At 47.6% G+C, this 57,671-nt stretch carries 38 protein-coding genes, 1 other RNA gene and 2 pseudogenes; 34 read left to right on the top strand and 7 right to left on the bottom strand.

Translation table 11 applies throughout. From position 1 onward, the window contains the following. Nucleotides 1-5: 5 nt before the first annotated feature. The 3 genes from secG (at nt 6) to FHS16_RS28635 (ending at nt 3,827) form a co-directional block, all read left to right on the top strand. On the top strand, nt 6-242 hold the full coding sequence (gene secG, locus FHS16_RS28645) for a preprotein translocase subunit SecG (protein WP_183570711.1): 237 nt from the start codon (nt 6-8) through the stop codon (nt 240-242). Between the two features lie 168 nt (nt 243-410). Further along, on the top strand, nt 411-3,368 hold the full coding sequence (gene rnr / locus FHS16_RS28640; protein ID WP_183570709.1) for a ribonuclease R: 2,958 nt from the start codon (nt 411-413) through the stop codon (nt 3,366-3,368). A 258-nt stretch (nt 3,369-3,626) separates the two neighbouring features. Further along, a complete protein-coding gene (locus FHS16_RS28635; protein WP_028609190.1) occupies nt 3,627-3,827 on the top strand; it encodes a cold-shock protein in 201 nt (66 codons plus the stop codon). A gap of 89 nt (nt 3,828-3,916) precedes the next feature. Here the strand turns inward: FHS16_RS28635 and FHS16_RS28630 are convergent, their stop codons facing one another. Beyond that, nucleotides 3,917-4,645: a copper homeostasis protein CutC gene (locus FHS16_RS28630; protein WP_183570707.1), complete on the bottom strand. Its 729-nt coding sequence runs from the start codon at nt 4,643-4,645 to the stop codon at nt 3,917-3,919. Between the two features lie 138 nt (nt 4,646-4,783). Here FHS16_RS28630 and smpB point away from each other — a divergent pair, with 138 nt between their 5' ends. The 10 genes and pseudogenes from smpB to FHS16_RS32770 all read left to right on the top strand — a co-directional run bounded on the left by smpB (nt 4,784) and on the right by FHS16_RS32770 (nt 13,742). Further along, nucleotides 4,784-5,263 (top strand): SsrA-binding protein SmpB, encoded by a 480-nt coding sequence (smpB, locus tag FHS16_RS28625; protein ID WP_183570705.1) that lies wholly within the window; start codon nt 4,784-4,786, stop codon nt 5,261-5,263. A 271-nt stretch (nt 5,264-5,534) separates the two neighbouring features. Further along, nucleotides 5,535-5,899, top strand: a transfer-messenger RNA (tmRNA) gene (gene ssrA / locus FHS16_RS28620). A 266-nt stretch (nt 5,900-6,165) separates the two neighbouring features. Further along, nucleotides 6,166-7,149 carry an ABC transporter permease gene (locus tag FHS16_RS28615; protein WP_183570703.1) on the top strand — a complete coding sequence of 328 codons (984 nt, stop codon included), beginning with the start codon at nt 6,166-6,168 and terminating at the stop codon, nt 7,147-7,149. Nucleotides 7,150-7,166: 17 nt separating this feature from the next. Then, nucleotides 7,167-8,048, top strand: coding sequence for a carbohydrate ABC transporter permease (locus tag FHS16_RS28610; protein ID WP_183570701.1), 882 nt, complete (start codon nt 7,167-7,169; stop codon nt 8,046-8,048). A gap of 65 nt (nt 8,049-8,113) precedes the next feature. Next, nucleotides 8,114-9,682 carry an extracellular solute-binding protein gene (locus FHS16_RS28605; protein ID WP_183570699.1) on the top strand — a complete coding sequence of 523 codons (1,569 nt, stop codon included), beginning with the start codon at nt 8,114-8,116 and terminating at the stop codon, nt 9,680-9,682. A 104-nt stretch (nt 9,683-9,786) separates the two neighbouring features. Further along, nucleotides 9,787-11,529, top strand: a complete 1,743-nt coding sequence (locus FHS16_RS28600) for a sensor histidine kinase (protein WP_183570697.1) — start codon at nt 9,787-9,789, stop codon at nt 11,527-11,529. Continuing rightward, nucleotides 11,526-12,239, top strand: coding sequence for a response regulator transcription factor (locus tag FHS16_RS28595; protein WP_183570695.1), 714 nt, complete (start codon nt 11,526-11,528; stop codon nt 12,237-12,239). The genes FHS16_RS28600 and FHS16_RS28595 overlap by 4 nt, the downstream gene beginning before the upstream one ends. Before the next feature lie 17 nt (nt 12,240-12,256). Next, on the top strand, nt 12,257-13,018 hold the full coding sequence (locus tag FHS16_RS32085) for a beta-galactosidase (protein WP_312891111.1): 762 nt from the start codon (nt 12,257-12,259) through the stop codon (nt 13,016-13,018). Next, a pseudogene (locus tag FHS16_RS32775) lies at nt 12,943-13,287 on the top strand (beta-galactosidase trimerization domain-containing protein); the annotation flags it as partial. The gene FHS16_RS32085 and the pseudogene FHS16_RS32775, both read left to right, overlap by 76 nt. Before the next feature lie 44 nt (nt 13,288-13,331). Further along, nucleotides 13,332-13,742 (top strand): beta-galactosidase trimerization domain-containing protein, encoded by a 411-nt coding sequence (locus FHS16_RS32770; protein WP_376769715.1) that lies wholly within the window; start codon nt 13,332-13,334, stop codon nt 13,740-13,742. A 59-nt stretch (nt 13,743-13,801) separates the two neighbouring features. On the opposite strand, the gene FHS16_RS32765 is transcribed toward FHS16_RS32770, so the two are convergent. From FHS16_RS32765 to FHS16_RS32755, 3 genes are all read right to left on the bottom strand, one after another. Further along, nucleotides 13,802-14,314: a sensor histidine kinase gene (locus FHS16_RS32765; RefSeq protein WP_376769712.1), complete on the bottom strand. Its 513-nt coding sequence runs from the start codon at nt 14,312-14,314 to the stop codon at nt 13,802-13,804. A 115-nt stretch (nt 14,315-14,429) separates the two neighbouring features. After that, the gene (locus FHS16_RS32760; RefSeq protein ID WP_376769711.1) at nt 14,430-14,564 is read right to left on the bottom strand and encodes a hypothetical protein; all 135 of its coding nucleotides are present in this window, start codon (nt 14,562-14,564) and stop codon (nt 14,430-14,432) included. Nucleotides 14,565-14,856: 292 nt separating this feature from the next. Further along, entirely contained in the window at nt 14,857-15,006 is a 150-nt protein-coding gene (locus FHS16_RS32755) for a GH32 C-terminal domain-containing protein (protein WP_376769714.1), read from the bottom strand. Nucleotides 15,007-15,316: 310 nt separating this feature from the next. Between FHS16_RS32755 and FHS16_RS28570 the strand changes: the two genes are divergently transcribed. The 17 genes from FHS16_RS28570 (at nt 15,317) to FHS16_RS28490 (ending at nt 43,924) form a co-directional block, all read left to right on the top strand. After that, nucleotides 15,317-21,994 carry a 3-keto-alpha-glucoside-1,2-lyase-like domain-containing protein gene (locus FHS16_RS28570; RefSeq protein ID WP_183570691.1) on the top strand — a complete coding sequence of 2,226 codons (6,678 nt, stop codon included), beginning with the start codon at nt 15,317-15,319 and terminating at the stop codon, nt 21,992-21,994. A 291-nt stretch (nt 21,995-22,285) separates the two neighbouring features. Continuing rightward, nucleotides 22,286-23,650, top strand: coding sequence for an ABC transporter substrate-binding protein (locus FHS16_RS28565; RefSeq protein WP_246432020.1), 1,365 nt, complete (start codon nt 22,286-22,288; stop codon nt 23,648-23,650). A gap of 106 nt (nt 23,651-23,756) precedes the next feature. Then, complete coding sequence (locus FHS16_RS28560) at nt 23,757-25,559, top strand: sensor histidine kinase (RefSeq protein WP_183570687.1); 1,803 nt, start codon at nt 23,757-23,759, stop codon at nt 25,557-25,559. Nucleotides 25,560-25,564: 5 nt separating this feature from the next. Then, nucleotides 25,565-27,196 (top strand): response regulator transcription factor, encoded by a 1,632-nt coding sequence (locus FHS16_RS28555; protein ID WP_183570685.1) that lies wholly within the window; start codon nt 25,565-25,567, stop codon nt 27,194-27,196. A gap of 169 nt (nt 27,197-27,365) precedes the next feature. Continuing rightward, nucleotides 27,366-28,916, top strand: coding sequence for a glycoside hydrolase family 32 protein (locus FHS16_RS28550; RefSeq protein ID WP_183570683.1), 1,551 nt, complete (start codon nt 27,366-27,368; stop codon nt 28,914-28,916). After that, a complete protein-coding gene (locus tag FHS16_RS28545) occupies nt 28,916-30,826 on the top strand; it encodes a GH32 C-terminal domain-containing protein (RefSeq protein ID WP_183570681.1) in 1,911 nt (636 codons plus the stop codon). Before FHS16_RS28550 ends, FHS16_RS28545 begins: the two co-directional genes overlap by 1 nt. A 65-nt stretch (nt 30,827-30,891) precedes the next feature. Continuing rightward, on the top strand, nt 30,892-31,824 hold the full coding sequence (locus tag FHS16_RS28540) for a carbohydrate ABC transporter permease (RefSeq protein WP_183570679.1): 933 nt from the start codon (nt 30,892-30,894) through the stop codon (nt 31,822-31,824). A gap of 10 nt (nt 31,825-31,834) precedes the next feature. Then, entirely contained in the window at nt 31,835-32,674 is an 840-nt protein-coding gene (locus FHS16_RS28535; RefSeq protein ID WP_183570677.1) for a carbohydrate ABC transporter permease, read from the top strand. Continuing rightward, on the top strand, nt 32,674-33,663 hold the full coding sequence (locus FHS16_RS28530; RefSeq protein WP_221226500.1) for a carbohydrate kinase family protein: 990 nt from the start codon (nt 32,674-32,676) through the stop codon (nt 33,661-33,663). Before FHS16_RS28535 ends, FHS16_RS28530 begins: the two co-directional genes overlap by 1 nt. 185 nt (nt 33,664-33,848) lie before the next feature. Beyond that, nucleotides 33,849-35,324: a glycoside hydrolase family 32 protein gene (locus FHS16_RS28525; RefSeq protein ID WP_183570675.1), complete on the top strand. Its 1,476-nt coding sequence runs from the start codon at nt 33,849-33,851 to the stop codon at nt 35,322-35,324. After that, nucleotides 35,325-36,671, top strand: coding sequence for an ABC transporter substrate-binding protein (locus tag FHS16_RS28520; RefSeq protein WP_183570673.1), 1,347 nt, complete (start codon nt 35,325-35,327; stop codon nt 36,669-36,671). A gap of 85 nt (nt 36,672-36,756) precedes the next feature. Then, entirely contained in the window at nt 36,757-37,638 is an 882-nt protein-coding gene (locus FHS16_RS28515; protein WP_221226499.1) for a carbohydrate ABC transporter permease, read from the top strand. Between the two features lie 2 nt (nt 37,639-37,640). Next, nucleotides 37,641-38,474, top strand: coding sequence for a carbohydrate ABC transporter permease (locus FHS16_RS28510; protein WP_246432019.1), 834 nt, complete (start codon nt 37,641-37,643; stop codon nt 38,472-38,474). A 73-nt stretch (nt 38,475-38,547) separates the two neighbouring features. Beyond that, nucleotides 38,548-40,287 carry a cache domain-containing sensor histidine kinase gene (locus FHS16_RS28505; protein ID WP_183570670.1) on the top strand — a complete coding sequence of 580 codons (1,740 nt, stop codon included), beginning with the start codon at nt 38,548-38,550 and terminating at the stop codon, nt 40,285-40,287. A 28-nt stretch (nt 40,288-40,315) separates the two neighbouring features. Further along, complete coding sequence (locus FHS16_RS28500) at nt 40,316-41,893, top strand: response regulator transcription factor (protein ID WP_183570668.1); 1,578 nt, start codon at nt 40,316-40,318, stop codon at nt 41,891-41,893. 301 nt (nt 41,894-42,194) lie between these two features. Further along, nucleotides 42,195-42,413 (top strand): hypothetical protein, encoded by a 219-nt coding sequence (locus FHS16_RS28495; RefSeq protein WP_183570666.1) that lies wholly within the window; start codon nt 42,195-42,197, stop codon nt 42,411-42,413. Between the two features lie 632 nt (nt 42,414-43,045). Then, on the top strand, nt 43,046-43,924 hold the full coding sequence (locus FHS16_RS28490) for a protein kinase family protein (RefSeq protein WP_183570664.1): 879 nt from the start codon (nt 43,046-43,048) through the stop codon (nt 43,922-43,924). A gap of 565 nt (nt 43,925-44,489) precedes the next feature. Here FHS16_RS28490 and spoVB read toward each other — a convergent pair. Beyond that, nucleotides 44,490-46,040, bottom strand: coding sequence for a stage V sporulation protein B (gene spoVB, locus FHS16_RS28485; protein WP_183570662.1), 1,551 nt, complete (start codon nt 46,038-46,040; stop codon nt 44,490-44,492). 392 nt (nt 46,041-46,432) lie between these two features. Further along, nucleotides 46,433-47,299 carry a hypothetical protein gene (locus tag FHS16_RS28480; protein WP_183570660.1) on the bottom strand — a complete coding sequence of 289 codons (867 nt, stop codon included), beginning with the start codon at nt 47,297-47,299 and terminating at the stop codon, nt 46,433-46,435. 430 nt (nt 47,300-47,729) lie between these two features. Here FHS16_RS28480 and FHS16_RS28475 point away from each other — a divergent pair, with 430 nt between their 5' ends. The 4 genes from FHS16_RS28475 (at nt 47,730) to FHS16_RS32750 (ending at nt 57,554) form a co-directional block, all read left to right on the top strand. Then, the gene (locus tag FHS16_RS28475; RefSeq protein WP_312891110.1) at nt 47,730-48,287 is read left to right on the top strand and encodes a hypothetical protein; all 558 of its coding nucleotides are present in this window, start codon (nt 47,730-47,732) and stop codon (nt 48,285-48,287) included. A 391-nt stretch (nt 48,288-48,678) separates the two neighbouring features. Beyond that, nucleotides 48,679-53,049, top strand: a complete 4,371-nt coding sequence (locus FHS16_RS28470) for an AAA family ATPase (protein WP_183570658.1) — start codon at nt 48,679-48,681, stop codon at nt 53,047-53,049. Nucleotides 53,050-53,233: 184 nt separating this feature from the next. Next, a complete protein-coding gene (locus FHS16_RS28465; protein ID WP_183570656.1) occupies nt 53,234-56,626 on the top strand; it encodes an S-layer homology domain-containing protein in 3,393 nt (1,130 codons plus the stop codon). 364 nt (nt 56,627-56,990) lie between these two features. Further along, entirely contained in the window at nt 56,991-57,554 is a 564-nt protein-coding gene (locus FHS16_RS32750) for a VanZ family protein (RefSeq protein ID WP_183570654.1), read from the top strand. Here FHS16_RS32750 and FHS16_RS32745 read toward each other — a convergent pair. Then, nucleotides 57,546-57,671: pseudogene (locus FHS16_RS32745) on the bottom strand (IS30 family transposase); the annotation flags it as partial. The gene FHS16_RS32750 and the pseudogene FHS16_RS32745 overlap by 9 nt on opposite strands.

Below are 57,671 nucleotides of genomic sequence, written 5' to 3'. Positions count from 1 at the left end.
AATGAATGGATATCTTATTGAAGATCGTGCTCGTTATATTCTCTGTCGGCCTGATTGCTGTAGTATTGCTGCAAAAAGGAAAGAGCGCAGGCTTGTCCGGTGCAATTACGGGCGGAGCTGAGCACTTGTTCGGCAAACAGAAGGCGCGCGGTTTGGATTTGTTCTTGCAGCGTTTGACAGTAGTTCTGGCGGCTGGCTTCTTTATATTAGCGCTTGTTGTATCGTACTTCGTAAAACAATAATGGACACACACGCAGAAAGCGAGGATAATCCTCGCTTTTTTTGTATTTTCAGCATATTCACGGATGCGAGGCCCCCATTTCGTGTATACTACATGATATATGATATTCTATCAACCTGCCGCAACGAAGCTAGAGTTGGCCGCAGGTTTATGAGGAGAAAAACAACTAATGACCATTCACGAGCAGGAACTGCTTGATTTTATGAAAGAAACGGCTTATAAGCCGATGACGTACCAAGAGCTCGAGAAGCATTTTGGTATCGAGGGCGCAGCGGAGTTTAAGGAGTTCCTTAAACTGCTGAACCTGCTTGAGGACGCGGGCAAAATCATTCGTACACCGAATGATCACTATGGGGTGCCGGAGCGGATGAACTTATTGAGGGGCAAGCTGCAATCGCATGCAAAGGGCTTTGGCTTCTTGATACCGGATCAGAAGGATCACGGGGATGTATACTTGCATGCGAATGATCTGAAGAGCGCAATGAACGGCGATATTATTCTCGTGCGAGTCACGACAAGAAGCGAGCATGGCGGCAGGATGGAGGGCGAGGTCGTTCGCATCGTGGAACGGGCGGTCACTCAGATTGTAGGGACATTCGAAGATCATGACGTCTATGCGTTCGTGGTACCGGATGACAAACGGATCAACCGTGATATTTTTATTCCTAAGGGCGGCTACCAAGGAGCAGTTTCCGGGCAAAAGGTTGTCGTGAACATCGTCTCCTATCCGGAAGGACGTTCTGCTGCCGAAGGCGAAATTGTCGAAATTTTAGGACATAAGAACGATCCGGGTGTCGACATTTTGTCGATTATTCGTAAACATCAGCTGCCGGAGGGTTTCCAGGATGAAGTGATGGCGGAAGCGGAAGCTGCGCCGGATTCGATTACCGACGAAGAAATTGTTCAGCAGGGTAGACGGGATCTTCGCGATGAGGTCATCGTCACGATCGATGGCGAGGACGCGAAGGATCTTGATGATGCGGTACATGTGAAGCGCCTGGAGAATGGGAACTATTTGCTCGGCGTTCATATCGCTGATGTAGGGTATTACGTAAGAGAAAATTCGGAGCTGGACCAGGAAGCTTACCGTAGAGGTTGCAGCGTGTATTTGGTTGACCGCGTAATACCAATGCTGCCACATCGTTTGTCGAACGGCATTTGCTCGCTTAATCCGAAAGTGGATCGGCTTACGTTATCTTGTGAGATGGAATTCGACGCTGCGACACTGAAACGCGTGCGCCATGACATATTTACGAGCGTGATCCGTACGAAAGAGCGCATGACCTATACGAATGTGAAAAAAATTCTGACGGCTACGGAAGAAGAGCCGCAGACGGAGCTTATGGAACGATATGCCGATCTGCTCGACATGTTCGGACTTATGGAGGATCTCGCGATGCGTCTGCGCTCGCAGCGGATGAAACGAGGCGCTATCGATTTCGATTTCCAAGAATCGAAGGTAATCGTGGATGAGAACGGCAAAGCGGTCGATATTATCAAGCGTGAGCGTTCCGTGGCTGAGCAAATCATCGAGGAGTTCATGTTGATCGCGAATGAGACGGTTGCAGAGCATTTCCACTGGCTGCGCGTTCCTTTCCTCTACCGGATCCATGAGGACCCGACGCAGGAGAAGCTGCTTAATTTCGTCCAGTTCGCGTCAAACTTCGGTTATACCGTAAAGGGTAAAGGAAATTCGATTCATCCGAAAGCACTGCAGACGCTGCTCGAGGATATTCGCGGAACCAAGGAAGCAACCGTTATTTCGACTGTGATGCTTCGTTCGATGAAGCAGGCCAAATATGATGCGCAAAGCCTAGGACATTTTGGGCTTGCAGCTGAATTTTATTCGCACTTTACATCTCCGATTCGTCGTTATCCCGACTTGGTGATTCACCGGATCATTCGTGAAGTGCTGAATGGCGGGGGTCATTTGACGGAGGCGCGCCATGAGACGCTTACGGCACGGATGCCGGAGGTTGCCCAGCATTCATCCGAACGTGAGAGGGTAGCGGTTGATGCAGAACGCGATACGGAGCAGCTGAAGAAATGCGAATACATGCTCGATAAAGTGGGCGAGGAGTTCGAAGGAATCATTAGCAGCGTAACGAGCTTCGGCATGTTTATTGAGCTGGAAAATTCAGTGGAAGGCTTGATTCGTCTGAGTGATATGTCAGACGACTACTATAACTTCCATGAGCAGCATATGATATTGGTTGGCGAGCGTACATCCAAAATATATCGGATTGGCGACGAAGTGAAAATTCGGGTTACTCGCGTCAGTATGACAGAGCACACGATTGACTTTGAGCTGATGGACATGAAACCGCGCAGCGGAAAAGGCATCCCAAGCAGCTTCGGCGGCGGTAAAAAACGCGGCGGCTTCGGTGATCGTGCGGGTAGTGTTGATCGAGGCGGACGCGGCGGGAAAGGCCGTGGCGGCAGCGCTTCTGGATCAAGTGCAGAAGGGCGAAGCCGAGGCGGATCGGGCGATCACAACCGAGGGGGCAATGGATCGGCGGCGACAGGCGAAGGCAAGCGCGGCGGTTCGGATAACCGTGGCGGAGCAAGCGCAGGTGGTCGCGGCGGGAAAGGCCGTGGCGGTAAAGGCGGCCGCGGCGGATTCAACAGCGGCGTGGACCGCAGCGTGGTTGGCATTGTCGAGCAAGCCAATCCGTGGCGAATCGATGCGCCTGATAGCGGGCGCGGCGGCAAGCGGCGCGGCCGAGGAGGCAGCGGCGAAGCCGGTGTCGGCGGGAACGACAGCGGGTTGGCGGCGTCGGACCGCGGGCCGGGGCAAGAGGCAGGCGGAGCGCCGGGCCAAGGCCAAGAGCAGTTGCGCGGAAGCGGAGGCGGCTCGCGCACGGATATGTGGGGCCTGCCCATCCGCGGCGGCGGCGGGCAAGGCGGCAGTGGCCGTGGCGGAGCCGGGAAGCGGCGGAGTGAAGGCGGCGGTGATGCGGCGAGGCGGAAGAATGCAGCGCCGAGCGGTGCGTTTAGCGGCGAGCGCGGAGTGGATGCGCTAAGCCCGGATGGCAGCGGCGCAGCGCCAGGCAAGAGCAAGCGGAAGAAGAAAAGCGGCGGCGGGGGCAACGCTACAGTAGCGTTTGTCCGCAAGAATCGTAAGTAAATAACTGGCAAGCGGCTTCCGTTCTATGTCATAAATGGAAGCCGCCGCGTTCTGGACAATATGGGAAAATATATTTAAGCTCGTCACTTGCTTTTTAATTCTGGGTATAGTAAACTCAAATCAATCGATAATATGAACCTGAATTCACATATTGAAAAGGGTGTCATTATAGTCATGAAACCCTTTCCAATGTGTGAATTTTTTGTTTAAAGACAAACCAGGCGCATATTAATATTATTTTTTTGGAGGTTTTTACACATGCAACAAGGTACAGTTAAATGGTTTAACGCAGAAAAAGGTTTCGGCTTTATCGAAGTTGAAGGCGGCAACGATGTATTCGTACATTTCTCCGCAATCACTGGCGAAGGCTTCAAAACTCTTGAAGAAGGACAACGCGTAGAATTTAACGTTGTTCAAGGCAACCGTGGACCACAAGCAGAAAACGTTGTAAAGCTGTAGTAGCTTACGAACGTTAATAAAACCGCCTTTGACCTTAGGGTTGAGGCGGTTTTTTTTGTGCGAAACCAAGCGTGGGTGTAGGTTATATTTTAACGGAATTGGTCAAGAATTTGGCGGGCGCTTCGTACGAGTGAACCATCGATCGGAGCTGCAGTTCCGCCGAGTCTAACACCAGTACCGAGATGAACGGCTTGCGCTTTGGTGGCTGAGAGAAAGCTTGGCAATGCTGCAACGGTTAGTCCGCTGCCTGGCAGGATAGTTATATGATGCCCATTAGTTTGTTCAATCAACCTAAAGATTTGATCGGTTGCATCGATTACACTGGGTTTACCACCGGATGTGAGTATCCATTTAATTTGGGGATAATGCAATAGAGTGGATAAAGCCTCCTGCTGATCGGCGACCTCATCGAATGCACGGTGGAAGGTGACGGGCACGTCCCCTGCTGCTGCTAAAAGGCGCTCTAATGACGGGATATCTATTGTGCCGTCTGTACGCAGCGTTCCTAAAACGTAAGCATGGATACCTGTGCCTTGCAGACTTCGCATATATGTAATCATTTCTTGCAGATCAGCTTCTTCATACACGAAGGATTGGCTATGTGGCCTAACCATAACATGAATGGGAATGATCTTTGGAAAAGCGGAGCTGTTGGATTGCTCTAGTCGTTTGAGTGCATCAACCGCCTCGACGACCACGTCTATCTTGGGACTCAGCCCGCCTTGCTCGAAGTCTGAGATCAGTTCTATTCGGTCAGCACCGTGGAGTGCGGCTGTAACCGCTTCATCGGCTGTTGTAGCTATGATTTCAAGCAGCATGGGTATACCTCCTTCTTGAATAGGACAGTGAGAGAGCAGCTCACTGCATCGCCTTGATTTCCGTTCCTAAAGTTGTTACAATGAACACCAGTATACATACAACAACTATTGTAGCTGAATGAAGTCGAGGTGACTAGCATGGGTAAGAAAAGTGACGGCAAGCAGCTCGCCCAGAACAAGAAGGCTTCCCATGACTATTTCATTGAGGAAACGTTCGAAGCTGGGATGGTGCTCTTGGGAACGGAAATTAAATCTCTGCGCAATGGCAGGGCGAACATCAGTGACGCTTTTGCAACCATTCGCAACGGTGAAATCTACATTCACAATATGCACATTAGCCCGTTTGAGCAAGGCAATATGCATAATCCTACCGATCCAACGCGTGCACGCAAGCTATTGATGCACAAAGCTCAAATTCATAAGCTCTTGGGTTTATCGAAGCAAGAGGGCTATGCCATTGTACCTTTAAAGATCTATATTCGCAATGGATACGCGAAGCTGTTGATTGGGCTGGGAAAAGGCAAGAAGCAATACGATAAGCGGGATACGGCTGCGAAACGTGATGCTCAGCGTGATATCCAGCGTGCTCTTCGCGAAAAACAAAAGGTTGCCCGTTAAGCTTTTATTTCCATGGATGTAATCCTCTAGTTCTACCAATAACAATTGTACGCAATTAAGGAGCATTCGTGGTATACTAAAGCAGTAGCAAAGGTAGCATAAGCAAAGATACATCAGAAAGTGCATTCGTGCTATACAATCGAAACAGTGAGTCAGAGGTTTAATCTGATGAATCTGATTCTTAATCCTAAAGCTTCAATTTGTGCTAAACGTTAGTGCAGGCAAGACATGAAATTTATGCTTGAATGCAGCTGATTGTTTATGCAAAATTGGGGGCGTTTATGGATTCGACGGGGATTGGACGAGCGCGGGTTGCGGGTAGCAGGGAGTCGTCTGCTTCATCAACGCTAAAGCCTATTAAACGGCAAACAACAAACAAACTACGCTTTCGCAGCCTAAGAAACTGTGTGCGTGCTTCTACCCAGCATCGTCCATGTGACTGGATTAGGGGCTAACAAGTAGTGGAATACGCTGTCTCATCTCCGCCTGCGGTGAGCTGAAGAAGACAATCAGGCTGACCCAACGTATAGCCGGTTACGGGGCGATACTCGGGTGACATCAAAACTGTGACTACACCCGTAGAAGCCTGTGTGGCGTGATCTTCGGACAGGGGTTCAAATCCCCTCGCCTCCACCATACCATGAAAAACCCGACCTCGTGAGGTCGGGTTTTTGCTTTTGTAATATTTGATAAGGCGAATCTTTTTGTTGAGCTAACTGGCAGGATAGATCGAAACCATCTGGGTAAAATATCCGAAAAGGCGGATATCACCATGTTATTGAGACAGGCTGTTTTTATGAGCGTGAGACTTGAGATCAAAAAATGACAACGCTTTCTTTAAAATGTTGGCTTACGAAGCTCTCTCTCTCCGGTGTAGACTTGATATCAAGGGAGGGACATATATGGATCTTGGCACACAAATGACAAACGGTTCAGCCAATAATCAAAGTCGAGCGGATTATTGGAAGCGATTCAAAAAACAAAAGGTACTTCATCTTTTCGTGGGGCTAGGAATGATTTTCCTGCTGATCTTTGCCTATTCTCCAATGTTCGGCATCGTGATGGCGTTCAAAAATTATTCCATCTCCGCCGGAATAAGAGGAATATTCACAAGCGAGTGGGTCGGCCTTAAACACTTCGACGAGTTCGTCAACGATTATCAATTCGGAACCATTGTCCGCAATACGTTGGTCTTAAGTTTTCTCAAAGTGATCTTTGCCTTTCCGGCTCCAATACTGCTTGCGATTTTGCTGAACGAAGCGAAAAATCTACGGTTCAAGAGGTTCGTCCAAACCGTCAGCTACTTGCCCCATTTTATTTCATGGGTAGTAGTAGTAGGACTAGCTTTCGCTTTCCTGTCTGCCGATAGCGGCCTTGTCAACAAGGCGCTGATGAGTCTCGGTTGGATCGACAAGCCGCTCGACATTCTTACGAACCCCGATCATTTCTGGGGGCTTGCGGTAGGAAGTGCGGTGTGGAAGGAGATGGGTTGGTGGACAATCATTTTCTTGGCCGCAATCGCGGGAATTAATCCTTTCCTGTATGAGGCCGCGCAAATCGACGGCGCAGGGAGATTGGCGCGTATTCGCCACATTACGTTGCCCGGCATGCAGGGAACGATCATCGTCGTGCTGATCTTGACGATAGGCAGCATACTGGGCGGAGGTCTGGTAGGCTCGAATTTCGAACAAGCTTTCCTGCTAGGCAACAGCATCAACAATCCAACCTCGGAAATCGTGCAAACCTACGCGTTCAAGGTGGGATTAAGGGACGGGCGCTTCTCGTATGCGGCAGCCATCGATTTGATCCAATCTGTGATCTCCGTGACGCTAATCTTCTCCAGCAACTATATCGCCAAGCGATTGTCGGGATCTAGCTTATTTTAGGAAGGGGGAGACAGGCGATGACGCTTAGCCAACGACAAAAGGATCGCATAATGGATGCAGGAGTCGCGATCGCACTATTCATAATCATGCTGTGTATGCTTTATCCGTTTTATTACGTTCTTATTTTATCATTTAACAAGGGGACTGATTCGCTTCTCGGTGGCGTTTATTTGTGGCCACGGACCTTCACATTCGAGAACTATGCCCGCTTTTTGAATGATCCTCATTGGTATCAATCCTTTTTGGTAACCATTTCGAGAACCGTTTCAGGAACCGTGCTGGGGGTTTTGTTTACCTGTCTTGTGGCATACGGGCTCTCGCATCGCGATCTATTGTTTCGTAAATCGTATTTCACGATCGTTATTTTTGCGATGTATTTCTCGGGAGGACTTATTCCCTACTACGTGGTGCTTCGCTCACTTGGGCTTCTAAATTCATTTGGCGTATACATCATCCCATCCATGCTGAGCACATTTTTCTTGTTGATTGCCATCTCGTTTTTCCAGGAAATTCCTCAGGAACTGAAGGAATCCGCGCATATAGACGGAGCCAATGAAATCGTCATTTTTTACAGAATCATAATGCCGGTATCCATGCCCCTAATCGCGACTATGGCTCTCTTCACAGGTGTTGGTCAATGGAATTCCTGGCTGGATTCCGCTTATTTCGTACAATCGGAAGAATTGAGAACGCTTGCATTCAGAATGATGGAAGTGATCAACAAGAGCAGTGCACCCGTAGACGCTCTTGCCGCAGCGAATAAAGCGGCAGCCGGCGTTACAAGCTATTCGCTTCAGGTAGCGGCAATGGTTGTCTCCATTGCACCAATTGTATGCGTATATCCATTCCTTCAAAAGTTTTTTATCCAAGGTATTATGTTGGGTTCAGTAAAAGGTTAACCGATTCGCATATTATTAAAGCGCATGCTTTGATATATAATAAAACATTCATTGGAGGGGTTACATTGAACAAATTCAGAAGCAAGAAATTTTTGTTCTTATCGCTGGCAGTTATGCTGGTGCTTAGTTTGCTGGCCGCATGCTCCCAAAATACGGCTGATCCCGGAGAAAGCAATGAACCCGGGAACGAAATGAGTTCGAACAGCGGAGAAAAAGTAAAGGAGCTTTCGTTGTTTATCGATGCTTCTTGGTATCCTGTAAAGGAATGGAAGGGTTCGATTGCCGAGAAAATTACAGAGAAAACAGGCATCAAGCTCAAAGTTACGGTTGCAACCGACGATAAGCAACTTCCCCTCATGATCGCTTCGGGAGATCTTCCGGATCTTGTTTTCACCAACGCCAACATTGACCGGATGTCCGATTCCAAGCTCTCCTATCCGTGGAACGAGCTGATCGAGAAATATGCGCCTGAATTCAAGATCGACAATACAAGAATCGCGATCCATACGATGGATGATGGCAATTTCTATACGGTCCGTAACTCTTTTGCGACTCAGGAGGAAATGGCGCAAAATAAATATGCGATCGGCAACGATGGCAATCCCGGGATCGCCGTGCGTGAGGATATACTGAAAGAACTCGGCAATCCGTCCATCCAGTCGCTGGACGACTTTACGAAAGTACTGGGAATGGTTAAAGAAAAGTATCCCGATATGGTACCGCTCATTATAGATAAAGATTGGATCGAGCAATACTTCATTCAGCAGATCGGCGTGGAAGCACTGATGGATGGCTGGTACGAGCAAGACGGAGAAATTGAATATGCCATTAAGCATCCGAAAATGCTCGATTACTTCAAATTTATGAATAGCTTGTATCGAAACGGTTATATTCTGGCGGAGAATTTCGCTCATGCGAATGACCAAATCGACGATCAATACGCAACAAGCGGAAAGGCATTTGCTCATAGTCATACAGTAAACGTGGCGGATATGGATAATATCGCTGTTAAAAAAAATGGAGGAGCTTATACGTTCAAGATGCTGCCGAGCGCCTTGTCAAGCGATGCTAAGTCGGTTAGTACGGGTCTTGGCTTTGCCGGTACCTTCATCACAAAGAAAAACAAAGATCCTGAAGCTTCAATCAAGTTCATTGAGTATTTGGCTAGCGACGAGGGCAAGAAATTGACTATGTTCGGGGTTGAGGGCGAGCATTGGACTTGGAACGAAGAAGGATATCCGAATCTGAACTATGATCCGTCGGACAGCGAATTCGTGAACAGCAACGGCATTAAATGGTGGTATTTGTATAATGACGGGATCACGGAAGGCATGCTTGGATATGTTCCGGGTACGCAAAAGACGCAAGCCTTGATGGAAAGGAAAGCGATAACGATATATAAACCGGAAATTGGCTTAATCCAGACGCAGCCGGATTCGGAGGAAAAAACGATTAAAACAAAAATTGACGAAATGATCAAAAATGAAAAGGTGAAAATTTATTTATCCAAAACAGAGGAAGAAGCAATTGCCAATTACGAAAATATGATTAAAACCGCAGAGAGCATGGGCCTGCAAAAGCTGGTGGGTTGGGCTAATCAAACGTATCAGAAGAAAAAGGTTCTGTTTAAGTAAGAGGGGTGTCCGGTAGAGGCTGTAATTGCTTCTCCCGGACCTTGTTTGCTCATGGTAATATAAAGACAAGACATAGCGATTAAGATCGGAGTGAGTTTGTCCCCATGAGCATTACGCGTAAAATGATTTTGGGATATATCATTCTTATTTTCATTCCGGTTCTCGGCTTCGGGTACCATTACTACACACAAACTTATGGCAATCTGACCAGGCAGTTCGTGGAAAGCCGGCAAAAGATTCTCGAGCAGGCATATGCCAACATGAAAAGCGATTTTATACGCATTCAATCGGTTCAGCGTTTGCTGCAATATAATCCTTATGTCACGGATTATCTGGATGGCGTGTACCAGACCGATGCGGATAGCGTTTATGCGCTTATTCGCTACATTCGGCCACTGTATACGCAGTCGTTGTTCGCTAATCCTGAGATTGAATCGATTGTCATCTACAAGATGAAAAATCGCGTTTTACCGGTAACGGATCTCTTCCGTGATCAATCTTTGCTAAATGCGCAAATCGAAGAGAAAGTCGAACATTTGAAACCAGGCAAAGGGTTGTGGATACGCGAAGAGCCCGAAGCGGCAAAGCCTGACTTGATCTATTATCAGCATATTTACAATACACAATTTACGGAAAAAATCGGGCTTCTGGAGATTCGAATTCGTAATAGTCTGATTGGGAATTTTTACGCTGCGGCCGGAGTGGAAGGGAATTGGCATGCCTTCTTGTTGTCACCTGATGGTCGACCGCTTAACGAAGGCGAGGCGGCATCGGCGCTTGACGAAAAGACTCTACATCGGTTGGGGCAAGACGATAGTGCATTTTTCATCAATCGAAAGTCGATCGTCAACGGAATAAATATCGATGAACTGAACGTTAGAGTTGTTGTTGCGGGACGAGCCGGCGAAGTTTTTTATTCGATCAAGCAGCGAGAACTTATTTTAGTAACATTAATTGTCCTTTTGTTGGTCGGCTTGTCCGTTGCTTATTACGCGATGGCATCGACCATAACCAAACGGATTCTGAGATTAGCCAGATTTATGCGAACGTTGAATAACGATAATTTGAGACAGCACATCATTAAGCACGACAAGTTGGATGAAAAGGATGAAATAGGTTTTCTTACAGCCACCTACAACTCCATGGTTCAACGCGTGGACGAATTAATCAATAATGCACACCGCGCCGAGCTTCGGAATAAAGAAGCCGCTTACATGGTACTGCAGGCGCAGATCAAACCGCATTTTTTGTACAATACCCTTGAAACGATCCGAATGGTCGCCGAATCGAACAACGACAGAGAGGCTGCGGATATATCATTCTGGTTTGGAAAGCTAATGCGATACAGCCTGTCATCGAAGCAGGACGTGACGACTCTTGAGAGAGAACTTGAAATGATCACCTTCTATTTGAAAATCCACAAGATGCGCTTGCAGGCCAGGTTAACTTACGAAATTGACGTTTCAGTCGAGGCGAAGCATATTGCGTGTCCTCGCTTTATATTGCAACCGATAGTGGAGAATAGCATCGTGCATGGCGCGTCCGCCGTTCTCCGGCCCGTTCATGTTCGGCTTCAGGTAGAAGAGACGTCTGAAGAAATCCGGATCAGGATAGAAGACAACGGCCCTGGAATTGCGTTAGATAAACTGTTCGCCATTCAAAATCAAATAACGAATGGATCAGAGCTCAGATCGGAAGGGGAAGAAAGCCGGGGTATAGGTATTTATAATGTAAGCGAGCGTATCAAATCATTTTTTCGCGGCACTTCAAGGCTAACCCTTGAAAGCAGGCAAGGGGAGGGGACCTGCGTCACTATCATCATCGATAAAGGGGGAGGCGTAGAATGAAAGTATTGATCGTGGATGACGAGCCATTGATTTTGAACGGCATTGTCAAGATCGTCAACGAGTCGATGCCTCTCGGTATGGAGGTTCGAGCTGCTTCCAGCGTGCCCGAAGCGCTTGATGTGATGAAAGCCTATCTGCCGGATGTCACCGTGACGGATCTGCATATGCCCGAGAAGAACGGATTCGATTTGATTGAAGAAGCCAGAGAATCGGGATTATGCGACCGCTTCATCATTTTGACCGGATACGAATACTTTGAATATGCGCGGAGAGCGCTGCGTGCGGGGGTCGTCGACTATTTGATGAAGCCGGTCGATAGGGATGAAATTGCGGACCTGCTGAAACGTATTGCCGAGGAGCTTCCCATCGAGAGTGATTCCAGCGGCTACGCTATTCATGCCCAGCGCATCTTGGCCTACTTGGACAAGCATTATATGCAGGATCTTTCGCTGGAGCACCTTGCAGGGCTGATGGATCTACATCCGCACTATATCAGCAGATTGTTCAAGAAGGAAACGGGAGAAAACTTCGTAAACTACTTGAACGGCCTGCGAATTCGCGAAGCGAAGAAGCTTCTCAACCATCAGCAGCATCTTACGGTCAATGCAATCGGTCAGCGGGTAGGGTTCGAAAGCAGTCATTACTTTTCTAAAGTATTCAAGAAATTTACGGGGGTTACCCCCGGCGCCTATCGTGAAGACCGCACTTAAACTTATACGGAATAGAGGTGTCCGGCCATGTTCTAAGACAATCCCTCCGGATTAACAGTTGGGAAGATTTCCCTTCTGTTGTCGGCGCGATTAACGGAAGCCTGGGGGCGGAATTCGCTCGTTTCCAGCGGCGGCTCTTCACTGAATTTCTGGCATTGCAAGCTTCGATTGTAAACGAGTACAAACGCCCAGACCAATTCGTTACGCATAATTTTGACTTCGGCTGGAGGGACGGTTCGTACGGTGTGCAGCCGGATGTTGACCATTTTTCCGCGGCGGAAACGCTGGATATCGTCGGTGTAGACATTTATCACCCATCGCAAGACAATCTCACCGGTAAAGAGATTTCGTTCTGCGGTGACACCGCCCGTTCACTCAAGCAAGCAAATTACTTCGTGCTGGAGACGCAGGCACAAGCTTTCCCGAATTGGACGCCATACCCCGGTCAGTTGCGGCTTCAGGCATTCAGCCTTCTGGCATCAGGGGCCAATATGGTCGAGTACTGGCATTGGCATTCCATTCACAATGCTATCGAGACGTATTGGAAAGGACTTCTCAGTCATGACATGGGTCCGAACCCGACATACGAAGAGGCGATGACAATCGGACGCGATTTCGCGAGGTTGTCTCCGAAGCTCATTAACTTGAAGAAGAAGAACCGTGCAGCCTTGCTTGTCAGCAACGAAGCGTTGACGGCGCTTCAATGTTCCCTCTGCCCGGAAGGAAAGCCGATTACAATGACATCGTCCGCCTCATGTATGACCGGCTGTATGAAATGAACATCGGCTGCGATATTCTGTCGCCAGATTCGGATGCACTCGATCAATACGACCTAATTGTCATCCCTGCGCTGTATGCGGCATCGGACGATACGCTGGATCGATTGAACCGGTATGTGGAAAACGGCGGACATGTTGTTTATACGTTCAAGAGCGGTTTTGCAAACGAACATATCAAGGTCCGGACGAATGTGCAGCCCGGACGTATCGACGAGGTTTGCGGCATTCGGTACAGCCAGTTCATCCAACCTGATAAGGTGATACTCAAGGGAGACCCGTTCGGGGTAGGTGCGGAGCACAACACGGTAGAAGTCTGGATGGAGCTGCTTACCCGACGACTGCGGAAGCGCTTGCTTGGTACGAGCACCCGCACTGGGGGGCTTATGCAGCCGTTACCGAGAATCGTTACGGCCAAGGCATCGCGACGTATATCGGCTGCATGCCGAGCGCTCAAGTCATGGCGAAAGTACTGGAACGTGCCAGCAAGGCAGCAGGACTATGGGGCCTCGAGCAAGATTGTCGCTACCCATTAATCGTGAAGTCCGGAACGAATGAAGCAGGCCGGGAGATTCGCTACTTTTTCAACTATTCTGACGCGTCTATTTCGTTCACTTATTCGTACGAGGTCGGTACCGAGCTGCTCTCGAACCGTAAAGTTTGCATAAATGAACAGATCGAACTCGACCGTTGGGGTGTCGCGATTGTCGAAAGTGTTACATCGTAGTCTTATCAAGCAAATCGAAAGCCGCGCTTCTCTTCAGAGAGCGCGGCTTTCGATTGTAACTATATATCTATTTCCTGTTGGTTTTCCTCGGTAATAAGCACGGCGGGGATGCGAAGTACTATCATGGTACCGACACCTATCTCGCTTGTGATCACAATATTGTAGTTTCCCCCGTAATGCAAGCGGATTCTCTCTTGAACGTTTCGCAAGCCAAAGCCGCTGCCTCCGGTCTCGCTAGAATTATGTGTAACCGGCAGGTTGCGTCGGAAGTTTTCCAACACTTTTTCAGGCATTCCGATCCCGTCATCCTTCACTTGAATAAGCAGGTCGTCTGCCATTCGGCGAACGCTTATCGTTATGGTACCTCTCTTTTCTTCCTTACAGAGCAGCCATTTAGGATCTGCAATTAACCAGTCTGCTTCGGTGATGTTATAACTGTCATCAGGTTTAATGCCTGAAGTTTTCAGAGCAAGGTTGAATCCGATCCATCGCTCATGGAAGCTCTTGCAGTGCATGTAATCGCCTATGAATCCAAGTGTCATGCTGCCTTGATCGATGATTTTCTTGGTCATGAAGAAAGTACTGGATTCGTTCTCCATTAACAAAAGGTTAGTAATGCAATATTGCCATGATTCTTTATTTAATATCCATCGGGGTCAACATAAGCAAACTGCTTATAATTGTATTCTATAGCGCGCTTAATTCCTTTATTGTGAGTCTCCTGAGGAATTGACTCATTCCATTCAGTGCTTTAGATACCGTATTTCTGGATAATCCTAAGGAATCGGCAATTTGTTGAATCGTTACTTTTTCTTTGCTCATGATACAGCCCCTTGTTTGAAGTCAATCCAATCAAACGGAAGATCCGGCCTCAGTAGCTTTGAAGAACCTAATGTATAATGGATAGGTTAATAACTCAACTCGTTCTTACAATTGAACACTAAATGTAAATGAGTCCATATTTCGCGTAGGCAATAACAACGATCGATAAAGCAAATGCTGATTCAGAATCACAAAAGAAATAAAATGCGACATCCAACCGAGAAAGCGGAATGGGTGTCGCATTTTATTATTATGGGGGAGGGAATGGCTATGGGACCTGAAATATATTGTGCTATCTCCACGTATTAGCCATCGGATAATACTTCAACGAAACCAAGTTTACATTACCGCCGAGGGTGTAGATCGACATTCTCTTGCGGGTCGGTTCAGGGAATATGGTATCGCTGAACGTGACTTTTCCGTCGTTGCAGAACATTTCGATAGAAGATTCATTGCATGTTCATGACGAACCGAGTTTGTTTAATTCCTCCCTTCTTATAGCAGAAATTTGTAAGCGCTTATATTTTTCTGTATATGCAAAAATCGTTTTTCTCTACCTATCGTGTACTGTAGTTAAATTTTTATGGGTTTCCTTTCAGAATGCTCTGTTTTATTCTTTTAATTTTCTAGCTATCTCTTGAATGATTTTATATGCTCCAAAAATCTAAAGAACAGATCAGATCAAATTGAAATCATTCCAAAACAGGCTAGATTAAATTGATCATAAGCTTACACAAGGAGGTTGTTCTTAGTTGGGGAAAAGGTATTTGGGAGCATTTAAGTTGTTTATGTCGCTTACGCTGGTATTAGCCCTCTTTCTGCAGGTAGTGGCTTCAGTTAAAGCAGAAGAAACCACCGATCGAAGCATGGCCGGGTTGCAAACGATTGACAAGGATGTAATCTCCAACGGGGAGACCATTTGGAGTTCCAATCTGACTGGTTGGACAAAAAAGGAAGGAGATGATTGGTCAGACGTTCCAGGGGGGAAGCTGATTTCTTCTGCCGCCAAAAATACGATGATGCTGGCGGAAGGCAATTGGACAAATTTCCGTTATGATGCGGAAATGACATTCAAGAGCAATAATGGTCATGCATCGTTGGTATTCCGTGCCGACGCGAGTGGTTGGGATTCCTACAAGCTTCAGCTCGAGCCTTCGCAAAATTCGATCCGGTTGACGGGGCCTGGCGGGTTATCCAATACCTATACGCCTACTTCTCCACTTGTGTCGGATACCCCTTACAAGCTAAGTATCGTTGCCGGGGATACCTCCATTAAAGTTTATTTCGGCTCCATTGAGACGCCAATATTTGATGTGACAAATAGTTCCCTGGCAACAGGGCAGCTCGGTATTCTTGTATGGGATGGCGACGTTCTGTTTCAGAACGTGAACGCCGAGCAGATTACCTCATCTGTTCCGGGCTTTCAAACCAATCTGACAGGTTGGGGCTATGGTGGGGATGCAGGCTCCTACGAAGATACGGAAGAAGGGCTCAAGCTCGATTCTTCAGGCAATTATTTTGCAATCGACCAAGCAATTTTCGATAATTTTCAAATGGATGCAGATGTAATGCTCGCCAAGGATAGCGGTGTCGTATCGCTCGTTTTCCGGGCCAACGACAATGGCTGGAAGTCTTATATGGTTCAATTGAATCCAGCCGAAAATAAACTGCGTCTGTTAAATTCGGATGATCAGGCGCCTAATCGGCTCTTTCAAGAGCAGAACGTACAAATTGATATAAATACGGTGTACAAACTCCAGGTCAGGGCTGAGGGTGAGAAGCTGAATGTATACTGGAACGGTGAGGAAACACCTGTTTTCAGTATAAATGATAACGCTTACTCGAGTGGGCGAATCGGTCTTCATGTTTATAACACCCAAGCCTTGTTCCAGCATGTGATGATCAAGGATCTTAAGGCCCCCAATACAGGTCTATCTTCCAATGTCGGAGGATGGTCTCAGAAGGAAACCGGGACGTTTGAAGAAACGGCGGAAGGGCTCAAGCTAACCTCGGTCAGTAATTTCTTTGCAATGTCGGACAAGACGATATCTGATACGGCTTTTGAAGCCGATATCACCTTTAAGAGCGAACAAGGCGTTGCCTCGCTGGTGCTTCGGTCGAATGATAGTGGTTGGGAGTCGTACATGGTACAGATCGTGCGCGGAGATTCTCCTGGCAAGGCGACGATTAGGCTGCTCAATTCAAATGAAAGTATACCTGGCCGGCTTTATAAGGAAGTGGAAGTCGAATGGGTTACAGGTCAGGCCCATCATTTGAAGGCAGTGGCAGAAGGTTCGCAGTTGCGGGTGTACTGGAACAGAGAGGCGGTCCCGGTCTTGAGTGCCGAGGACGCCTCCTACACTAGCGGCCTGTTCGGCTTACATGTCTATGATGCTACCGTCGTCTTTCAAAATATTTACGTAGACGATTCATCCGTACATTGGAGTGGATTGAAAAGTAATTTAGAAGGCTGGCAGCTCCGCGGAATTGGAGATGCGAGCTCCGATGCAAACGGGCTCAAGCTTAGCTCCCAAGGTCATTTCTCCGCACTCGCGACGACGACAGGTAGCGACTTGGACTTCGAAGCGGATCTGAAGATCGTCACGCCTAGAGCTTCGGCAGGGCTGTTGTTGCGTGCAGATGACACCGGGAGAAACGGGTATCTGGCAGAACTGGATCAAGAGACTCAAAAACTTCGTTTATTCTCTTTGAATGAGGCGGGGGGAAGTGAACTGTTGGCTGAGGCTCCTGTTGTCATCACGACGGAAGTAACGTACCGACTACGCGTAAAAGCGGAAGGGCATACCATGAAAGTGTATTGGAACGGGAAATACGACCCCTTGCTGCAGGCACAAACATCTACGTACGCCAATGGGCGTTTGGGGATGTATAGCCATGGAGGGTCAGTGTACTTTCAGAGCGTGATGGTGAACGAACCTGTAACAAATCTGCAAAACTGGAACACAGTTAGCGGCATTTGGCAACCTCATTTAAATGGCATCCGGGGGGACAGTGAGAATGGCGAATGGTCGATTCGGACGGCGTTCGTACCGCAGAGCGCTTCGGACTATGATGGCGACCTGATACTGGAAGGCGATCTCATCAGGGGGAAAGAAACGCCAGGCGTGACGGCGGCACTACAGTTACGGACTAGCGTGGATGGCACGCGAGGGTATCTGCTTGCAGCGGGACCGGATCATGCGGTATCACTGTTGAAAAAAGACCGGAACAATGTGACTATCGAGGCCGAAAGCGAAGCGCCGCAGCTTGCCGCTGGCAAATCGCATCACATAGAGGTGATCATGAAAGGCGCTTCGATAACTGTGTTTGTGGATGGATATGCGGACCCTGTATTGGAGTGGGAGGGGCTGGAGAACGATTTGAGCGAAGATGTCGTTGGGATAGCAGTGAAAGATGGCATATCCTATTTTCAAAATATGTACGCAACACCATTAGACCAGTATTATGAAGAACTATACCGTCCTCAATATCATTACTCGCCTGTCCGAGGTTCTGCGAGCGATCCTAACGGACTTGTCTATTTCAAAGGGGAATACCATTTGTTCCATCAGGACGGAGGTCAGTGGGCGCATTCGATCAGCACGGATTTGCTACACTGGAAGAAGATGCCTTTCGCTTTGAAGTGGAACGATCTGGGCCACATCTGGTCTGGCTCAGTGGTAGCCGATCTTAATAATGATTCAGGCTTATTTGGGGATGTAGGCGGTCAAGGCCTTATAGCCTACTATACGTCGTACAATCCCGATAAACCCGGCGGCAATCAGAAGGTGGGCATGGCCTACAGCAAGGACAACGGCCGAACATGGGAGTACTATGGCAACGAAGCTATCGTTCCTAATCCCGGCGGCAAAGATGGCGGCTGGGACTTCCGCGATCCGAAGGTCGTGCGTGATGATGGGAACAACCGCTGGGTCATGGTCATTTCTGGTGGTGACAATATCCATTTTCTAACTTCCGTCGATTTGATCCATTGGCAGCGCACCGATCAATTCGGATTTAACGAAATTTCTGTTGGGGGCGAATGGCAGGAAGGCGTTTGGGAGTGCCCCGACCTCTTCCCTCTTACGGTAGAGGGCGGCACGGTGCGTAAATGGGTGCTAATGATCAGTACGGGAGCAAATCCGAAGACGCAAGGTTCAGAAAGCCGCTACTTTATTGGAGAATTGACAAAGGACGGAAAGTTCGTCAATGACAATCCGGTCAGAACAATGCTTAAAATAGAGTACGGTAAAGAAATGTACGCTTCCATGACGTTTCAGAATGCCCCTAACAACCGACGTATAATGATGGCGTGGATGACGAACTGGGACTATCCGTTCAGCTTTCCTACTTCACCCTGGAAAGGCGTGTTGTCGATACCTCGTGAGCTTTATCTCGTAGATACGGATGAAGGTCTTCGTCTTGCCCAGCGGCCCGTGAGCGAGTTGGAATCGTTGCAAGGCGAACCACTGACCTGGAGTAACGAGAGCGTGACGCCACAGACGACAAACCTTCTGACTGGTCTTTCCGGAAGCGCCTACGAAGTCGAGGCGGAGCTGGAGCTGCCTGAATCAGGAGCGGCGTCGGAGTTTGGGTTTCAGGTGCGCGAGGGCGGAGATCAAAAGACGGTCGTAGGTTATCGATCGGCTACAAATACGCTGTTTGTGGATCGCTCGAAATCTGGATTTATTCATTTTTCGGATAAATTTACTACCCTTCATGAGGCAATTGTCAAGCCAGTCAACCGAACCATCAGCTTGCGGCTCTTGATTGACGAATCTTCGCTTGAAGTATTTGCAGATGGAGGCAAAAAGACCTTTACCGAATTAATATTCCCGGACGGTGCTAGGGACGGTCTAACTTTGTACGCTAAAGGCGGAGAGATCAAAGTCGTCTCGTTAAAAGTATATCCACTGCGTAACGTTTGGAAGCCAGCTACGATAGACGGAACAACAGTTGCAAGTGAAATCCGGCTGGATAGGGATTCCGTTGAGATTGGCGTTGGAGAAGAGAGGCGTATATATGCCACGGTCGTGCCCTATACGGCTACGGATAAAACGCTGATTTGGACATCGGTAAATCCCTCCATTGCCACTGTAACAACAGACGGGGCTGGCGTTGCGGTCGTGAAGGCAATTGCACAAGGTGAGACAAGCGTAACGGTAGCTATGGCGAACGGAGCAGTGAAACGAACCTTTAAGGTGTCGGTCGGAGCTTTTACGACTAACTTGAAGGACTGGAAGGCTTATCCGCTTTCAGAATGGGTTCCGACAGCGCAAGGTATTCGCGGCTTCTATGGCTCTGATGCGGCTTACATGTCAAACAAACAGTCAGCGGACTTCGTATATGAGACCGATGTCAAGCTTACCGATAGTGGTGCTGCCTCAATTCTATTTAGGGCAAATGCGGACGGAACAGCAGGATATTATTTTAATCTGGATCCGAATCTGCGAATGTTGCGCCTTTTCTACAAGGCTCCCGGTAAATCGGATGTCGAAGATCGGATGGTATTGGCCAAAGTTCCTCGAGTGCTGGATAAAAACCGAATTTACCATGTCAAGATCGTGGCAACGGGCATGTTCATTCACATCGAACTGGATGGAGAACAGGTCGTTCATCTTACTGACGATACTTTTAGCCAAGGATACTTCGGATTGAATGTTTTTGGAGGTTACGTCTATTATCAAAATACAATTGTAACCGGAGATACACTGCACGATACGAGGAAATATAGCCTTACGAGTGTAGCGGACGGCCGTGTATTGGGCGTCGATTCTCAAGATAACTTTGCGCGACTGAAATCGGTAGTCTACTCAGGCGGAAACAATGAGCAATGGGTCATCGTGCCGCTTGCAAACGGTGACTATTCGATTCGATCCGCATCGAGCGGTAAGGCGCTGGATTGGGATACGGGCCAGAATATGATTCAACTCTATCCTTATCTCGGATACGATAATCAACGCTGGCAGTTGATCGAAGACGAAAATGGGACGTATTCAATCACTTCCAAGAAAAACACCGAACTGTCGTTGAAGGCAAACGTAACAGGAGATATCTCCCTTGTCGCAAAAGACGTCACCGATTCGAGTCAACAATGGCGGATGCAAGAAATTAAGACTCCCGTCGTGCCGAGTGATGGCGGAAATGGCGGTGACCCGATTAATGAAGGTAAAGAATCAGACTCAGTACCGCAAGTGCCAGCCAAAGACATTGCCGAGTTGCTTGCTGACGGCAAGACATCTGATTTTGCTCACATCAAGGAGGTCTCCCGGGACGGGAAACCGATGATTGAAATCACCATTGACGACGGCAAGCTTAACGCTTTGCTAGGAGCGATCGATGTTCCCGAAATGGATATAAAAGTAAAAAAATCTCGAGATGTATTGATTAATGGTTTAACAGTGAAGGACCTTAAGCAGTTGGCAGCGTCGCAGGCGGTGTTAACGATCCATACACCTCAAGCGATAATAGCGCTTCAAGCCGCAGGTTTGGATCTAGGGTCAACACAAAGCACATCAAATACGGATTTTGCTCCGATTGAGCTCTCGATCCGGAATGCAGACAAAGAACTGATTGCCGTTTCGAAGGAAAAGGCGGTAACTGGCGGATACAAGTTGCTGAACGCCCCCCTCGCTGTCGATTTGGTCCGCTTGGTGGACGACAAAAGACAGGTATTACAATTTAATCGTTACAATCCTGTAATGCTGGCGCTTCCCGATGGTATGGGGGATTCGGCGGCGTTAACCGCTGTATCGATTCAGTCCGATGGAACTGCAAGTCATCTGCCTACCACCATAGTAAAAGTTGATGGTGTGAAGTATGCAAAGGCGCAGGAGAGGAGTGGCCTCCGCACATACGCACTCGCTTCTGGTCAAGGCGATTTCTCTGATACAGCGGATCATTGGGCGAACAACGTCATTCATATGGCTGGGGAGAGACTTTTGATTAACGGCGTTGGACAGGGACACTTCCTTCCCAATGGGGAGATTACGCGCGAACAATTCGCAACCATAATAGCACGTGGGCTAGGGCTGATGGACAAGGGGAGCGCGGATTTTGTAGTCGCTTCGACAGTCAAGAAATATGATATCTTTCAAGGCTATGAGGACGCTACGTTCCACGGACGTGATCTGATGTCACGGGAGCAGGCAATAGTCGCTATATACCGTTCAATGAAGCTGATTCAAGGCGAATTTACTCAACCACTTCCTTCGCAGCAACAGGCCAAGGCGCTGTCTGGCTTCAAGGATGTCGGCAAATTAGCCCCCTGGGCTCACGAAGCTGCGGCTATATTAATTCAAAACGGACTCTTGACTGGCAACGACAGAGGAGAGCTTAATCCGGAGGGGACGCTGACACGGGCGGAAGCGACCGTACTGATCTGTCGTCTGCTTCAATCAACTGGTTATATTGATAAACAGCTGAATTGAATACATGACGGGATGAAGTTCGTATAAGATAGTCACCTTGGCAGTTAAATGATAAACGGCTTATTCCACACGAAAAAGACCTCTTCCGTAGCGGAATTGGCCGCTCACGCTTTTGGAAGGCTAAGGCAATAAAATTCCACAGCTTCAACTTCGCATTCGCGAAGTGCTCCTGCCTTATGAATCTTCTGAATATTTTGCAACTCAGGAACCGAGAATATTGAATTATTAAGCGCTCTCTTGGATGATACAATGTTATTGCAAACAACCACAATAAAGAGAGGGGCATCATCCTTGAAAAAGTCAAAACTTGCTGCCATCGGCACAAGCGCGCTGCTCGTCACTGCCTTCCTTGCAGGCTGCTCATCCAACAACAATGTGAACACTGCCAGCCCGTCGGGAACTGCTTCAGAAAACGCATCTACATCGGCTTCTGACAAGCCCACATCCGGCGAACAGGTCAAGCTGACCTTCTGGCGCAATTCCGGCAATGACGCCGAAAACTCCGCTTACGATCAATTGGTGAAGGCATTCAATGCGAACAATCCGGACATCAAGGTCGAGATGAGCCCGATTCCTTATTCGGACTACGACGCGAAGCTGCGGACCTCGATCGCAGCGAACAATCCGCCGGATATTATGGCGATCGATGCACCGAACATGGCATCCTACGCGCAATCAGGAGCATTGCAATCGTTGACGAATTATTTCAATGTGGACGGCAATCTCGACGATATTCCGGCGGGTACAATTGGGGCTTATACTTACAAGGACAACATTTACATGGCACCGCTTACCGAATCGTCCATTGCACTTTTTTACAATAAGAAGATGTTCGAGGCAGCAGGTATTCCGCTACCGTCCAAAAACCCGGATGAGCCGATGACTTGGGATCAAGTGCGCGAAGCGGCTATCAAGCTGACTGACGCGAAAAAGGGCATTTATGGCATCGATCCGGCCCAAGGCTTTGGGAACGCGGGAGCGACCGCTTACTTCAAGTACCCGATCATCTGGCAGTTCGGTGGGGAGATCATGGACAAGGATGGTATGACATCTAAGGGCTACCTGGATATGCCGGAGACGAAGAAGGCGGTACAGTTCTTCGCAGATCTGTATAATAAGGACAAAGTATCGTCGCTGGAATACCCGCCGGATCCGTTCCCTACAGGCAAGCTTGCGATGACGGTCGACGGCTCCTGGTCGTTGTCCTTCTTGGCCGAGAAGTTCCCGAACTTCAAGCTCGGTGAGGATTGGGATGTCGCGCCGCTGCCTAAAGAAACGAAGCAAGCGGTGGCCAACGGCTCTTGGTCCCTCGCCATCTCGTCCCAGAGTAAGAACGCGGACGCAGCCTGGAAGTTCGTGAACTACGTGACTGGAGCGGAAGGCTCCAAGCTATACAGCAGCGTGACGAAAGATATTCCGGTTCGCTACTCCGTTGCGGAGCAGTTCCCGGAGCTGAACGAATATCCGAAGAACGTCTTTGTCATCCAGAACCAAAAATACGGCCGCTCGCGTCCGATTACGCCGATCTTCCCGCAGATGTCGGATGCCGTCAACAAGATGCTTGAAGACGTAACTATTGGTAAACGCAACGTCGATACGGCGATTGCTGATGCCATCAAGAAGATCGACAAGGCTTACGCCGATATGCCGAAGTAAGAAATAAAGGATAACCTGAAAAAGACGTCCGCTATTTGCGGATCGTCTTTTTCAGGCTTTTGCGTTTAAATAGCTCTCATCTTACATTCACCGGAGGCCTGACGACATGCTCTACTCGCTTCGAAGCCGACTTATGGTTGCTTTCTCCATCCTGCTTATTTTCCCGTTCGTTTCGTTGGTCTATATTCTGACTTCCGCGTCGGCGAACCTTATTAAGAATTCCCTTGAAATATCCGCTTCGCAGACGATCGAGCAGTATGCTTCCCACGTAACGACCTTGATGAAGCAGTTGGAGGATATCGGCAACCAGGTTCTCGGAAGCTCGATTACCCAGACTTGGCTGGCCGATCTGCGCAATAGCGAAGCCCTTGAGAGAGAAGAACTGCTGGCGAAGCGCAGGGTGCGGGATTTTCTGTCCTCCTATGCGGTGAATAATTCCAACGGAATCTCGATCAGTCTTTTTAATACAGCGAAGGGCGGATTGTGGAAGCAGGATCGCACATATGAACAGCAACCTTGGTTTTTGGATTACAAGGAGCAGAATGTGAAATGGACGGGGTCTCACTTGGACGAGGATCAGCCGGATGAGAGTATGAGGAACCGCAGTGTGAACGGCTACCTGCTGCCTCTTGTTGAGCTTCAGACGTTGACCAGCGTTGGCATCGTTAAGGTCAACTATCCGACGAGCGTTCTGCGCGATCCACTTGAACGGATTCATTTCGGCGAGACGGGCCGCGTCTTCCTGCTGGACATCGATGGGCAGAGCGTGCTAGGCCAGCAGTTTACAGGAGTAGAGGCCATCTTGCAGGAAGGGATAAGCGAGCTTGGCAAATTCCGGAAGACCAATCAGGCTGGGAAGCTAGAGAGGGAGAACGGCGTGTTCGCCGTACGAAATCAGGGCAAGCCTTACCTGGTCTTCTACGAGGAGCTGCCGGATCAGAACTGGACGATCATGGGCGTCGTGCCGGAACGGGAATTGTATGCGAAGCTGAACCGCATTAAGGAGACGATGTTGCTCGTAAGTGGAATTCTGCTGGTGATCGTGCTTGTCGTGGCATTCGGCCTGTCCAAAAGCGTCACGAATCCCCTTACGCGAATGGCCCGATCCATGAAGCTTGTGAAGCGAGGCGAGTTCGACGAAGCGATTAAACAGATGCCCAACACCCAGCGGGGGCACAGTGAGATCGGTTATGTGACCGGCGCTTTCGGACAGATGACGCACCGGCTGAAGTACCTGATCGAAACGGAATACGAGACGAACCTGAGGCGTAAAAACGCCGAATACAAAGCGTTGCTGCTGCAGATCAACCCGCATTTTTTCAACAATACGCTCGAAATTATTAGCGGTCTGGCCGCTATGAAGCGCAATGACCTCGTTATGGATGCAACCGAGTCGCTGGGACAGATGATGCGGTATTCGCTGGATTTGAGCTCTGATCAGGTGTGGGTGCCGGAAGAACTCGATTATATCCGGGATTATTTGTTCATCCTAAAGCTAAGGTATGACGATCGACTACAGGTACGGATCGAAGAGGCACCGGGAGCCCGTGAACTTAAGATGCCTAAGTTTATTCTGCAGCCCTTGGTTGAGAATGCGGTTAAATACAGCTTGGAAAACGGGGAAAAGGCGATTGTCGAACTAGGTGCTGAGGCCCGCGACGGTTGGCTGTACTTGACCATTTCCGACAACGGAATCGGCATGAATGGGGAACTGGCAGCCGAGTTGCAGAGGGGGCTGTCTGGGGCGGATACGACGGCGATCCTCCACACGGAGGGGAACAGTATCGGACTCCGAAACGTGCTGGCGCGCTGCAGGGTGCAATACGGCGATGCCTTTGAAGTCCACATTGCTTCATCACCGGATTCCGGCACTACGATAACAATGCGGTTGCCCGCAAGCAGGAGTTGATCATCATGTACCGTGTAATGCTCGTAGACGATGAAGCCGGTGTTCGCAATAGCATCCGGGCGAAGATTGATTGGGAGAGTGCCGGCTTCGTCATCGCTTACGAAGCGTCCGATGGAGAGGAAGCACTCCGTATGCTTGCCGAGGCGGTGGTTCGTCCGGATATCGTCATCTCGGACATTCGGATGCCGAAAATGGACGGGATCACCTTCATCCGGGCTTGCAAGGAGGCCTATCCGGAACTGCGTGTTATCGTCTTGTCCGGCTATTCGGACTTCGATTATATGAAGTCGGCCATTCAGCTTGGCGTCAAGGATTATCTGCTGAAGCCTGTAGTGCGGGCGGAGCTCTCATCGCTGCTCGAGAAGCTGGCGGGCGAGTTGAAGGAGGAACGGCTGCTGGAAGGTGAGCGCCAGCGGGAGAAGGTTCAGCGTAACCAGCAGCTGCGGCAAATGCAGGAGCATTTCCTCCTTCAATTGGTGAAAGAGGAAGGCGTAGGCGAGTCTGCGGTGAGAGATCGACTGCACCATTTGCAGCTCGCCAAGCTCGACGGCGAAGCGCTAAGCCTACGCTTTGCGACACTAGAGATGCGCTTGCCGCCGGGACGGCTGCGAAGCTGGGAGGGACGCCGCGATCTGCTGCAGCTGGCATTCCGCATGCTCTGCAGGGAGACGGCCGATAAGCGTGAGGACGTGTACCCATTCTATGACGTGGGGCACCCGTCGATGATGTTTTTCCTGCTGGTGGACACGGGAAGTAAGGAGTCTGGGGACGCAGCCGCGGAGCAGTTCGTTCGCGAGCTGAGGCGCAATGCGGCGATGTACCTGCGGCTTGAGAGCGTCGGCGGCATAGGCGAGCCCGTGTCGGGGTGGCGCGAAGCGAAGAACGGCTATGCCAGCTGTATGCTGGCCTGGAGCCGCGAGACGATCGATGGATCGGCCACCGCTTCGACCCAGCAAGGAGTACTGGATTGGGCGCAGTCATTCACGGCTGAGACGGAGCGAAGGCTGATTCAGGCGATCGAGACATTGAATCGGCAAGCTTTTTCCGCTCAATTACTCGAGCTGTTCCCGTCGAATCGAGATATGCCGATGTTCGCCTTCACCTTCCTGGCGCTGCGGGTCATTCTAACCTTCGGTTCACTTGCGAAAAAGTTTGAACTGGGCGATACCTCGCTTCAACAGGTGCTATGGAATTGCCAAGCTTCGATTGCGACCTATCGGAGTCGGGAAGAGGTACTTGCGCAAATTGAACGGATCGCCGATTTGGTCATGGATGCGGTGCGAAACAGCCGGACCTCCAGCGGCCAGCTGCAGGCGGAGGCGGTCCGCAACTATGTGGACGAGAATTATCCTTACGAGTTGACGCTGTCTCAGTTGGCAAGCATGTTTCACATGAACGAAACTTACCTGTCGGGCTTGTTCAAGCAGAACGCTGGCGTTACATTCAGTGACTATTTGACGCGGCTCCGGATGACGCGCGCCGCCGAGCTGCTGAGCGAGACAGATCTGAAGTTGACGGATATCGCGATGCTGGTTGGCTACTCCAGCTCCAGTTATTTCAGCACCTCTTTTAAAAAGTATTATGGCTGCAGCCCAAAGGAATACCGGGAGAAGCGGCAGACAACGAATGAGAGCTAACGGCTTTTATAGAAGAAGTCATCCCTCCCCACTATTCGCTACTTCCTCCCCCCACCCAGCATTTTAAAAGTTGCTCCCCGAGCATAGTGAAAGTCTTGGCCCTTCCCGCAGCCTTACAATAGAGGCAATCGAAACAAACATGGAAAGCTGCGGGAAGGAAGAATTCGACATGACAAACACGAACACGAGGCAAGACAGCCGCCAATCCGAGCATGAGGATGCGCTTAAGATAGCGGAGGAAGCGGTACAGGCCGGAGCCGCTCGGGCGGCGCAAGATCCGTTCCGCCTGCGCTATCACCTGATGGCGCCGTCGGGCTGGATGAACGATCCGAACGGACTTATTCATTTTAAAGGCGAGTACCATGCCTTCTATCAACATTTCCCATTCGGTGATTATCAAGGCCCGATGTACTGGGGACATGCGGTCAGCCGGGACTTGGTGCGGTGGGAGCATCGTCCGGTTGCCCTTGCACCGACGGAGCCCTACGAGTTCGGTTCGCCTGAAGGCGGCTGCGGCTGTTGGTCGGGCAGCGCGGTGGAGCACGAGGGGCAATTGGTGCTTTTCTATACCGCACACGTCGATGGGCGTACCCCGGAGGAAGTACAGACTATGGCGACGAGCGAGGATGGAATCCACTTCGTGAAGCATCCGGTGCCGGTCATTCAAGGCAGTCCGGACGGTGAATGTTTCGGCTTTCGCGACCCGAAGGTGTGGAAGCATGAAGAGCGCTGGTATATGGTCATTGGCTCAGGTAAAAACGGTCGCGGCCGCGCCCTCCTATACGAGTCTCCCAACCTTTTGGATTGGTCGTACCGGGGAGTCGCGGCGGAGAGCGACGGCACGCAGGGAGATATGTGGGAATGCCCGGATTTGTTCCCGCTAGGTGGTAAGTACGTCCTAATCGTTTCACCAATGAACATGGACGGCGTCAAAAATCTCTACATGATCGGCGAGATGGACTTCGCTACAGGTCGTTTTATCCCCGAGAGCAACGGCATCATCGATGACGGACCGGACTTCTATGCCGCGCAAACGATGTTGGACAGCAACGGACGCCGCATCCTGATCGCCTGGATGGACATGTGGGGATCGCGACTCATTAAGACGGGACGCGCCTGGTATGGGGCTATGACGCTTGCCCGAGAGCTTCAACTGACCGAAGATGGGCGTCTGGCCTCGAGGCCAGTAGAGGAACTAGCTTCTCTTCGAGGACAAGAGATTTCGAAATTAGACAACGGACTCCATTTGCAGCCTGGCGAAGAACGATTCTGGTTGCTGCCGCCGGCCTTTGAATGGCAAGCCGATATTGATCTGTCTGCAACAGAGGCGCAGGAGCTTCGGATCGTAATTAGTGGAGCATGCGAGGATTTATCCGACGCCGAGTCCGTAAAGACTTCGCGGTCCGTCACAGATCAAATCACTAAGATCCGCTGGCTGGCTGCGCAGCGCCGTATTGAATTGAACCGCGATGAGGCGGGAATTGGCGATCCCGGCGTGTACGTATCCGACCTTCCGGCTTCTGCCGCCACTCGCCTGAGTCTCCGTCTGTTCTCAGACAACTCGTCTATAGAGTTGTTTGTCAACGATGGCGATCGAGTGTTGACCAGCCGCATTTATCCTCTGGCATCAGGACGCAGACTGGAGATTCAGGCGGTGGGAGGAACCATTGTATTCGAAGCCATGCGGCTCTGGACTATGGATGGACTGGAGGTTAAGTAATGAGCGGGAATCCGAAAAAGTCTATGTCGGCCCTAGCCACGATCGCTATCGGCACCGTGGTTGTACTCGCGATAGGAGGAGCGATCTGGATGTCTTTCCACTCCGATTCAATTAAAGATTCCGCTGGAAAAACCAACAAGGCGGAGGAAATCTACGCGCCGCCCGCACCTTTCCGATTCAACCCGATCGCGAATTATTATACGGAACGCTATCGCCCGCAGTACCACTTAAGTGTCGAGACCGGCAACATGAGTGATCCAAACGGTATGGTGTATTACGAGGGAGAGTACCATCAGTTTTACCAGAACAGCGGTCAGTGGGGGCATGCGGTCAGTCAGGATCTCGTGCATTGGGAGCATCTTCCGGTCGCCTTGATTCGCGATGAGCTCGGCGAAATATGGTCGGGCAGCGCGGTTGTGGACTGGAACGATACGAGCGGTTTTTTTCAAGGTAAATCTGGGCTGGTTGCGATCTTTACGCATTTCCAAAGCGGCGTGCAGTCGCAGAGCATCGCGTACAGCAGCGACCGCGGGCGCACCTGGACAAAGTATGAGGGTAATCCGGTCATTCCGAATCCCGGAATCAAGGATTTCCGCGATCCGAAGGTTATCTGGCACGAAGCGAGCAAGCGTTGGATCATGGTGGTATCAGTCGACAATCATGTTAGATTCTACTCATCGCCTGATCTCCGAAACTGGACCAAGACAGGCGAATTCGGCATAAATCAAGGTTCGCATGCCGCCGTATGGGAATGTCCAGATCTGTTCGAGCTTCCGGTAGACGGCAGTGGTAATCGCAAGTGGGTGTTGACGCTGAGCGTCGGCAACAACGAGGCGACCAAAGGATCGACTGCGCAATATTTCATCGGAGAGTTCGACGGAAAAACCTTCCATAATGATAATCCCGCCGATAAAGTGTTGTGGACGGATTACGGTAAGGACTTCTATGCGGCGGTCTCGTATTCGGACATCCCAGAGAAGGACGGACGGCGTATCTGGCTCGGCTGGATGTCCAACTGGCGCTACCCGTTTACGATGCCGACCGATCCTTGGAAAGGCAACATGACCGTTCCCCGCGAGCTTACACTTCGCGATATTCCTGGTGAAGGGATACGTCTCATTCAACAACCTGTCAAGGAACTCGATTCGCTGCGCGGCACCGTACTTAAGCTCGAAGCGCAGCAGCTCGCGACCAACTCGAACGCGTTCGGGAAGTGGCGCGGAACCTCTTATGAGCTGGATACGACTTTCACCGTTTCGGCTGATGCTGTGTTTGCACTCAAAGTAAGGACAGATGGTACGGGGGCGGAGGAAACCAGTATCCGCTACAATGCCGCAGCAGGAACACTTACAATCGACCGTTCGAAATCTGGCGCTGTCTCGTTCGAGCCGGGCTTCGCGGAGAGCTTTGCGGCTCCGGTGAAGCCGTCTGCAGACGGAAGGTTACCTCTTCGGATTTATGTAGACGAAGACACGCTCGAAGTGTTTGCTGAAGACGGAGCGAAGGTGCTATCCGCCATCGTGTTCCCCGAGCCGTTAAGCAATGGCTTGTCGCTAGAACTTGAGCGGGGTAGCGTCAAGCTAGATGAAGCCTCATTCTACCCGATGCGCTCGGTGTGGCGTGACGAGGATCCTGATTCCAACGTACCGATCCGCATCCTCATCGGCAAGGAAAGTGTGGACTTGGCGGTTGGCGCCCATGTAACCGTGAAGTCGTCCGTGCTGCCGCTGTCCGCCTCCCAACAGCTCGAATGGGCGTCCAGCGACGCGTCAGTCGCTAAAGTGACACATGCAGCGGACGGCAACGGTGTTGACATCTCCGGCATAAGTGCAGGACAAGCCGACTTGATCGCGAAGACGCCTGACGGCAAAGTGACGGCGACGATGAGCGTGTTTGTCTTCGAGCCGTAAAGGGCGTTCGCTCTCTGAATCAAGTTTATTCACCCAATCCACCAAACTGAAAGGAAGGGAAAACCATGGCACACACCGAGCTAACTCCATCGATATCCAAGCGCCGCAAAGGAAATCCCTTCGGCCGGGCACTGCGCCAGGAAGAGAGAACAGCTTGGCTGTTCATCTTGCCTGCGTTGGCAGCGCTTCTGCTCTTTGTCTTCTACCCGATGGTCCAAGCATTCTTCATCAGCTTCCAGAACTACAACATGGTAGGCGGAACCCGGTCCTTTAACGGCTTAGATAATTACCGGACGCTGATGAATGACTCTGAGTTTCTGGCAAGTCTTCGGCATTCACTATTCTTCGCGGTCATTGTCATTCCGGTACAGACAGCGATCTCGCTAGGCCTCGCGATGCTGATTCAGCGAGCCGGGCGTTTTACAAGCCTGTTTCGCACGGCTTATTTTATCCCTGTCGTGATCTCGACCTCGGTCGCAGCCACGGTGTTCAAGCTCATCTACAACAAGGACTTCGGCATCCTGAATCAGCTTCTCAAGTCGATGGGACTGCCGCTGACGAACTTTTTATCCAATCCGGATACCGCGATGTACGGCATAATCATTCTCGGCATTTGGAAAGCATCTGGGTTTTTCATGATTATTTTTCTTGCGGGACTGAACAACATCTCTCAAGACTTATATGAGGCGGCTCGGGTTGACGGAGCAAGCCGAGCGCAGCAGTTCTTCCGCATTACGCTGCCGATGCTGAACCGGACGATGGCATTCGTTGTCATCATGACGACGATCGATGCAATCAAGCTAGGAGGTATCGTCTTCGTCCTCACCAATGGAGGACCGAACGGCTCCACCCAGACAGTCGTGTATTACATCTGGAAAACGGCTTTTCAGCAAATGCAAATGGGCTACGGCACAGCGGCGGCTTTTGTTCTGTTCGCGATCGTGCTGATCATCTCGCTTGCGCAAATGACCTACTTCAATAAGAAAGCTGACTACTAGGGGGATTATTATGCGGCAAATGGGGTTTGCACTTAAATACATCATGATGACGCTCATCGCCATCGTCTGCATCATTCCGATCGTATGGATGGTCGCTGGATCTCTGCGTCCTTATGAGGAATTGTTCCAATATTCATCGAGCTTGAATTGGCATATGTTCGTGCCAGTCAAGTTCACCTGGGAGAACTACAAAAACGTTATTTTCAGCGATACGAATCCATTCCTACGCTACATTTGGAACACAGTGATCGTCGCTGGATCCGTAACCGTCATCGTGCTCGTCGTAAGCGCCTTGGCCGCCTTCGCTTTCGCGAAGCTGCGATTCCGTGGCAAGTCGATCGTCTTCGCCTTGTTTATGTCGGCGATGGTTATTCCGGGTGAAGTAACGCTCGTGCCAAACTACTTGCTGATGAACAATTTCGGGTGGGTCAACTCGTACGCTAGTCTCATTGTGCCTTCCTCGCTGTCGGTGTTCGGCATCTTCCTGCTGCGGCAGTTTTTCGCGGACATTCCGAATGAGATCATGGAAGCGGCGAAGATTGACGGTGCATCGGTTATGCGCGTGTTCTTGAGAATCGTCATTCCGGCGGCCGTTCCGGCGCTAATAACACTCGGCCTTATGACGTTTCTCGGCAACTGGGACTCGTATCTCTGGCCTCTTATCGTCATCAACGACGAAAAGAAGCAGATGCTTCAAGTCGCGATTGCATCGTTCTCTTCGCTAGCCGGTACCGATTGGTCCAAAATTTTGGCGGCTAGCACGATAGCAACGGCTCCGATTCTGATTCTGTTCTTGTTTCTACAGCGCTACTACATTCAGGGCATCACGATGTCGGGGGTCAAAGGGTAATGGGGCACAAAATTTACGATGCGGTGGCACTTGGCGAGTATTTGATCGATTTCGTGCCGGACGGCGTTTCGGTATCCGGGGAGCCTTTGTTGGAACGCAACCCCGGCGGCGCTCCGGTTAATGTGCTGGCGGCGCTTGCAAAACTGGGCAACAAGACTGCCTTTATCGGCAAGGTCGGACAGGATCCGTTCGGCGAGTATTTGCGGGATGTGCTGATACGGCAAGGAATCGCAGATGAGGGGCTTGTGTTAAGCCGGGACGCACATACGACGATGGCCTTCGTACATTTGGACGAGCGGGGAGAGCGTTCGTTCCATTTCGCCCGTCAGCCGGGAGCGGACGCGCTGCTTACGGAGGACGAAGTGAGGCCGGAGCTTACGAGCGGAACGCGTCTGTTCCACTTCGGCTCTATCTCGCTAACTTCGGAGCCTTCGCGCCAAGCGACGCTTCATGCAGTTGAGGCGGCGCGGCAAGCAGGGGCGATCATCTCCTACGATCCGAACTGGCGTCCATCTCTGTGGGAAACCGAGGAGCTTGGGCTTGTCTGGATGAAGAGTGGGCTTGAACAGGCTAACATCGTTAAGGTGTCGGATGAGGAGCTGGCGCTGCTGACGGGCCTGCCTGACGCCGGCACACTGGATATTGCTGCCGGAGCCGAAGAGCTTGTCCTACGCTACGGGCTGGACGTTCTGCTTGTGACGCGAGGAGCAGCAGGAACGTATTATCGGACGACGCGCTATGCCGGCGAAGTGGCAGCCAACCGTGTCGTTCCAGTCGATACGACCGGGGCGGGCGACGCTTTCATGGGCGCGTTTCTGCACTGCGTGCTCGGCAGCGAGACGAAGGCGGCGGACTGGAGCGAGGAGGAACTGCACAGAACAGTCGCCTTCGCCAACGCCGGCGGGGCGCTCGCTACCACTCGTAAGGGCGCCATTCATTCGCTCGGGACGCTGGAAGAAATCGAAGAGTTGCTTCGCGGGAGACGTTAACCCCGGAAAGCCAGAGTCAGTTGTCTGACTCTGGCTTTTTTTTGTGTACCGTTATCTTGGACCAGTCTTTTCTATGTTCGAGTGGAAAGCTAAAAATATTGAACATAAGACAAAGAAGTTGGAATTTAAAGCGTTTTCTTTTCCTTTTATAATCAAGTTATGATCAACGAAAGGGGTCGCATACATTGTCGAATTTATTTTACAAGCCGGACGGGGCTTGGGTGGGAGACCTCATCCCCTTCTACAAAGATGGTACATTCCGTTTGTTCTATCTTCATGATTGGAGGGAGAACAAAAAAGTTCACGGAGAAGGAACCTCCTGGTTCGAGCTTCGCACAAGCGATTTCGTGCACTACGAAGAAAAAGGCGAAAAGCTGAATCATGGAAGCGTGAGCGAGCAAGACATGAACTGTTATACCGGATCCATCATTGAAGCCGAAGGCGAATACCATATGTTCTACACCGGCCACAATCCGCTTCCGGAATTCGCAGAGGACGGTGAGCCGCTCCAATGCGTCATGCATGCCGTAAGCACGGATATGGAATCATGGCGAAAAATTCCCGAAGATACCTTCTATTCGGACGGGATTCAATATGAAAAACATGACTGGCGCGATCCCTTCGTGTTCTGGAACGAAGAGACGGGCGAGTACTGGATGCTTCTCGCCGCAAGGAACAAAGAAGGTCCGTCCCGCCGGCGGGGCAGTATCGGATTATGCGCATCCAAGGATCTTAAAAAATGGGAAATCCGAAAACCTTTCTGGGATCCGAAAATGTACGTAACGCACGAATGCCCGGACTTGTTCCGGATCGGGGAATGGTGGTATCTGGTTTACTCCACGTTCTCGGACCGGTTCGTCACTCATTACCGCATGAGCAAATCTTTGAGCGGACCTTGGACGGCGCCGAGGAACGACGCTTTTGACGCCAGAGCGTTCTATGCCGCAAAAACATGGAGTGACGGAAACAAACGGTACGCTTTCGGCTGGGATCCAAGCAAGGAAAACGAGGACGATTACGGTAATTGGCAATGGGCCGGAAATTTGGTCGTACACGAAGTCGTTCAAGAACCGGATGGAACGTTAACGGTTCGCATCCCGGAAACCATTTCCCATCATTTTGCAAAAAAGCAGCCTGTTGAGTGGGGTTCGCGGTTTGGAGATTGGGAGGAGTCAGAGGGACGCATAACTGCGGCGGCTGACGAAACATTCTCATGCATAGCAGCCGGCTCCATGCCCGAAACTTGCAAGATTTCGGCCCGGCTGTCCTTCACCGAAGGGACCAGAAGCTGCGGCATCATGATTCGTGCAAGCGATGACCTCGATGAAGCCTATTATATTCGTCTTGAACCGATTCATAACCGTCTCGTATTCGATATGTGGCCCCGTCGTGTGAAGGGTGAGGCGCAGTGGCACATCGACGGAGATCGTCCCCATGCGGTAGAGTTGGAAGTGCCGATAGAACTACGAGCCAATACGGTTTATGATATCAAGATCATCGTGGAAAATTCCGTTTGCGTCGTATATTTGGCCGGACAGGTCGCCATGACTACACGCTTGTATAATTTGAAAACCGGCGGCTGGGGTTGCTTTGTCCAGGAAGGCCGGGCTCAATTCGAACAAGTATCCATTTCGGTTCCCAACTCACAGGAGGTCGTATAAATGAAACGTTACGTCAAATGGTTGACTCTTGCATTATCGCTTCTTGTCCTGATGGCAGCGGCGAGCGCATGCGGTGGCGGTAACAACAATAATAACGACGCTGCAGAATCCGGATCGGCAGCTCTGGCGGACAGGAAAACGTACAAATGGTTCGTGGCCCGGGGAGTAGACAGCCCTCCGGCCGTTACAGTAAAGGAAATTGCGGACGAGTTTTCCAAAACGCATCCAGAATTCGAACTGGTTCTGGAAGGTACGGGCGATCGCCCGTCCTATTTGCAGAAGCTGCGGACATTGATCGCGAGCAATGAAATGCCCGCTATGTTTGATACCGATCCCGATGCCTATGCTTCCAAGTTGGTGCAGGAAGGCAAGCTGGTGGACATGAAAAAAGTGCTGCAAGACCTTGGGAAATACGAAGATTTTCGTCCGATTTCCTTGCAATATCAGCAGTTTGCTGACGGCAGCATGTACACTTTCCCGCTCGAATACGGGATCGAGGTATTCTGGTACAACATCAAGATGTTTAAGGATATCGGCATTGAACCGCCAAAGACATTCGATGAGTTTATGAATGTCTCCGAGACGTTGAAGCAGAACGGGATTACGCCGATTGCCGTCGATGGCAAGGACAAATGGCCGGTTCTCCGGTACCTGGCTTATAAGCCTTTCCGCATGACCGGGAATGATTTTATCGAGAACGTTAAGCAAGGCAAGGCATCCTTTAAGGAGCCGGCCGGCATGGCAGGCATTCAATTCGTTCATGAGCTGGGCACCAAAGGGTACTTTCAAAAAGGGTTCGCGTCAACGGATTACACCGCGGCGCGTGACTTGTTTCTGGCGGGAAAAACCGGAATCTATTACATGGGTTCGTGGGAAACTATGAATTTTGTGAATGATAAAGTGAACGCGGAAATGAAGGACAACATCGGGTTTTTCCGGCTTCCCATGACGGAAGACGCCAAGACGGCTGATAACGATTATTTCATCAACTCGGGTATTGGCGTTGCATTCAACAAAGAGACTTTCGATGATACGATGAAGGGATTTCTCAAATTCCTCCTGGAAAAATATCCAGAAGCCTATACGAAAAAAGGCCAATTCTCGCCTTTCAATTATTCGCTTGATCAAACGCAAGGGATGCCAGAGCTTTTCTATAAAATTCAAGACGAAATCGCGAAATCCGGAAGCGTCTTCGCGGTGCCGTGGGATACGCGCCTCGACCCGGCTACGAATGAGCTGCTCGGCACCGAGTTGAATGCCTTAGCTCTCGGAGCCTATACTCCGGATGATTTTGCAGAATTAATGGATCAAGCTATTAAAGAAAATGCGCCGAAATATTTCAAATAATTACGCAGCACAGCCGGCCAACCGAAATTCGGTTGGCCAGCTATGTAAGTAAAACAATATTAAAAAATGGGGAATGAGTAAGGGTATGGATAAAATCCTGCGCAATCACAAAGCCGTTCTCGTCTTCCTGTTGCCGGCATTGCTCGTTTATTTGTTCACCGTTCTAGCTCCCATCCTTTGGTCGATGTATTTCAGCTTCTTCTCCTGGGACGGGGTTTCCGAGATGGTCTACATCGGTTTTGACAATTATGCAAAGATGTTCGGCGGCGACAAGACGTTCTGGAAGGCATTTAGCAACAACCTGATCTATGTTTTAATTATTGTGGCCATGCAAGTTTTTCTCGGTTTGTTGGTTGCTATCTTGCTGACCAACATCACCAAAGGCAGAGAGATTTTTAAAACGTTGTATTTCGCTCCCGCTATTATTACGTCGGTAGCCATAGCGCAGTTGTTCCAAAACGTGTACTCGTTCGAACCAGTAGGAATATTAAACTATGTCCTGCAGCAGATCGGTCTAGGAGACTGGAGCAAGCCTTGGCTTTCCGACTTAGAGTGGGCTCTGACCGCCGTATCGGTACCAGAAGGTTGGCGTTTTATCGGTCTTTATATGATCATCTTGTATACTGCGCTCATTTCCATTCCTTCCGATATCGAGGAAGCCGCCAGAATGGACGGAGCTTCTTCCTGGAACCTGTTTCGTTCGATCAAAATGCCGATGATCAAACCAGTACTGATGGTTTCTATCATAATGGCTACTACGGGGGCTTTAAAAGGGTTCGACATCCCGTATCTCATGACGAACGGGGGACCGGGCCGCGTGACGGAATTATTGCCGACTTATATGTACAAAACCGCATTCTCCAGTCTGAACTTCGGCTATGGCAGCGCGATGGCTGTATTTATCGTCATTGAAAGTCTCATAGCAGTCGCTTTTATCAGACGGCTGATGGACAGTAAGGAGACTTGAAGATGAAATTTTCCAGCTATTCCAAGGCGATTCTTGTGATTATTTCCTTTGCTCTGCTAGTCATCCAGGTTTATCCGCTTGTATGGGTGTTCATCTCCAGTTTTAAGGCACCTACCGATTTTTCCGGCAATAACCCGCTTAGCCTACCCAGCCGATTCACATTCGAAAATTATCTCAGCGTTTGGCACAAAGGGAATTTGGGCACTTATTTTTCTAATAGTCTCATCGTCGCCATGACGACTATCGTGCTGGTAATCTTGTTCAGCGCCATGGCCGCATTCGTTATTGAGAAGATGCGTTTTAAATGGAGCCAAAGCGTGTTGTTCTTATTCCTGTGCGGCATTATGATTCCGATCCAAGTCGTGCTCATACCGCTTTTCATTCTTTATAACGAAACAGGAATTATCAATACGCTCGCTTCCCTCATTTTGCCCCAAGTAGGTTTTGCTCTGCCGATTTCGATCTATCTTTTCGTGAGCTTCTACAAATACATCTCGAACGAGATTATGGAGGCCGCCGTGATGGATGGATGCGGTGTTTACCAAGTATTCTGGCGGATGATTTTACCACTATCCCGTAATACGATCGTCACGGTTGTCGTCATGAATCTGATGTTCGTCTGGAATGAGTTTATCTTCGCAAATACGTTTATTCACGACATGAAATCGCGGACCATTCCGGTTGGTTTAATGGATTATATCGGACAGTATGGATTGACGGATTGGGGAGCGACCTTTGCCGCAATCAGTATCACGACAATCCCGACCATGATTGTTTACTTCATTTTCAACAAGAGCGTTATTTCCGGCATGACCGCAGGAGCGACTAAAGGTTGATCTCTTTTTTGCCCCTGGCTGAAGGTATACTGAAAGTACCAGGCTTAATACTTTTCTCAACCAGAGGGATAACATGAAAATAAACCGGCCATTTCTAGTGATCAGCATCCGAAGCAAGATAATCATTTTGTCCATCGCCTGTTCCTTGCTGCCGCTCGTCCTTATTGCCTCCTTAACCTATGTCTATTTGAGTAAAGCGGTCGAGAACAAGGTGTCCGATACCACCTCCAATTTGTTAGGCTCAATCAATTGGAATATCCAAACTTTCGTGAATGACGTTGATACCATTTCGAAACTGATGTTGTCTTCCCGTGACGTTCAGGCCTTTCTATCCTATAATAAGCATGATTTCAAGGAAATATATGACCTTCAGAATGCCACTCGTAGTCTGATCGTCAATATTTCCAACAACAAATCGTATATACGTTACGTTTACGTAGGCAGCGAGCAAAGGGAGCTGATCGTCACGAACCAATGGGACAGATTCACTTATGACAATATCTATCAGGCTGTCTCCCTGTCGAAGTGGTATCAGCAAGTTAATGACATGGGTGGCCAGGGATTGTGGCTGAACAGCGATGAAGTCCGTCTCGTCAAGAACAGTCCTAACTTGCTGCTGTACGGCAAACGATTAAATAACCTCGATACGCTCGAACAGATCGGCATGTTGATCATTTCAATCGATAGACGGGTCTTCGATGAAATGTTTAAAGACATTACCAATGCGGAAAACGGGCATTTAATGATCCTGGAGCAAAACAAAGTCATCTATTATAATTCCCGGACCGCCGATTTGAAACAGATTCCCCAAAAGGAATTGAATCTGCTCTATGATTTGCCTGAAAAAGGCACCCGCATCGAAACGATTAACGGAGAACGATATGTCATCACCTTCGATACGAATTCGGGGACCCAGTGGAAAGTGGTCAGCATGATCCCCTATTCGAACATCAATTCAGAAATCGTCTTGATTCGTAATGTTACGTTCTTATTGACGCTGTTCGCTTTCCTGCTTGCCGCCTATGGTTCGTATTTGATTTCGAACCGGATCACCAAGCAGTTAACCTTGCTCTCTTCCGTCGCCCGAAAAGCGGCCAAACGGGATGTAATTGAAGGAATCCTCTTTGAGGAGGAAGATGAAATCGGCAAAATCGGCAATCAATTCTTGCGAACCTTTCGTACTAACACCGAATTGACGGACAAATTGATCGAAGCCAAGCTGAAGGAGAAGGAAGCGGAGCTGCATGCGCTGCAGAGTCAAATCAACCCTCATTTCCTTTATAATACGCTGAATTCCATATATCTAATGGCTGAACGAATCGATGCCAAAAACATTTCCAAAATGGTCATGTCTCTTTCCAATATTTTTAAATTAAGCTTGAATAACGGGGACTACATTACGACTGTCGGTAATGAAATCGACCAAGTGAAAAATTATTTGGAGATTCAAAACATCCGCTATAGCGGAAAATTCGAGGTAACAATCGACCTCGAACCGGGTATCGTACATATCCGCATGCTGAAGCTTCTTATTCAGCCCTTGGTGGAAAATGCAATTTTTCATGGAATCGAGTTGAAAGAGGATAAAGGGAGCATTACCATTCGGGGACGAAGAGAAGGGGAAACGCTTATATTCGAAGTCGAGGATGATGGACTGGGTTTTGATCCTGCTGCTATGCATCCGAGGGGATATGCCTTGAGGAATATACAGGAAAGGATCCAATTGCATTACGGCCAAGACCGCGGGATCCGCATAGACAGCGTTCCGGGCGTCGGTACTAATGTTACCCTTAAGATCGGCATAATGGATTGAGGTCGGGCGATGAAGGTGGAAACACATCATGTATAAACTTTTTATAGCAGATGACGAACAGCTTGTGGTGGAAACGTTGTCGGCCTTGATCGATTGGAACGCTTCTGGGATACGGATCGTGGGGACGGCAAACAACGGAAAACAAGCGCTGGAAAGGATTCTTCAGTCGGATCCTGACATTGTCCTGACGGATATTCGAATGCCCGGCCTGAACGGACTCGAGCTGATTCGTGCCCTGAGGGAGAAAGGCCGAAAAGCGGAATGCATCATCGTGAGCGGGTATTCCGAATTTAAATATGCCAAAGAAGCCATTGAGCTGGAAGCAGTGGATTATCTGATCAAGCCGGCAGAGCTCGAGGAAGTGGCCAAGACCGTCTCGAGGGCGATCGAGCGTCTAGAGCGTAAAGCGGATCAAACGAAGAATCGTCCTGAGCTTCGAATTGCAAATGCATTAGATCGGGCGGTGTTTACGGATCTAATTGTCCATGGAAAACGTCCAACGTTCGATCAAACGCCATACGAACGATATGACCAGTTTGCTGCCATTGTAATCGGAAGCTCGGCGATGCTTTGGCTCGAACGCATGAAAAACACTAGCGTTACGGATGCTCTCCTGAGCTTTTTGGCTAATAGCGGAATCTTCGTGGATTTACTCTACGAGCAGCAGAAAGTTATCTTATTATGCATGGCGGCCCTAGAGGATTACGCGTCATTAACGGAAATTATGATGGCTGCTGCCGCAACATTTTCGAATGACAGCTCATCGGACGAACTTTCATTATCGTTTGGAATCGGTCCGGTTGTAACCGATATCATGCATGCGCACATCTCTTTTTTGGCAGCCGACAAGGCATGTCAAATGGGTTTGTTCTTCGGCGTTCCGGTAATGGACGGGAACAGTTGGCCCGAGATCACCCGCGTTTCCGAGAGATTGATGTTCGATTGGTCTGACAAAATACGATCCTTCGTCCGTTTCGAACAGAAAGAGTTCGAAGAGTTGCTCGATCGTTGGATGGAATGGGGTACGGGGCGATTGATCACACCCGTTACCCTGAAGAAGGTAGGCATCCAATGGGCGAACCGGCTGCACGAACTGATCGAGCAAGACTATGGAATCAAGATCGAGAGCGTGATCGGAGACCGCACGCGGATGATTGACGGGATATTGGAAGCGCCGGATTGGGCATCTTTGCAGAAACAGTGCCAGGATTTAGCGCAGAGTGTGCAATTTTATTTGAATGTAACGAAAACCACCCTAAAAGAAAAGGTGGTTCAAGAAATCAAAACTTATCTGGAATCCCATTACCATGAAAATATCCAACTCGATCAATTGGCGGAGCGATTCGATCTCAACTCTTCCTATGTAAGTAACTTATATTCCAAATCGACCGGAAAGACGCTTTTGGAATATGTTACTTTGCTGCGCATTCAGAAAGCGAAACAGATGTTGAGGGAAAGCAGCTTCAAAATCTTCAAAATATCGCAGAACGTCGGGTATGATAACCAGCGGTATTTCTGCCAAGTTTTCAAGAAGCATGTGGGCGTAAGTCCCGGGCAATACAGAGAAGACCATATGATAAGAAGTGAAGGAGACCATTCGTCATGAAGGATTTTGTTCCTATAAGGATGGTACGACATAAAGGGTTTCTGTATCGGCTATTTGATGCCGGGTAACTTTGCCTCGATCCCGTTCACGGTTTCGGTCGGTACAATCTATGAAACATTAGAAACAGACTGTTAACTCATTTGTTTGAAACTGGCAATGGGAAGAGGCGGAGAAAGAAATAAAGCGTATTTTCTCTAGACTCTATGCCACAAGCTCTCCAAAACATCTGAGGGATGTGTATTTCTTTCTCACAAACGCCTTCTTGTACATTATGAATAAGCACGGGAAAACGCTTTTAGAGATGATTAAGCCTGAGCTTGCCCAATATTTGTACGGGAAAACATTCTTTCATGTCAGGCAGCGTGACCAGTGGGCTCTTGAGGTTCTTCAGCAGTTCAGGCAGGGCTTGGTGGATGTCCCGATTTACCGCCATGAGAATATAGTGAAGAAAACGCAGGAGTACATCCAGGCCAATCTCGAAAAGGATATATCCTTGACTATGCTTGCCGACCGGATCTAACTTCATCCCAATTATTTGTCAAAAGTCTTCAAACAACTAATGTGACTTACAGTCTCCCAATGCATTTATTATCATAGAATGGAGAAAGCTTCGGAGATGCTAAAGCAAACAGATAACAAGATTTACTCTATTGGCAATCAGGTGGGCTATCCTAATACGAACTGGTTTATTAAAAAGTTTAAGGAGCAAGGGTTCCTTTAAAGGTGGTCTAAATAACAGCCCGAAAATGTCCTGTTTTTTGCCTATGAGGGTTTAACTCTGCCACCAACCCAAACGACCAAGAAGGATTTGGAATACCTCCGGTTCACATTGGTGGGATCCATTAATTACGCGCCAAATGCCTGGATCCCCCGTTAATTGACGAAATATTGCTCGCCGTCGTTGTAATCTTGAATGACCATATATCCAAGTGGCTATTTGATTTTACGGAGTGATAGCACTTCACCCGTTACGATACCATTTCATCGATTACCATGCTTGATAACTATGGTATATTTATTGAGTTAATGAGAGGAGTGATGTCTTATGAAAAGACATATTAGTGATAATAGGGCAAATGAATATAATAAGGGGATAGCGTATAAATAGCCCTGTAAACTACGTGAATTTCCCCAGATTGAGGGGAAGACTAAATGAACCAACAACCAGTAATGTACAAGATTGACAATGTTACTTTTGAACTTCAAGAGCAACACGATTTTACATGGCTACAATCGCTGGGCAAAGTTTATTGCGTGTTTGATCAACAGGATTCTGGAAACATTTGTTTCGGAATTGAGAAGGATGGCAAAAAGCGATTTGTTAAGTATGCGGGTTGTAAACCAATTGAATTTTCCGGAAACCCTCGGGATGCAGTCTTACGACTATCAACTGCAATACCACTATACACAACCTTAGAACATCCGCATCTTATAAAGCTTGTTGATCATTTTGAAACCAAAAACGGGTATGCTGCCATTTTTGAATGGTTTAATGGTGAGTGCTTGCATTCACATTGGTTATTTGTAGGAGAAGCATTTAAACATACTCATCCTGATTCACCGTTCTATAAATACAAACAGTTATCGGTTGAGAAAAGGCTGCATTCATTAGATGCCATTTATGAATTCCACAGAAATGTTGAATCAAAAGGGTATGTAGCCGTCGATTTCTATGACGGCAGTATTTTGTATGATTTTTCTCAGGATATTACTAAAATCTGCGATATTGATTTTTACAAAGAAACTCCATCTGTCAATGATATGGGAGAGAATTTTTGGGGAGCAAGACGATCCAAATCTCCAGAAGAATTTACATTAGGAGCTCCTATTGATTCAAAAACGAATGTTTTCACAATGGGAGCTATCGCATTTGGATTACTAGGTGGTGAGATGGATCTATCTATTTCAAAATGGGAAGCAAATAGATCCCTTTACGAAGTAGCCTTAAGAGCAATTAGTAAGGAACGAGAGCAAAGATATGAGAGTATTATCGATTTTAAAAAAGCTTGGGATCAAGCTAAAAATGAATAAATAATTAATACGTATATAGATGCCTATTAGACAGTCATTACTCAATTAAACAGAGTACGTTAGATCTGTGGAGCAGTTCGCATTCAGCAACTGCTCCATTTTTCGTGAGCTAGAGGGCCCGCGGCCTCACCCATTTAGTTATCGGAGAACGTTAGTTAAACGCACCATGGAGCAGTTGCAATCGGCAAACTGCTCCATTTTTTCATTACGCGAACGGGCAGGATAATGCAGTCAATTTACTGTCTATTTCATTGCTTATTCAAAGCCTTTGGGCAAAAGATTTCAATGTAGTTGAGGCATGTGACTTTGAAGAATTACTTCCTCGAAAAGGCGGTTACTCAAATCGTGTTTAAGCAAACGGGAAACTTTAGTTTAATGAAGCAGCGGCTGTAAAGGACTTAGTTTCACGTCCCTAGCAGTAGCTGTTTCAATTTCTAGGGCAGTCTAAAGCTAATTTTACGGAATCTGATGGTATTGCTACTCGAATATCCGCGTGAGATATAGAGACCCAGTATAATCCTTTATTTTCTGCTGACAACTGATTCATTTTAATATCGATCTTTTTTTACCATGGAATTGAAAATCTATGACGCGTGCTTTTCCAATTAAACATACCGGTCACGACTAGAGCAGCGAAATAAAGAAACAAGGAACCGATGATTGAAATGATTACGCTCCATAACTGCGGCATACCATGACTGGCTAGATAGTGATAGGTCAAGTCTCCGCATATAGCCATTAGCATCATGCAAATCCCAACCTTAATATAAGGACGAATACTCCCATAAAACCCGATCGAACTCGAGATGGAAAAAAAGTTCAACAGTGTTTGCATCAATATGCCAATTCCGATGCCGAACGCAACGCCGATGATTCCTAATTGACTGCCTAAAACAAAGACCGACACACCCTTGAATACAGTGGCTGTTACGTAATTCCATAATGCAGCTTTTGCGCGGCCGAGGCCAAGCAGAATCGCATGAAGTGGAGCGTCGAAATAATGCAGAAAAAACATAGGCGCCAGTATTTTTAGAAGTAGTCCTGCTTCAGGCGAATTATAGACTTGTGTCGTTAGTGGAGTTGCCCATTCGTACAGGATAACGGTCGCTGGCGCGCCGATCAAAAGTCCCAATAACATAGCCTGATTCATCCTCTCATGAATGAGAAGACTATTCTTGTTCACCGCGGCCTCACCAATCGCAGGAATAAGAGCGGTAGATAAGGATTGCGTGATAAAGCTTGGCATGAACAATAGCGGAAACACATAGCCGGCCAGCAGACCGAATTGCTTCGTGGCTAAAGCTGTGCCGATGCCGTATATGCCCAGGCTGGTTGTAATAAGAAGCGGCTGGAAGGCGTTGTATAACGAATGAATGACACCGTGGCCAGTCGTCGGAAGTCCGATTTGCAGCAGCTCGCCGAGTGTGCTTCTTCCTTGTTTCAGATGGCTCGCCCAAGTCTCGCCCGATACCTTAGTTTCACCATATAGCTTGTAGCTTGTCATCAGAAATAAAAGGCTTATCGCTTCGCTGACTACAGAGGCAGCCATAGCACCAGCAGCTGCATAAGCAATTCCGTAAGGCAGCATTAGGTGCACCAATGCTAACACACAAGCGATTTGAACCGTATGCTCCAGCACATCAGAAGCAGCAATCGTCTTCATCTGCTGCATGCCCCGAAAATAACCCTTTAATACGGCGGAGACAGCTATAATCGGTGCGATCGGCGTAATCGCTAGCATAGCGTAATATGCCCTTTGATCACTTAGTAGAATAGACGCGATCCACTCTGATCCAAGTAACGATACGGTCGTGAGAGCTACGCTCAAGACGCCCGTGACAGAGAGCGAGACATACAGAATTCGCCTCACTTTCATCCGCTCGCCGCGAGCCTGGGCCTCTGCGACCAACTTGGAAATTGCCACTGGTAATCCAAGCTCCGTAATCGTAATGACGAGCGGGACAAGCGGATGCGCCATCATCAAGATGCCGATTCCCTCTGCGCCTAGTACGCGAGCTATATACATGCCGCTGATAAAACCTAGAATCCGGTTGATGAAAGCAGCAACAGACAAAACCAGAGTTCCTCTCATAAACGATTGCCCGAGTTGTGACATGACGTGTCCTCCTGTTAATCGAATACATAAATGTATTCAAAAATTAGAAAAGCATGCAAACAAGCTCTTGACGCTAGTCAGGTGTCAGTAGAAAATAAGTTCTTGCTTTTTCGCAGGATTTCACCAGAAGATGAATCGTAACCGGATTGAATGGGGCGAGGGCCGTCAAAGTGGACAACTGATGGAATGCTAACGGTGAACTTTAGTTGAATACCACATAGAGCAGATTGCGATCGGGCAGCTGCTCCATTTTCATTAAGCTGAAGGGCAGGATAACGTCATGGTAAGATGATGCCAATAGAACAAATGTGGTTTAAGAAAGAACAAAAAAAGTACCCCGTTTTTTTTGTGGAGCTAATCCACATTTTGGTTTACTTTTCTGCAGAAGAGGTCTATACAAGAACAATGTTTATAATCACTTTTAAACCTTCTACAACAAATTCCTCATCAGCCAGTTCCCTATGTTTAACAAAGAATTCAATAAGCTTCTTTGCACTACCCTGTGTGATGCTATTAGGAATTAACGGCCCTCCTTTAAGTTTTTTCACAGCTTTTCCAGCAATAAATTTCTCCTGGTTATTAGCTTCTGCCTTTGCCTCTGCTATAACTTCATTAATTGCATTTCGTTTCTGCACCATTTCAGCAAATGGCTTTACTTTAGAAGTATCTGGTGGGTCCCCTAACAACGTATGATTTTTAAAAGCCTTATAAGGCAATCCCCAATAGGTCTTATCCTTTTTTATAGCCTCCTCTTTCAAACCAGGCGGAGTAAAGTGCCCTGAATCATTAGTCCAGCGAGCAACGTAACCATCCGTTAACACTATATCACCTGCATACCCAACAACTTCATGTTCCTCCTCGACTGCTCCAGCCCTTCTTGCCAGACCCATGTGACCAATCGGCTTTTCATTATAGTGTGTGGGCTTTACCTCCGAATCCGTGGCCAGATAAAGAGTTCCGAAATCACTTTTATCTCGCTTCGTCACAAACAAAAATGAACCAGTCGCCAAATCTCCATCAATAAACCATTTATTAACTTCTTCGTTATAGTTTGCAACAAGCATATTCTCAGGTTCCGACTGAGCATCGGATTTAAATAAATTAAGTCCTGGTGTGCGGTTATCATCACCTGCCAACCTGTTGCCTTCATTTTCTAACTCATCGTTTGAGGGGTATTCATTACGTTGTATTGGCTTTTGATTAGTCTTCAATACATTCATGGTTGCCCGATTTCCAATCATTTGTTGCAGTTGCAACACTGGATGTAACTGCTGAGGAGTTATGGTTTTAGATGATGCCTTAGTTTTATCTACGTTATTCGTCGAATGTTTTTGAGTGGTCTTAATTATTTATACCCCCTTAAAATATCATTCGTATGAGAATCTCGCTGCCTTTAAATCCATTTACTTTACCTCTGATATCGGCCAATAAGAAAAAATGCATAATACCATGCCACAGAACTGGGGCAAAACAGTAGGTGTAGACTTAAAACAAAGTTTGATAATTTGGATAAAAGATTGAAAATACTTCCTTAACACTTCCGCAATAAATCAAATCTTGTTGTAGACTACAAAAAATAAAGTATTTGACTGACGGTGCTTCATTAAACTAACTGGCAGATTAGTTTAATAAAGCTTTCGAGAGAGATATAATTAAATCTAGAAATAAATCTATGTATCGGTGGGATATATGATGAGAGAGTTACTTTATCATTACTACGATGAATCAACAGGTCCATTCGTTAATTTATCTGACCTAGAAGTTGATGAAGCAGAACGAGTTCTCAGTAATATTCGACTTAATAAAAAGGGATTTGCAAGTAAGAGGTCTGTGGATTATCTGCAAATTCGTCGCAGTCTCGAATTAAAGGCAAGAGAAATATTTGTTTCGAAGGGAGGTAAAGCCAGTCGAAGCCATCCCCATTATATGACTCTTGGGAAATGTCCTTGGCTTTTAGATTGGTATCCATTAGGTAAAGAACTTGAAATTCCAATTTATGAATTTGAAACGGACAACATAAGTTTTACTTACGGCGATTTATTTCCTACTATGAGATACCAAGATGGAAAGCCATATCGTAAACAGGTTTATACATTGAATGAGATAAGAAAAGTAATAAATGAATTTGGGTTACCTCAAGTGTGGAATTTCGACGGTGATAAAGGACCAGAACGTTATATAGAAGTACAAATTTGGGATGATAAACCCTTATGTAATTGGAAAATTACTAATCAATTGTTCAACTAACGTGAAACGATAGTTGAATAACAAAAGGGCTGCCTGGTGGCAGCCCTTGATATGCTCTCCAAATAGTAGACAGGTGAAGCTTGCAGTAAGCGATTGTCATAAGCTTTTTGAAATTGTCTCGACCACTTTCAGCGATGGTTTTTTTTTCGATTTCGTAATAATGGGCGAAATCCTTTGCCAAATGAATAAAATAGGTTATCCTACCTATGCGATTGGTCATTTTTAGTGGATGATGGACAGGAACTACCTGCCCTCCATTGTAAAATCTTTTCTATTCCTAGACACAGTAATAACAAAAAAACATTAAAAATTCCTAGATCATTTATGCAACACTAGTGTGTAAAAAATTCATTTTATAGTAGTTTGAAAGTTCAATGGAGGATTGGGAAAGTTGCCGCATACAGAGAGGATTAAGCTTAAAGAATGGCTAAAAGGGACTCCGTTAGAAATTCTCACCTTTTTACATATTGCTATATCCATTACGGAACAGGCTCATTCGGCACATAAGCGTGGGACTGTCCTAGGCAATTTAAATCCAGCTCATATTGTGCTTGATTCGGAAACCTATCTAGCCGTGATTGAAGAAAAGCGTGAAACGGATTACATCTATATCTCACCGGAGCAAACGGGAAGGCTTAACCGTTCACCTGACGAACGCAGCGATTTATATGTGCTGGGCATGATCTATTATGAATTGCTTGCAGGGAGAGGACCGTTTCAAGCTGAGGGTGCGGAGGAATGGATACACGCTCATCTAGCCATTGTGCCACCCCCGCTAAAAGAGCTGCGTCCGGAGCTTCCCGAATCGCTTGGGGCTATCATTATGAAGCTACTGTCGAAGTCGCCAGAGGAGCGTTATCAAAGTGCTTATGGGCTGCTAATGGATTTGAAAAGATGTATTTCTTCATTAATAAACGAAGGTTGTATCGTATCATTTGGCATTGCCCAGGCAGATGAGGCAAGCCGGTTTCTGCTACCTCGTACACTCTTTGGTCGTGAGGAGGAAGAAGAGCAGCTTCGTAAAGCTTACGAAAAGGTTCGTTCCGGCGAATCTGCGTTCGTGATCGTTAGCGGCCATGCGGGAAGCGGTAAAACGGCACTCATCCGGCAATTTCAAGTGCCCGTTACAAGCGAAGGCGGTCAGTTTGTTGCCGGAAAATGTGAACTGATGAATCGCGACATCCCGTTTTCGCCAATTCTTCAGGCACTTCGAAGGTTGATTAAGCAGACACTGGGCGAATCACCAAAAAGATTGGGTATGGTGAAGACTAGATTATCGAAAGAATTAGGACAGGGAGCGGGCGTTATTGCGGCATTCCTGCCGGAGGCAAAAGCGCTATTTGGCGAAATTCCTTCCGTAGAAGTACTTCCACCTGCTGAAGCATCGATACGACTCCGCCGCTTGCTTCCTATTTTCATAAAAGCATTTGTAGACAAGTCACATCCGCTTGTTCTATTTCTAGATGATCTCCAATGGGCGGATTCAGCTACTTTGGAAGTGCTTCGTACCGTTGTACAAGATAAGCTGCTGCATGGTTTATACCTGATAGGTTCTTTCCGAGAGGAAACAGTTGCAGAAGAGATAGGCAGTGGAGAGCTTCATCATGATGCAGAGGTTTGGTTGGAACATTCCCTTTTTTTGAAAGCGAACGAAACTCCGATGTTGTTCCAGCATATCGCGTTATCACCGCTGTCCTATATTGATGTTAGACTGTTTGTAACGCAGATCCTGAATGAAAACACGTCTAGGGTTCGCTTGCTTGCGGAGTCGCTTTACCATCAGACGGGCGGTAATCCCATGTATTTACACCATCTTTTAGATAGCCATTACAGGGAGCGAGAGATCTATTTCGATGAGGAAGCCTCGATGTGGGCTTGGGAAGCAGCCATAGTAACACAGATGCCCGAAGATACCGGCATACTTCATTTAATCGATGATCGTATACGGAAGCTGTCGGCAGAAACGACTGAGCTGCTTGCTGTTGCAGCGGCTATCGGTCATCGTTTTCTCCCTACCATGATTGCTCTTGTAAGTGGCCTCGACGTGTTCCATACAAGAATGTTACTACAATCCGTCGAAGCAGAAGGTTTATTGTATCAAGAGTATGACGCTAATGGAACGGATAACGGTTATTATACTTTTTTACACGACAGGGTGCAGCAGTCAGCTTATCAGTTAATTCCTGTATCGGCTAAAGCGGGCCTGCATCTGAAGATCGGACGTGTGCTGCGCACCATTTCACCAAGCGAGAAGGATGAAATGATTTTCGATATGGTTTATCATCTGAATTTGGGAATCGACGAAATGACGGATGAAGCGGAGAGAAACGAACTGGCAGAATACAATCTTCAGGCAGGCCTGAAGTCGAAAGCTGCGACAGCGTTTACGGCTGCTCTGCACTATCTAAATAGTGGCATGCGCCTTGTTCAGGATGACAGTAAAGGTACGCAATCCATTGCCTATCGCTTGATGCTGGAGATGCCTGAATGTGAATATATGTGCGGCCGTACGGATGCTGCGGAAGCACTGCTCAACCTGTTAATGCTGCGAACGACGGACGTGATCGAACGCTCTCGTATTCACATGATACGGATAGGCATGAATAGTTATTTAAAAAGAGATGATATAGCCGTAAATATCGGTCGGCAGGCGCTAGAGGAATTCGGCTGGAGACTGCCGCTGAAGCCTTCTAAAGCAGAGATAGCCAAGGAAGTAATGCTGGCGCAAGTCGCCTTGCACAGTAAGCGTAAGGAGCTTGCTCACTTGCCTATAAATCGTGATCCTCATTATAAAGCGTTGTCTGATCTCGTTATGGCGATATCGACGTCAGTATTTACATTGAGCTTAGAATTGGCTGCCGTATTATTTTCAAAATTCATTCGCTTTGGCCTGAAGCACGGGAATAACGAAGCTTTTGCGTATTTGCTCGCTGGACATGGCTTGGTTATTCTTAGAAATAAGATATCTCTGTTCCGTACGGGGCTTTATTATATTGATACGGCTATTCTTCTTTCTGCTTCATTTGAAAGCAATGACTTGCAATGCCGACTGAACTACATTAGGGGACTTGCTAGGCTTCAACAGAATCCGGAAGAAGGCGTTCGGCATTTTGAGAAAGCGATACGCTATGGGATGGAATCTGCCAATTTGACTTATGTGAGCATTGCTATGCTGACAAGTACGACTACGCATACTGGTGATTTACATGCGTTGTCTGTTCGTATTTCAGATTTTGAAAGAATCTCACAAATGCTTGTAGATGAAGTGACGCACAATATATTCCGGATCGCAAGATGGTATGTGGCGAGACTACAAGATGAGTCCGAGGAAATCGCTGAAATTGTTTTGCCTTTACAAAAAATGAACTCAGAGGAGACACTGAATCACGAGGTCTATTACATGTGTACCTGCCAAATCGAAATCGCTTATTTGGAAAGCAGGTATCGTGACGCGCTTGACTGGGTAGAGAAAGGCCGTTTCAATACGTTTAGGCAGACAAGGATGCAAGTTCGCAAGCAGCATATTTATCACGCCTTAACACTTGCGGCCATGTTTGGAGATTCGCTGCAAGAGGAGCGTGAAGATATTCGTCGAGCGCTTAGCAAACAATTGGATGAGATGAAGAAATGGACCGGTTATTTCGGACAGAGGTCTTCGGCTTATCTACTCATCAGAGCTGAGTTTATGCGAATAGATGGAAATCTAGCAGCTGCGACAAAAGGATATGAGGCTGCAATTCGTACTGCGCGGCTGGAGAATCATTCGTTAATGGAAGCTGTCGCGTTAGAGAGTGCTTCGATTTGTTATAGAGAAACTGGCAGTACGATCGGAGCGGATACGCTCATGGCGGATGCCTGCGCTGCTTTTTTAAAGTGGGGGGCTGTTGCCAAGGTCAGAAAACTGAGGGAGACATACCCTGAGCTTCGATCAACATCCATTGTATCGCAAGAAGCATACAGGACGATTGTGGAAGAATTGGAATCGATGGAAACGAAGAGAGAATTGATGCCCGTAATCGCGGACGAGAGGACGCTCTTACAGCAAGTTTCCGGATGGTCTAGTAAGGATGTCAGCCAAATGTTATTAAATCGTTTTCTTGAAACGGTGCTAAGGTATTCTGGCGCAGAAAAAGGATATGTACTGAACAGCGATGAAGAGAACTTTTCTATTACGGATCAGTTAGGTGAAGGGGGAGCTTCTGTAGACACAATGGTCTATGCAGAAACGATTGTTCGTTATGTGATTAAAACGGGCGAATCGGTTGTGCTTGCAGATGCTTCGCTCAGCTCTTTTGCAGCAGATCCTTATATTCGTCGATTCGAGCCGATATCAGTTTTATGTATGCCCATTCTTGTTCCAGGTAAACCGTTGCAATCCCTCCTTTATCTAGAAAACAATCTCATCGCCGGAGTGTTTACCAAGGATGTACGGGATATGCTGGATCTGATGATCACTCGGATGTTATATTTAAAATCGTTAGAGGAATCCAAGGTGCAGGTAAGTGCAGCAAGCGATGTAGAGCTTCATCTTGCAGTTATTCCGACCGAGGATCAATTACAGCTGCCTGAGCATTTGACGAAACGTGAAACAGAGATCCTGTACGCGCTGATCGATGGATTGTCCAATAAGGAGATCGCCCATCGCTTTGGCTTAACAGAAGGAACGGTTAAAAGTTATTTTTTTCGTTTATACGGGAAACTAGGAGTGAAACGTCGTGCTCAAGCAATTGCGCGAGCAAGAGAACTTCTACTAGTAGATTAAACATATGGAATGAATAGACTCAAAAGCCAGTAATCGACGTTGATAGGGGCGCGAATACTGGCTTTTTCGACATTATTTGCGCAATGCTAACTTTAGTGAGTATACCTATTTTGACTTGATGGCTATGATTAGTTCTTTGGGCTATGCCTATATCTAAATCATGAAGCGGGAGTGAACGAATGCTATGTTACAGAGATCAGTAACAGGTAGGAAAAGTAGAAAAACTAGCTTAATTGGAATGCTGTGTTTCGTAATCATTATTTCTTTATTTGGACCAATGACGAATCCTTCGCAAGTGTTTGCGGCGTCAGATTTCAGTGGAGGAAGCGGAGTGATAGGCGATCCTTACATTATTACGACACCTGATCAGTTAAATAGAATTCGTAATTATTCTGGTAGCCATTTCAAGCTTGGAGGGAATATTGACTTAACGGATTATCTCTCTGCAACGGGTGCTGGGTATAATGGTGGGCAATATTGGACGCCTATTTATTCATTTAGCGGCACACTCGATGGTGATGGTTATGTGGTTAAGGGATTGAAAATAAATAGGAATATGAACTTTCTCGGTTTCATTGGAGAACAAGTATCAGGCTCTATTATTAAAAATATTGGTTTCGAAAATGTGGATGTAGTGAATAGTAGTCTGTATTTTACGGGTGCTATAGCAGGTGCTCAAAGGACGTCTTCATCGATATCCAACAGCTATGTGACGGGTAAAGTTACAGGAACAATTTATACGGGAGGTATGGTTGGCTACCAAGATTTGGCCGAGATCATTAATAGCTACTCTACAGCTGATGTCACCACGAATAATAGCAGTAATGTTGGTGGTTTAGTAGGGATTACTTATAAAAGTTCTATTACAAATAATTATGCTTCAGGAGCAGTTATTGGCAGCTATCCCCGCGGTGGGCTGGTAGGTGGCATTTATTCTGGTGAGAATGCTACCGTATTCGTTGATAACTACTATGATCAAGAAGTTTCTAATGATTCCGATCATTCAGGAAAAGGAATACCGAAGTCGACTGCTGATATGAAAACACAATCCACATTCTCGACTTGGGATTTCGACAGTGAGTGGTTCATTAAAGATGGCCATTATCCTGAGCTGCAAGTTTTCTTAGCAGAAACGCCTACGGCGGATATTGAAGGTGGGTCTGTTGCATGGCAAACTGAGGTAGAGCTTAGCAGCGGAACTACAGGCGCAGCTATCTATTATACGACGAACGGCGATGAGCCGACGTTGAATAATACACTATACAATTCACCAATCGTAGTGACGGATGATATGACCATTAAAGCCATTGCGGTTAAGGGAACGGTATACAACGAAGCAATGGTTGAAAGCTACACGGTTACAGGAAGACCAGCAGCGCCAACAACAGGCAGTTTAGTGCCTGGAACCAATGTGGATACCACCCATTTAAATGGTGTTACGGATGCCATGGAGTACAAAGTAAATAACAGCAGTTACGTTGCAGTTGCAACGGGTGCTGCTTCTGTAGACAACATTAGCGTACAAGTGGGAGATACGATCTCCGTCCGTACAGCAGCAGGATCTGGTTATCCAGCAACAGATGCGCAAATATTAACGGTTGCTCTAGCGGACATTCATCCAAAAAGCACTGTGTCAACGTTAACTTCAACGATTGGTGCAGTAAGCACAGGCGGAACGGCAAATGAAGCGATCAAGGACATTCCGTATGGAACGACGTTAGCTGCGTTTAAGGATGCCATTACACCGGCAGCGGATGCGACATTCGAAGTCTATGAGGCGAACGGAATAAGTGAGGCGACCTCATTAGCAACGGGTAACAAGGTGATTGTTACAGCGCAAGATCCGTCAAGTAAGACTACGTACACCATAACGGTGCAAGAAGGCCCTCCAACAGCATATTTGTCACAAGGAACAAACGCTGATTCCACAAGTTTGAATGGTGTAACGGATGTAATGGAGTACAAAGTAAATAACGGAAATTACGTTGCCATTGCAGCGGGTGCTACTGCAGTAGATAACATTACTGTACAAGATGAAGATACAATCACTGTCCGTACAGCAGCTACATTGAATAATATGGCATCTGTTGAACAAGTATTAACGGTTGGTTTAGAGGACATCAAGCCAAAAAGCACAGAGTCAACGTTAACCTCGACGTTTGGCACAGTAAGCACAGAAGGAGCGCCGAATGAAACGATAACTAGCATTCCTTACGGAACGGCGTTAGTTGAGTTTAAAGCAGCGATCACACCAGCAGCTCATGCCACATTTGAAGTTTATGATGCAAATGGAATAGACCAAGCGACTACATTAACAACAGGCAACAAGGTCATAGTTACAGCGCAAGATGGAGTTACGAAGACCACATACACCGTAACGGTGCAAGAAGGTCCTCCAGAGGGATATTTGCTACCAGGAACAAGCTTTGATACAACGATTTTGAACGGTGTCTCGGATGCTATGGAGTACAACGTAAACAACGGAAGTTACGTAGCCATTGCAACAGGTACGACATCGGTGGATAACATTAGTGTAGAAGCAGGAGATACGATTTCCGTCCGTACAGCAGCTACATTAGCTAATGTGGCATCTGCTGTACAAGTTTTAACGGTTGATTTGACAGACATTCATCTAAAGAGCACAATAGCAACATTAACCTCGTCCATTGGAACAGTAAGTACAGGCGGAGCGGCGAATGAAACGATAACGAACATTCCTTACGGAACAACTTTAGCTGTGTTTAAAGCAGCGATTACCCCAGCAGCCGATGCGACATTTAAAGTCTATGAGGCGAATGGTATAGACCAAGCGACTACATTAGCGACAGGCAACAAGGTCATTGTTACTGCGCAGGATGAAACAACAAAGACCACTTATACCGTAACAGTGGAATCATCAGCACCGGTAGTATTAACACCGACACCAGTAGGACCAACTATACCGACAGTGCCGACACCGACGCCTGTTGTAAACAAGCCCGTTTACAATGACAAAGTAGATAAAGCGGCAATAGCTGAAATTAAGCTTAAGGCTGAATCAGCAAGTTCAACAACCTTTATGGATGTGAAAATAACATCTTGGAGTTATGCTGACATTGACTTTGCCGCGCGAGCTGGAATTGTAAAGGGGTATGCAGACGGTACATTTCGAGGTGAGGGGAAAGTAACTCGAGGGGAATTTGCTAAAATGCTCGTTAATGCACTTGGACTCACAGCTACGGGAACTCAAGTTGTTACAGATGCTACTGGCCACTTTGCTGAAAACGCCATTAGAGCCCTTTTAGAGAAAGGGATCATGACAGGATATGCAGATGGAAGTTTCGAGCCCAACCGTGAAATTACACGGGCTGAAATCGCAGCACTATTGGCCAGAGTACTTGATTTAGCCCTGTTAAATACAAACACTAAATTTGAAGATATTAATGGCAGCTGGGCAAAAGCTCATATTAACGCTTTAGGCAATGCCGGAATTATCAATGGCAAGACGGAGCATGAATTTATTCCTAATGCTAACGCTTCTAGAGAAGAATCGGTTGTTTTAATCGTTCGACTTCTCAAGCTGGTACCAACGGAATAAACAGTAAATCAGCATCATATTCGTATGTTCCAGAAGCCAAAAAAAGAACGCAGCCCTATAACGAGCTGCGTTCTTTTTTGGCTATGTACTCGTACATGTAGTCGTTAGCGTCTAATAGATCTCATCTCGCCATCAAGAAGAGAGCTGTGTAAAAACACGATTGTCACAGCCGTATGTGAAATCCACAGGCGAAGCCTAGTTCGTTCAAGTATAGAACGTACTTATTGTTAGAAGAAAATAGAGTTCTAGACTGAAAAATAAAGTGTTAGACTGACGATGCTTCATTAAGCTAACTGGCAGGATAGTTTAATTACATCGACGAATACTTAATGTTAAGGCGATATGACTGGGGGATATACTTTCAATGGGTAATTTTAGAATATACTGGGGAATTTTCGGCAAGTATCTCCCTTTTGTTTTGACTACATTGATCACTATTTTTATTGTGTTTGCTATTATTTATTACAGAAGACAAAAGAGTGGAGATCAATTAAATGCCATAAGAACGACAATGAGTAAACTGGTTATTTCATTAGTTATGTTAGGCATACTGTCTGTATCACTCTTACCTTCGAACAGTTATTTATCTTTTCAATTTAGCATTAAAATACAACTAATTCCTCTGCTAGCAGGGGATCTGGAGTATTTAATCAATGTGGTCATGTATTTAGTTCTGATTTCTTTTGTGACATTTCATACAAATGCGAGAAACGTAAATCCAATATTTTTTGGCATGATGCTTTCATTATTCATTGAGGTTATGCAATTTTTATTGCCAATAGGTAGAATTGCAAGTGTTACTGACTTTATTCTAAATTCAATGGGATCAGTGATAGGGTTCTGCATCGTAAGAAAGGAATGCAAAAAGTGTCAAACACGCGTCCGAAGAAAAGTGAAATTATTTAAGTTAGACGAATTGTCAAGCTAAGTGCGACACCTCTTCCATGAAGGCTTCGTGAGCCGACCTCCAACCGAGACATTTACGAGGACGGTTGTTAATCAAACGAATGGCATCAGCGAGTTGGTCATCTGTAACGGTAGCGAA

The sequence above is a fragment of the Paenibacillus endophyticus genome (assembly GCF_014192395.1).
GTDB lineage: Bacteria > Bacillota > Bacilli > Paenibacillales > Paenibacillaceae > Pristimantibacillus > Pristimantibacillus endophyticus.
Note: the sequence above shows the minus strand (reverse complement) of the source record. Positions and strands in the feature narration are given on the sequence as shown.

Coding starts and splice junctions, on each gene's coding strand:
- FHS16_RS32760 (WP_376769711.1), bottom strand. CDS start 14,564: ATGAGCAAAGAAAAAGTAACGATTCAACAAATTGCCGATTCCTTAGGA.
- FHS16_RS28535 (WP_183570677.1), top strand. CDS start 31,835: ATGCGGCAAATGGGGTTTGCACTTAAATACATCATGATGACGCTCATC.
- FHS16_RS28505 (WP_183570670.1), top strand. CDS start 38,548: ATGAAAATAAACCGGCCATTTCTAGTGATCAGCATCCGAAGCAAGATA.
- FHS16_RS28520 (WP_183570673.1), top strand. CDS start 35,325: ATGAAACGTTACGTCAAATGGTTGACTCTTGCATTATCGCTTCTTGTC.
- FHS16_RS28530 (WP_221226500.1), top strand. CDS start 32,674: ATGGGGCACAAAATTTACGATGCGGTGGCACTTGGCGAGTATTTGATC.
- FHS16_RS28555 (WP_183570685.1), top strand. CDS start 25,565: ATGTACCGTGTAATGCTCGTAGACGATGAAGCCGGTGTTCGCAATAGC.
- FHS16_RS28630 (WP_183570707.1), bottom strand. CDS start 4,645: ATGCTGCTTGAAATCATAGCTACAACAGCCGATGAAGCGGTTACAGCC.
- FHS16_RS28500 (WP_183570668.1), top strand. CDS start 40,316: ATGTATAAACTTTTTATAGCAGATGACGAACAGCTTGTGGTGGAAACG.
- FHS16_RS28475 (WP_312891110.1), top strand. CDS start 47,730: ATGATGAGAGAGTTACTTTATCATTACTACGATGAATCAACAGGTCCA.
- FHS16_RS28615 (WP_183570703.1), top strand. CDS start 6,166: ATGGATCTTGGCACACAAATGACAAACGGTTCAGCCAATAATCAAAGT.
- secG (WP_183570711.1), top strand. CDS start 6: ATGGATATCTTATTGAAGATCGTGCTCGTTATATTCTCTGTCGGCCTG.
- FHS16_RS28550 (WP_183570683.1), top strand. CDS start 27,366: ATGACAAACACGAACACGAGGCAAGACAGCCGCCAATCCGAGCATGAG.
- rnr (WP_183570709.1), top strand. CDS start 411: ATGACCATTCACGAGCAGGAACTGCTTGATTTTATGAAAGAAACGGCT.
- spoVB (WP_183570662.1), bottom strand. CDS start 46,040: ATGTCACAACTCGGGCAATCGTTTATGAGAGGAACTCTGGTTTTGTCT.
- FHS16_RS32750 (WP_183570654.1), top strand. CDS start 56,991: ATGGGTAATTTTAGAATATACTGGGGAATTTTCGGCAAGTATCTCCCT.
- FHS16_RS28610 (WP_183570701.1), top strand. CDS start 7,167: ATGACGCTTAGCCAACGACAAAAGGATCGCATAATGGATGCAGGAGTC.
- FHS16_RS28465 (WP_183570656.1), top strand. CDS start 53,234: ATGTTACAGAGATCAGTAACAGGTAGGAAAAGTAGAAAAACTAGCTTA.
- FHS16_RS28510 (WP_246432019.1), top strand. CDS start 37,641: ATGAAATTTTCCAGCTATTCCAAGGCGATTCTTGTGATTATTTCCTTT.
- FHS16_RS28545 (WP_183570681.1), top strand. CDS start 28,916: ATGAGCGGGAATCCGAAAAAGTCTATGTCGGCCCTAGCCACGATCGCT.
- FHS16_RS28515 (WP_221226499.1), top strand. CDS start 36,757: ATGGATAAAATCCTGCGCAATCACAAAGCCGTTCTCGTCTTCCTGTTG.
- smpB (WP_183570705.1), top strand. CDS start 4,784: ATGGGTAAGAAAAGTGACGGCAAGCAGCTCGCCCAGAACAAGAAGGCT.
- FHS16_RS28600 (WP_183570697.1), top strand. CDS start 9,787: ATGAGCATTACGCGTAAAATGATTTTGGGATATATCATTCTTATTTTC.
- FHS16_RS28490 (WP_183570664.1), top strand. CDS start 43,046: ATGAACCAACAACCAGTAATGTACAAGATTGACAATGTTACTTTTGAA.
- FHS16_RS28540 (WP_183570679.1), top strand. CDS start 30,892: ATGGCACACACCGAGCTAACTCCATCGATATCCAAGCGCCGCAAAGGA.
- FHS16_RS28495 (WP_183570666.1), top strand. CDS start 42,195: ATGATTAAGCCTGAGCTTGCCCAATATTTGTACGGGAAAACATTCTTT.
- FHS16_RS28595 (WP_183570695.1), top strand. CDS start 11,526: ATGAAAGTATTGATCGTGGATGACGAGCCATTGATTTTGAACGGCATT.
- FHS16_RS28560 (WP_183570687.1), top strand. CDS start 23,757: ATGCTCTACTCGCTTCGAAGCCGACTTATGGTTGCTTTCTCCATCCTG.
- FHS16_RS32765 (WP_376769712.1), bottom strand. CDS start 14,314: ATGACCAAGAAAATCATCGATCAAGGCAGCATGACACTTGGATTCATA.
- FHS16_RS28635 (WP_028609190.1), top strand. CDS start 3,627: ATGCAACAAGGTACAGTTAAATGGTTTAACGCAGAAAAAGGTTTCGGC.